We start from the raw sequence: 57,671 nt of genomic DNA on the forward strand, positions 1-57,671 counted from the left end.
TGATAAAATCGCTGAACGCCGATGCCAAAATAAACCTGAACCAACTAACCATCAAAAAACTAAATATCACAGACATTCAACTGGCAGTTACCGCTAAAGACGGCGTGGTAGACCTGAGCAAAGCCAACGCAAAACTTTATGAAGGCAGTATCACAAACAGTGCCCAGCTTGACGTTCGGCCAACACCATTAACACTCAATATTAAGCATGCAACATCCGGTGTTCAGATCACGCCCATTCTGGCTCAAATGGTTGAGTTTGAAGACGTCACTGGCGCAGTCAATGCCAATGCCGATTTCAGAACCCGCACTAACCGCATCTCCACATTGATGAGCAACCTGAACGGCCATGTCGACTTCAACATCCTCAATGGGGCCTTTCTCGGCACCAACCTAGCCAAAGAGATGTGCAGTGTTTTAGGCAATGCTAAAAAAGCACAATGGTCTGCCAATACAGATTTCACATCACTTAAAGGCAGCATGGACTTTAAAAATGGCGTCGGACAGAACAAAGATATGACCATCGCCACTCCGGGCATTCTTCTGACCGGCTATGGCAACCTTAATCTACCAAAAGAAACTTTCGCCTATAACATGGGCGCGCAAATTACCGATGCCAATGACGAAGCCTGTACCGTAAAAAGTAACCTCAAAGCCGTCCGTTGGCCTGTTGCCTGTAATGGCAGTTATGGCACCCCTTTCGCCATTGACTGTGGACTGGATAGCAATGCTATTGGAGATACTCTGGGCAAAATCGCCAAAACAGAGGCCAAGGCAGCTCTTAATGCAGAAAAAGCCCGACTTAAAGCCAAGGCTGATGCTGAAAAAGACCGTATAGAAGCTGAGCTAAAGGCAAAACTGAAGGCAGAGAAAGAAGCGGCCCGCAAACGCCTGGAAGAGAAGGCCAAAGAAAAGCTGAAGAGCCTCTTCTGATCGCTACCTGAGGTAACGCAGGAGAAGGTAGAGATACTGTCTTTTCCCTGCCACCAGCCTCAGTTACAATAACTTATCTCAGTAAAAGGGTCGGATATATCCGGCCCTTTTTATCATCGCTACCGTGAATTCCCGGTGGCGCTTAATGCCTCAGGTGCTTCAGCGTGGATCTATCGGTTACCCCTAATGATGCAGATCAGGTGGCTGCAGCTATTCTAAGCTGGTACGACCAGCACGGCCGTAAAAGCTTGCCCTGGCAACAAAATCGTAATGCTTATAAAGTCTGGCTTTCTGAAGTGATGTTGCAGCAGACACAGGTCAATACGGTTATCCCTTATTTTGAAAACTTTATCGCCCGCTTCCCGGAAGTGCAGACTCTGGCGACGGCAGAGATTGATGAAGTGCTGCACCTCTGGACCGGGCTTGGATATTACGCCAGAGCACGTAACCTGCATAAATGCGCACAAGTCGTCACGGACAAATATCAGGGAAAATTCCCAGAAGATCCGGAGCTCCTGGAAGCACTCCCCGGTATTGGCCGCTCAACAGCCGCAGCCATTGCCGCTCAGGCTTACAACAAACGGGCTGCAATTTTAGACGGCAACGTAAAACGCTTTCTGGCTCGCCTGCACTGTGTGCCCGGCTGGCCGGGGCAAGGCCGCACACTAAAAGCGCTCTGGAAACTGGCAGAACACTATACCCCTCAGCAGCGCTGCCAGGCTTATACTCAGGCCGTTATGGATATAGGCGCACTGGTTTGTACCCGCCGCAATCCTAAGTGTGATGAATGCCCGGCCGAACGTTGGTGTGCCGCCAGGCTAACCGCCAGCCAACATGACTTCCCCCACTCAAAACCCAAAAAAACGAACCCTGTTCGGCAGAGCACACTTTATATGCTATATGCCCCGGAATCAGGCTATCTTCTGCTGCAGCGGCCACCAACTGGAATATGGGGCGGGCTTTGGAGTCTACCCGATGCTAAAGAGATAAAAAGCCTACTGGGACAGCTGCCCGAAACAGAAGAAAAACAACATCTGGAGCACAAGTTTTCTCACTTCACGTTGCAGGCAGAGATTCATCTATGCACACTGAATACTCAACAAAATAAGCAGCTTGCCCTAAATATCAGAGAGCAAGGTCAACGTTGGTACAACCCTGAGCAACCGGATAATATCGGACTACCGGGCCCAATACATAAGTTACTACATGCCCTGAGAACCTGAACGACCGCTCTATGGCAAAAACATCCAATCACAGAACAAAGAGAACACTATGAGTCAGATGATTTTCTGTAAAAAATATCAGAAAGACCTTGAAGCCCTGACTATTCCGCCTTTTCCGGGAAAAAAGGGTCAGGAAATTATTGAAACAGTATCGAAACAAGCATGGCAGGAGTGGCTCAAGTACCAAACCATGCTGATCAATGAAAAACATCTAAATATGATGAGCCCGGAAGCCAGAGAATTCCTGAGCACTGAGATGGACAAATTCTTTGATAATTCCGAAGATCTTGAACCTGTTGCCGGGTATGTGCCTCCTGAAAGCTAAAAAGGTCATTAAGCGACTGTATTTTTTTAACTTTTCTTGAAAAAACAGTTGACGAAAAAAAGGCTATCCTGTTTAATACGCCTCGTTGGCCGGATAGCTCAGTTGGTAGAGCAGAGGATTGAAAATCCTCGTGTCGGCGGTTCGATTCCGTCTCCGGCCACCACTCTTTGCTGGGGTATAGCCAAGCGGTAAGGCACCGGTTTTTGGTATCGGCACTCCCAGGTTCGAATCCTGGTACCCCAGCCATATTTATTTTCAAAGCTGCTTTCCAAAGCATTGCCGGTATAGCTCAGTCGGTAGAGCAACTGACTTGTAATCAGTAGGTCCCGGGTTCGACTCCTGGTGCCGGCACCATTTCAGCAAATCTTTTTTACCCATAAGCTGATAACTTCATTTGAAGCATGGACTTTATAGTCCACTTGTGGCCGGATAGCTCAGTTGGTAGAGCAGAGGATTGAAAATCCTCGTGTCGGCGGTTCGATTCCGTCTCCGGCCACCACTCTTTGCTGGGGTATAGCCAAGCGGTAAGGCACCGGTTTTTGGTATCGGCACTCCCAGGTTCGAATCCTGGTACCCCAGCCATATTTATTTTCAAAGCTGCTTTCCAAAGCATTGCCGGTATAGCTCAGTCGGTAGAGCAACTGACTTGTAATCAGTAGGTCCCGGGTTCGACTCCTGGTGCCGGCACCATTTCTTCAATCTGCATCACTTAATATCTCAGTCTGAATCAAAGGCCTGCACCTGCGTCAATTTCAATCCTGCGACTCTATACCCGAACTCAAAATCAGTAATGATACTCCGTCATATTTTAGCATTCTTCCGCGCTTAGCTTTCTTAATTTTCAAAGCACACCTCCTTTAGTGCACGCCATACAAAGCAAAAAGTCTGGGCGTAAAAAAGCCCGGCACGATGATAATCACGCCAGGCTCTCTCAACCCAAAGCGGCTCTGCTTAACAGAGAAAATAAGGCAATTACCGTCAGAATACCTCACCAGGGGTCAACTCAAACACACGCTCTTCAATTTCTAAGTTGATCTCGCTACCCTGAGCCTTCGCCTCTTCGTTCTGCTCCTCGAGGAAACTGATAGCGCCGTTTTCCTCATTAGCTCCCTGATCTACAACAATCTCAACCCGGCGATTTTTTGCCCGGCTCTCCCGGTTATCATTCGCCACCAAAGGCTTGGTATCGGCAAAGCCAATGACTTTCATTCGGGAAGATTCCACCAAGCCATCCAACTCTAACTCAAATGCCACAGAAGATGCACGGGCGGAAGACAGATCCCAGTTCGAACGGAAACGATCCGTATTGATCGGAATATCATCTGTATGACCTTCAATCGTAATCTTACCCGGTGTAGCGGCGAGCGCCTGCCGGATCTTATCCATCACTAGCTCAAACTGCTCTGAGAGCACCGCACTACCCGGTGAAAAAGAACCCTTTTCCTCAACGCGAATAATAATATTGCGCTTACGGGACTCAACCTGAATTTTACCCTCTTCAATCTCTTCCTTTAAAATTCTGGCGATCGCCTCAGCATCAGCTTGCGTCTGCTGCTCTTCTTTTATGGTCTCAACACTTTCGGTACGAAGATTTGACTCCAGTTCCGTCGTTTTCTGCTGAATAATCTCCAGAGGATTAGGTTCAGGCTTGCCCGGGCTGTAGTTTTCCAGAACAGCACTTGTTCCCATGGGAATATCGTTAGCCTGTATCTGTCGCTGAATACCGTAGGCCTTGGATAGCTCACCAGCCAGACGCTTAAACTTAGTGACATCCATCTCAGAGAAAGAGAGCAGAAGCACAAAGAAACACATCAAAAGAGACATCAGATCTGCAAAGGTCATTACCCAGGCGGCCGCCGGTGGCGGGCAATCACACTCTTCTACATCATCACTCATACTGAAATCCTGAAATAGCGAACACTTTCACTCTTAGGTCAAAACTGAACCACAGAGGACAACAATCCTGTTTTATTCCTGAGCGGGTTGCTCGAAGGTAGCATCATCACGCACACCAGCAGGCAAATAAGTACGCAGCATATCCTCAATAACCCGCGGATTCTGACCAGACTGAATCGCCAAAAGAGCATCAACAATAATCGACTGTATCTGAGCTTCCTCTGTCATACGCAGGGTTAATTTATCAGCGATCGGAATAGCTATCATGGTCGCCAGCATCGCACCGTAGAGCGTTGTTAAAAGCGCAACCGCCATAGCCGGGCCAATAGATTTAGGATCATCCATGTTGGACAACATCTGAACCAGACCGATCAGGGTGCCTATCATCCCCATGGCCGGGCCGACATCACCGATAGAGGTAAAAACCTTCGCCCCCCATTTGTGTCGCTCAAGCGTCATGGCCCGATCTTTGGTCAGCATCGTCCGAACAACCTCCCGATCCTGGCCATCCACCAACAGCTGCATACCATTTTTCAGGTATTTGTTATCAACCTCTTTATCTTCCAGCGCCAAAAGGCCGCCCTTACGGGCTACCTGAGCCACGTCCACCAGAACACCAATAATTTCTTCTGGTGACTCAAGCTTGAAAGCAAAAGCCTTGACCGCGACTTTTATGGCTCCCAGAAACTGACCGAGACTATATTTCGCCAACACAACAAACAGAGAACCACCAATAACAATCAGAATGGAAGGTATGTTGACAAAAATGATAGGGTCACCACCAAGAATCATTGCCATAGCAACGATACCAATAGCGCCGATAATACCAAGCAGGGTAGCTATATCCACAGAGAACTCCTTGGTTCCTTGAAAGTGTAGTTGACGGCTCTAACAAAGAGATAGTACATAACTCAGACTAGCGCAGTCTTTGTAACATTATGCAACTTTTAGATTCCTGCGCGTATAATAGCGACTTTTCCTCATGGGTTGAATGGCTTTAAAGCATGAGATTACAGGTAAGGGCCTGAACAGCGAACCTATTCGCATTTCAATGATACCGTTAAATTAACAACCTTTTGATTTAATTAGAGTTTATAATTCTGTGCTTATTCATATTTTTTCCGCTATTGAACCAATGGATATTCTCCGGTAACGTCTGCCGGTTTGCGTATAGCGGTACAGATTGGAGGTTTCGTGATGGCTCAGCCCAAAGCAAAAGACTTTGCGGGTAAAATGGCTGAATTAGAGCAACTTGTTGCTCAGCTGGAAGCTGGGGAGCTATCTCTGGAAGAATCGCTGAAAGCGTTTGAAGGCGGCATCCGCCTGATTCGGGACTGTCAGAACAAACTGACCCAGGCTGAACAGAAAGTCAGCCAGCTGATTGAAGACAATGGTCAGCTTACCGAAGTACCTTTGTCGCCACCTACCTCAACGGAATAAAAGTTTAACGTGAGCATCCAAGATCAACTTAAGCCCCTGATGGAGCGCTCTGATCGACAGCTCGATCAGATACTATCCGCATCTTCTACTGCCTCCGGTCGTTTACTGGAGGCTATGCGCTACTCTGTATTTAACGGTGGTAAACGCTTTCGCCCTGTTCTCGCTTACGCTGCCTGTCAAGCAATCACAGGCCGGGTTGAATCTGCAGATGCTTCTGCTGCTGCTGTCGAGCTGATACACGCTTACTCCCTGGTTCATGATGATCTTCCCGCAATGGATGACGACGATCTCAGACGGGGCCAGCCAACCTGTCATATTAAATTTGATGAAGCTACGGCAATTCTTGCCGGGGATGCCCTGCAGACTTCAGCGTTCAGCGCGCTGCTGAACCACCCCACACCTGAACACCTGCCTCAACTGTTATCGGAACTAACTGCAGCCAGCGGCGCTATGGGTATGGTTGCCGGACAAATGATCGACCTGTCCGCAGTCGGTCATGCGCTGGATGTTAACGCCCTTGAGAATATGCATCAGCACAAAACAGGGGCTCTGATTCGTGCCAGCGTCCGTATGGGGGCCATCTCCGGCGGTGCAACAGCCTTTCAGCTGAACGCCCTGACAACTTATGCAGAAGCACTGGGGCTCGCCTTTCAGGTACAGGACGACATTCTGGATGTGGAAGGTGATATCTCGACGCTGGGTAAACAAACCGGCGCGGATGCCGCACTTGATAAACCGACCTATCCCGCCCTGCTGGGACTTGGCCAAGCTAAAATGAAAGCCCGGGAACTGATTGATAAAGGGCTATCCGCTCTGGATTCTTTTGGCTCAGAAGCGGATCTGTTAAGAGAGCTGGCACGCTATGTGATTCAGCGTAATCACTAAAGCGGCCACAACACATTAAAAAGCCTATGTCTGACTACACACTGTTTCAGGAAATTCCGTTAGCCCGCCCTTCCACGCCACTGCTTGATCAGGTTGCCGTGCCGGAGGACCTACGTCAGCTGGATATCAATCAACTGCCTCAGCTGGCTAATGAGCTGCGCGAATTTTTGCTCTATTCCGTTGGTCAGACCGGCGGACACTTTGGCGCAGGCCTGGGTGTTGTCGAACTGACCCTTGCACTCCATTATGTGTTTAATACACCCGATGACCGCTTGGTCTGGGATGTAGGCCATCAGGCTTACCCCCATAAGATTCTGACAGGCCGCCGGGAAAAGATGGGTACAATCCGTCAGTATGATGGTATTGCCGCTTTTCCAAAGCGGGCTGAATCTGAATTCGATACCTTTGGCGTTGGCCACTCAAGCACCTCAATCAGCGCTGCTCTGGGAATGGCTGTCGCCGCTCGGGAACAGGGCCTTAACCGCCATGTCGCCGCTATTATTGGTGATGGCGCGATGACCGCCGGCATGGCATTTGAAGCGCTTTCCCATGCGGCCCATGTTGATGCCAACCTGTTAGTGATTCTGAATGACAACGAGATGTCGATCTCAGAAAATGTCGGTGGGTTTGCGACTTATTTAGCCAAAATACTCTCCAGTAAAGCCTATACCCGCATGCGTGAGGGCAGTAAGAAGGTGCTGTCTAAACTACCCATGGCCTGGGAGCTTGCCCGCAAGACTGAAGAGCATATGAAAGGCATGATCTCTCCAAGCACCTTATTTGAAGAGATGGGCTTTCACTATATCGGCCCAATTGACGGCCATGATGTGCACTCACTGGTCAATACACTGAATAACATCAAAGACCTTAGTGGCCCTCAGTTTCTGCACGTCATTACCCGCAAAGGTAAGCGTTTTGCACCTGCTGAAGCAGACCCCATCGGCTACCATGCCATTACCAAGATGGAAAAAGAGCACAAGTCTGAAGCCAAAGAACCTGTAGTCAAGCCATTACCTAAACCTAAATATTCCAACATCTTTGGCCAATGGCTGTGCGATATGGCGGCGCAGGATGACCGCCTGATCGGAATTACACCAGCGATGCGGGAAGGCTCGGACCTTATCCGTTTTTCCAAAGAATATCCTGACCGTTATTTTGATGTTGCTATTGCGGAACAGCATGCGGTAACCCTAGCGGCAGGTATGGCCTGTGACGGAATGAAGCCCGTTGTAGCAATCTATTCTACTTTTCTGCAACGGGGCTATGACCAACTGGTACATGATGTGGCGGTTCAGAACCTGGATGTCCTGTTTGCAATTGATCGTGCAGGGCTGGTAGGGGAAGACGGCCCAACCCACCACGGCACACTGGATCTGAGCTTCCTGCGCTGTGTACCCGGCCTGGTCATCATGGCTCCGGCGGATGAGAATGAAACCCGTCAGATGCTTTACACCGGTTACCAACATAACGGGCCAGCGGCAGTTCGCTACCCCAGGGGTACCGGTCCGGGTGTTGAGATTCAGACTGAGATGACCACTCTGCCAATCGGTCAGGCTGAAAAACGCCTGCAAGGGCACCTCAGGACAAAGAGCCCGAAAGTCGTTCTGATGGCTTTTGGTTCCATGGTCGCCCCGGCACAGGAGGTTGCGGAGAAAAACGGTTTCGGCCTGATCAACATGCGCTTTGTGAAACCTCTGGATCATAATGCCATTCTTGAAGCAGCCAAAGAGTATGATCTGCTGGTGACCCTTGAGGAGAATGTGATTGCCGGCGGAGCAGGCAGCGGCATAGCAGAGCTTCTTATGCAGAACGCCGTTGTTAAACCTGTCCTCCACCTTGGCTTGCCGGATCGCTGGGTCGATCAGGGCAGTCCTCAGCAACTGCTGAGCGAGTGTGGCCTTGATGCCTCTGGTATCGAAGCCAGCATTGAAAGCTACCTGGCTAAGCTAACAGCTTAACGCAGCCTTCACCCCGGCCGGAACATAAAAAAGGATGCTCGCGGGCATCCTTTTTTATTGCACACCACCGAGCCTGACGTTTAATGATCTGTAGGCTTAGTGCGATTAATATCCACATCATCCGCCTGGGTAAAGCTATCCAGATCCATCATATGTCCAAGCTTACCGGCCTTCGTTGCCAGATAACCTTCATTGTGCGGGTTCATACCGGTCTGAATAGCCACCCGCTCAGATACCTCAACGCCGTAATCAGCCAGCGCGTTCACCTTGCGAGGGTTATTGGTCATCAGACGAACCTTGTCTACGCCTAGATGAGCCAGCATCGGCTGGCACATGCTGTATTCACGCATATCAGCACCAAAACCCAGCTGTTCATTGGCTTCAACGGTATCAGCACCGGCATCCTGAAGATGATAAGCCCGAATCTTATTCAGCAGCCCAATGCCTCGTCCCTCCTGACGCAGATACAACAGCACTCCGCGCCCTTCGGCGGCGATGCGCTTGAGAGCTTCCTGTAGCTGATAGCCGCAATCGCAGCGCATACTGAACAGTGCATCTCCGGTCAGGCACTCCGAATGAACACGAGCCAGCACCGGTAAGCCGTCAGAAAAATCTCCCATGGCCAGCGCCACATGGTCTTTACCTGTTTCCGGGTCTTCAAAGCCGTGCATAGAAAATACTCCCCACGGGGTGGGCAGCTTGGAGGATGCGATAAATGTTACGGACACGGTTCACCTCTACCGGATATCAGAAGGGCAACTATTCTAGCAGCGAGTTGACATTTGTCATCCTTTCAGCAACTTAAAACAGTGTTAACCCAAAACTCGACCTAAGTGCTATTGCTCAATTTTACCTGCAGGAACTTTGACTTTTATGCTAGCGGGAGGAGCGGTCTCCGGTACAATAGGCACAAACACTCCGGCAGCGGGAACGCACTTTCCGCAAGCCGATGTCATACGTCTAAACCGGTTTATGAGATCATGACTGAACTGAAAAACGATCGTTTCCTTCGCGCTCTGCAGCGCCAGCCTGTCGATGTAACCCCTGTCTGGATGATGCGCCAGGCTGGCCGCTACCTGCCAGAATACAAAGCAACCCGCGCCCAGGCCGGCAGCTTTATGGATCTCTGCCGCAATGCAGACCTGGCCTGCGAAGTGACCATTCAACCTCTGGAACGTTTCGATCTGGATGCCGCGATTCTGTTTTCCGACATCCTGACTATCCCGGATGCGATGGATCTGGGTCTCTATTTTGAAGAAGGCGAAGGCCCTAAGTTCAAAAAAACCGTTCGTACTCAAGCCGATGTTGACGCACTACCCATCCCGGATGCCAACAAGGATCTCGGTTATGTGATGAATGCGGTAAAAACCATTCGCAACGAGCTGAACGGACGTGTACCTCTGATCGGTTTCTCCGGCAGTCCCTGGACACTGGCAACCTATATGGTTGAAGGCGGATCCAGCAAAGAGTTCCGTCATATCAAAGGCATGCTATACGGTCAGCCGGATACGCTGCACCAGCTACTGGACAAATTAGCTGAGTCTGTCACCAGCTACCTGAATGCCCAGATTCTGGCCGGTGCTCAAGCGGTACAGATCTTTGATACCTGGGGCGGTGCACTGAGTACGCCTGCGTATCTGGAGTTCTCCCTGAAATATATGGAACAGATCGTACATGGCCTGATCCGCGAGCATGAAGGTCGCAAGATTCCGGTTATTCTGTTCACTAAGAATGGTGGTCAGTGGATTGAGCATATTGCAGCGGCTGGTGCTGATGCGATCGGCCTAGACTGGACCACAGAGATGGGCGCTGCCCGTGCCCGCACCAAAGGCCGTGTTGCCCTACAGGGAAATATGGATCCGAATGTACTGTTTGGTTCACCTGCCGGTATCAAGGCTGAAGTTGCCCGTATTCTGGACAGCTACGGTTATGGTAATGGTCATATTTTCAACCTAGGTCATGGCATCAACCAGTTTGCCAACCCTGAGCACGCAAAAGTATTTGTTGATGCGGTACATGAGTTAAGCGCACGCTATCATCAATAAATAGGCTATCCCTGCTTCGGCAGGGCTATAGTGTTTCTTTTTTTCAATCCGGGGCAGATCCGGTAAGGACGTTATATGGGCACAGATACACGTTCACAATCAACGCCACATCAGGATCTGCAACCAGAGCAGGACCACGCTTCCCTGCGCGATCCAGAGCTACAATTACAGCTGGAGACCCGGGAACGTCTGGTTCGACTTGAAGAAGAAAACCGCCATCTGCGGGAGAAAGTCACCGATCTGAACGACAAACACAAGCGCCTGCGTTGCGACCTTGATGAGAAACACACAATCAGTCAGCAACAACTCAGTGACAGAGCAGGCAAGCTCAGCAGCCGGATTGATACCTTAAGCCGCAGGCTTGATCGTCTCTTCGGCTTCTGGATGATATCCACCATGCTGCTGATGCTATTTGTAATCGCAGTCATGTTCAGAGCCGGACACTGATCACGCACTCATCAGTCAAATGCTAATATCGAAAAAGCCGCGAATTATCGCGGCTTTTCCGGTTTATAGCGAAATAACAGCATGCATAATTACTGTTCTTTCGGGATACGCCCCATCAGGTAAAACTCAGGATTTGGCGGTGTGTTGGTCAGGCTGACCAAGCGATTCGACAGGCCAAAGAAACCGGTAATAGAACCAATATCCCATATATCATCCTGACTGAACCCCACAGACTGCAGCTTCTGTTCCCAGTCATCATTCAGCTCACCCACATCCTGCGAAATATAAAGCGCAAAATCCAGCATCACTCTTTCCCGTTCGCTGATATCTGCTGTTTTGTGGTTAATGGCTACCTGATCCGCCACCAGAGGATTCTTACTGTAGATCCGCAAAATAGCGCCATGGGCCACAACACAATACAGACACTGGTTGCGCGAGCTGGTCGCCACCACAATCATCTCTTTTTCCGATGGCGTCAGGGTATCAGACTCCCGCTCCATCAAAGCATCGTGATAATCAAAAAATGCACGAGCTTCCAATGGACGATGCGCCAGCATCAGAAACACATTCGGTACAAAACCTGCTTTTTCCTGCACAGCCAAGATGCGTTCTTTCAGGTCATCCGGTAGATGATCAATAGTTTCAGGGACAGGGAAGCGACTTAGGAACTGAGCCATATATTTCTCCTTACTCATAATTGAGTTTTATTGTTATCACATCATGATACCTGCTTACTTCTCAGGCCATACTTATATTTGTATGACAAATAGCTTAATCAAGCTGATACTGATAAACAAGTCAAAGGATGACCCAAAGGTCAGTAACCCGTTAGCGGTCACTCTTCTGATAGTTATAACTGATAATAAAGCGATAAAAATTGATGCCGTTGTTATCGCGATACATGTAGTTATTTGAGTAGTGACGCACCCCAAAATCCCACTGCCATCGGGGTGAAAAGTACCCCCCAACCCCTGTGTACTCAGTAAACTGAAGGCTTCCGCCCAAGCGCTTTTCCCCGATCACATCGTTGGCCAGAAAACTGAGACCTAATGACGTATCAACATAGCTAATCCATTTATTATCCGCGAAGTTCCAGCGAAACCCCTGAATCAGGTCAATAGTGTTGTTTGATGAATCATGGGATAACTTTTCGCCCTCCAGCTGCCACATCGTGTAGCTGAACTGTTTATAACTACTTAGCCAAAAATCATCGGAGAACCGGTAGCCCATTTCCTGGTTCCAGCGCAGTGTGATCTCATTGGAAATAACATCATCGGACGGGCCGGTGCCAATAGCGAACGCATCGGCACCGGCAACGTTAGAAGCCGCAACAGCACCAATCCAAACAGGAATCCCTAAACGCCAGACAGACGACGGAGGCTCAGCTGCAAAAGAGACGTTAGCGGTGAGGGTAAAAAAGATCAGCAGCAACAGCTGCTTTAACACCTTAAAGGTATGAAGCATGAGGAATAGACCATAGGTTCGTCATCTGAAAACATGGGTCATGCTAATAAAAACGGGGGCTTAATGCCCCCATTTTTATTGATCGCATCAATCAGGCTACAGTTTTAAGAGCCTGATCCAGATCAGCCAGCAGGTCATCAATATGCTCAATACCGATGGACAAGCGCACCATATCGGCGGAAACACCTGCCGACAATAGTTCCTCATCGTTCAGCTGGCGGTGAGTCGTAGCAGCAGGAATAGCCGCACAACTTTTCGCATCACCAATATTCACCAAACGTAAAATCAGCTGCAGGGCATCATAGAATTTAGCGCCCGCCTCACGACCACCCTTAATGCCAAAGCTCAGAATACCGGAGGCTTTGCCTCCCATATATTTTTCAGCCAGTGCATTGTCTTTATGGTCCGCAAGACCGGCATATTTCACCCAGCTAACCTGGTTATGATTCTGCAGGAACTCGGCCACTTTCTGAGTATTATCACAGACGCGCTCAACACGCAGGGACAATGTTTCCAGACCTTGTAGCAGGTTCCATGCACTCTGAGCAGAAAGTGCAGCCCCCATATTACGTAGCGGCACAACACGAGCACGGGCGATAAAAGCAGCCTCACCCACATCACGGGTATAGCTAACGCCGTGGTAGGAAACATCCGGCTCATTCAACAGAGGGAAGCGGTCTGCGTGCTCCGCCCAGGGGAATTTACCGGAATCAACAATAACACCGCCCAATGTCGTTCCGTGACCGCCGATATATTTTGTCGCCGAATGAACAACAATATCAGCACCGTGCTCAATAGGCCGCCAAAGGAAAGGCGTAGCAACGGTATTATCCACGATAACCGGCAAACCGTGTTTATGGGCGATCTCTGCCAGCTTAGCAATATCAACAACCCCTCCGGAAGGGTTACCAATGGACTCACAATAAACTGCACGGGTCTTATCATCGATCAGCGCTTCAATGCCTGCAAAGTCATCTTTATCAGCAAAACGCACTTCAATGCCTTGGCGAGGCAGGGTGTGAGCAAACAGGTTATAAGTACCACCATAAAGCTCACTGATAGACACGATGTTGTCACCGGTTGATGCAATCGTCTGAATCGCATAAGTGATTGCCGCCATACCAGTACTTACCGCAAGCCCTGCAATACCACCCTCAAGTGCGGCAACACGCTGCTCCAATACATCGCAGGTCGGATTCATAATCCGTGAATAGATGTTACCCGTTACCTTCAGATCGAACAGATCTGCGGCATGCTGGGCATCATCAAAAGAGAAGGAGGTTGTCTGGTGAATCGGCACAGCAACTGCATTTTGGTTATCAGCAGCATAGCCGTGGTGCAGGGCGATGGTTTCACGTTTCATAGGGTCGTTAGCTCCGTCCGTTGTATGATTTATTCTCTGTTTTATATGCCTATACGACACGAAAAACAATACACTTATAGCCTAAAGGAATTAAGAGTTGTCATCAGATCCGTATCTCTTCTCTTATTTCCATTGCAGCCATTAAAAAATTTATTATCAGGCAGCCTATCCAAAGTCCCGCTATTGGTACACCCCATCGAGCCTGGTAAATACCTGAGAATATCTACAACCTACCCAATATACTGTATATTTGAACACATACTAAAAGCTGGATCGTCAAAAAAGGCATCACCATGGCAAAAGCAAAAACCGGTTTTGTTTGCATTGATTGCGGTGCAGACTACCAAAAATGGCAGGGGCAGTGCAGCCAGTGCGGTCAATGGAATACAGTTCAGGAGGTGCGATTAGCACCGGCTAATAGCCGTAAAACCGCTAACTCCAGCAGTGGGCGTAGTGGCTACGCCGGAGCAGCAGATGGTCAAATTCAGGACCTGTCCGAGGTCAACCTACAGGAGCTGCCTCGCTTCAGCAGCACCATCAGCGAGTTCGACAGGGTTCTGGGTGGAGGTATGGTTCCCGGATCGGCTATTTTGATCGGCGGCCACCCCGGTGCAGGTAAATCGACCCTGCTATTGCAGGTGCTATGCCAGCTATCTCAGCAGATGCCCGCACTCTATATTACCGGCGAAGAATCTCTGCAGCAGGTAGCCATGCGGGCCCAGCGCCTCAACCTGCCGGTTCAAGGGCTTAAGATGCTGCCTGAAACCAGCGTGGAAGCCATTCTGAATACCGCAGAACAGATGAAACCCAAAATCCTGGTTGTTGACTCAATTCAGGTAGTGCATCTGGATGATATTCAATCCGCCCCCGGTAGTGTCAGTCAGGTCAGAGAGTGCGCAGCAGCCCTGACCCGATTCGCCAAGCAGACCGGCACCGTTTTACTCTTGGTAGGTCACGTAACGAAAGACGGCTCGCTGGCAGGGCCTAAAGTTCTGGAGCATATGATTGATGCCTCCTTACTGCTGGAGGGCTCAGAAGACAGCCGTTTCCGGACTCTAAGGGGTCAGAAAAACCGCTTTGGCGCAGTCAATGAATTGGGTGTTTTTGCCATGCTGGAAAATGGCCTCAAAGAGGTTAAAAATCCCAGTTCGATCTTCCTGAGCAGGGAGGAAGAAGAGGCTCCAGGCAGTGTGGTCATGGTGATATGGGAAGGCACACGTCCTCTCTTGGTCGAAATTCAGGCCTTGGTGGATGAGTCTCATATGGCAAATCCACGCCGCATCAGTGTGGGTCTCGACACGAATCGAATGGCGATGTTATTAGCGGTGCTTAACAAGCATGGCGGCCTGTTTACCGGTGATCAGGATGTATTTGTTAACGTTGTTGGCGGGGTTAAAGTACTGGAAACCAGCGCTGATTTAGCGCTGTTATTAGCCGTAGTTTCCAGTCTGCGTAATCAACCACTGCCCCATGATCTGGTGATTTTTGGTGAAGTTGGCTTATCCGGTGAAATTCGCCCTGTTCCCAGTGGCCAGGAGCGGATTCGGGAAGCTGCGAAACACGGATTCAAACGTGCGATTGTGCCAAGGGCAAATAAACCTAAAGCCGCCATTGAAGGTATGGAGGTCATCGGTGTCACCAAGTTATCGGAGGCCTTAGAGGCGCTTTAGTTGCCTCTTCATGACCGTAAGATACGCCTAAACCCCCAAAGCTGGACATCCAGCTTTGGGGGTATTCTATTCACTCTTTCAAGAAGGGTGATATTCCGAAAACAGCGATCCGTTAAAAACGGATCGGTTCAAAACGATACTAAGGCAAGCCTGTCATTAATAGCTTAATACCGTAGGATGCGGAAAGCACGGCGGCAAAGCCTCCAAGGTAAAGCAGAAGGAACCATTGCCATGACTTGAGCTTAGACATTTTGGTTTTAAGGCCTTTCAATAGCATTAATACCCCTCCTGATAATCTTCCACTTTGCCTGCAAATACGCGATAACCCCAGAAAGTGTAAGCGCAAATCAGCGGGACAAAAATACAGACACCGGGTAGTAAGAAAAGCAGACTACTATCCGGCGATGCCGCAGCCATAAAGGTCAGTTGTCGAGGTAACAGGTAAGGGAAAAGTCCCACCACCAGCCCAGCAAAGCCCAGTAAAAAGATTAGCGTAACAGCCCAGAATGGACGGCTTTCGTAACGACTAGGATCCAGCGCCTGTACGCCGGCATCCTCTGTATGATCAGAAGCATGGATCTCAGTGACACGGCCAGCATGCAGATATTTCCACGCAAAAGCAGCAGCAATACAGGTTAAAACGGGCAGTGGCGACAACCATAAAAAGTTGTAGCCCGAGAACCAACGCTCACGAATTTCTACCTGGCTTACCACCGTCCAAAGGCTAACCACAACCATCGCCAGTAGCGTAATCACGAGCAGACGCGTGCCTAACTTAGCCGCATGCTTCTGAATACTCCCACGGCTTTTCATATAGAGATAACAAGCCGCTAATAGGGCGTAACCCGCCATAACCGAAAAGCCGGTCAAAATGGAAAACGGTGTCAGCCAATGTAAGCTAGACATGCTGTTTACATCCACCGGAACCCCTTGCACCAAAGAGCCAAGTAACATGCCTTGGCAAAAGGCGGCAATGGCAGAGCCTGCGCTAAAGGCCAAATCCCAATAGGGCCGGGAAGTATCCGACTTAAAGCGATATTCAAACGCCACACCCCGAAAAATAAGGGCAAACAGCATCAGCATAATCGGCAGGTAGAAAGTTGATGTGATTTCCGCATAGGCCAAAGGAAATGCAGCAAACAGAATCACACCGCCGAACACGAGCCATGTTTCATTACCATCCCAAACATGGGAGATAGAGCGCATTAAATGATCACGTTCACCGGGCTGGTCAAACCACGGGTAAAGTATGCCAATACCGAGGTCAAAACCATCGAGTAGTACATACATAAAGATGGCAAAACCTAACAGAAGAAAATAGAACAGAGCCAGATCCATTATTTATCTCCCTGCTGACGACCAGATTGATCGCTGTTTAAGTTTTTCACCCAGGCAAGAGCATATCCTGGCGCGTTCATACCTATCATTTGGCGTTCTAACTCATCCATGTTTGGCGGCCCTTTCTTAATCAGCTTGCGCATAAAGTAGAGGTAAACCCCTAGCAATAAGGTGTAGATAATGACAAACATAATAAAGGTAAAGAGCACCCGCTCCGCTGGTAGCGGCGATACGATGTCAGCGGTGCGCACAAGGTTATAAACGATCCAGGGTTGGCGTCCCACTTCAACAACATACCAACCCGCTAACACCGCAATAACACCGGTGGGCGTAAATAGAGTAACCAACGCAAGAAAGGGTTTGTTCTCAAACAGGCGATCTTTTCGACGTAGCAACAGAGCCAACAGCGCAATACCGATCATGCCAACGCCAATACCGACCATGACACGGAATGACCAAAAGACGAGGGGCACATTGGGCCGATCTTCCGGCGGAACCGCTTTCAGACCTTCCACGGCACCATCCCAAGAATGGGTCAGAATTAAACTACCCAGACCAGGAATACCCACTTCATAATCGTTCGATTCGGTTTCCATATTTGGCAGAGCGAAGAGCAACAAAGGCACATTCTCTTCTTCAGCAGGCCAAATACCCTCCATCGCAGCAAGTTTCGTCGGCTGATATTCTTTCACCGTTAAACCATGCAGATCACCAACCCATGCCTGCAATGGTGTTAAAACCAAGGCGAACCACATGCACATGGACAGGCCTTTTTTGGCTAAAGGAATATTCTTCTTTTTCAACAGATAATAAGCACTAACACCTGCCACAACAAAAGTAGCGGTAATCAAAGACGCCATGACCATATGGGTCAACCGGTATGGCATCGAAGGGTTAAAGATCACCGCCATCCAGCTTTCGACCTCAAATCTGCCTTCGATGATTTTGTAACCTGCCGGTGTTTGCATCCAGGAGTTTGCAGCGATAATCCAAAAGGCTGAAAACCAGGTACCCACCATGACAACGACCGTAGAGAAAAAGTGCAGTTTACGACCCACGCGCTGCCAGCCAAACAACATAACACCAAGAAAACCCGCTTCCATAAAGAAGGCGGTTAACACCTCATAGGCCATAAGCGGGCCTAATACGGCTCCCGTAATCTCAGAAAATTTGGAGAAGTTAGTACCAAACTCATACGACAGGACAATACCGGATACGACCCCCATACCAAAAGTGATCGCGAAGGGCTTGATCCAGAATTTGGCCAACTGCAAATAATAAGGGTTATGGGTTTTAAGCCATAGCCCTTCCCAGATCGCGATTAAGGTCGCTAAACCAATGGTGATACTGGGAAAGATAATGTGGAAGCTTACCGTAAAGGCAAACTGAAGCCGGGATAAAAGGGCGACATCGAGTTCCATAGTCATTCCAATAAGAAAAGTAGTGAAAAATCGAAAAGATTAAGACGCTTTATTTATCGTCATAACACGGACTTGTTGAATCGTCAGAGGAAGAAGTGCAAAACCCACAATGCCAAAAAGCGCGATGACTTCAGTCATAAAAAAACCGGTATTCATAATGCATGCTCCGCTAATAGATAAAAGCTTGAGTTAAATCAAAAAACTTACATATCTAAGAGCAATCACCAGGCCAAGTTTCACATTTTTTTATCTTATTGATTTAAAAGGGAAAAATTTAAATTTTGCGTCAACTGTCAAATAAGTTTACGCTTTATTCGTCTTTAGGTGTAAACAAGGGTTACAGTTTGGCGCTCTCATTGATATTTGAAATAGCCATGTTGGTATCCAGCGTATGTGGATGCTTAGTGGCGACTTGGTTGCTATGGCGCGCCCGTAAGCAGGGCGACCTTCAGGCCCTGGCTAGCTTTGCCATCATGATGGCGATCTGGTGTTTTGGTCATGTCCTGTTATTTCACGGCTATGAACAAGCTGGTATTTACATCATTCTGGCAAACCCTCTGATGCCAACTTTTTTCCTGCATTTTGCGATCTGTTTTGTCAGCTCTGATGCCGAAAAAGAGCCGATGCTGGATCATTTGCATCGAGCGGTTCCCTGGATTTATGCCACCAGCGTTGCTGTAGTGCTGCAAAGTTGGTGGGTTGGCGCAGGAGATACCATCAACACTCTGGATACCCGCTCGGTCTTTATTTTTACCGATGCGGGTTCATGGAACTTAGCCTATACGGTATTGATCGGCATTTTAGCTCACGGTGTTTTGTTGTTTGGCTGGCGTCGCCATTCAGGCAATAAAAAACGCTCTATTCTCGCTATGTTTGGGGTGGGTGCCTGGGGATTATTGCTGGCCACCAGTTTTGTTTTTCCTTCCTTTGGAATCAGCTGGTTTCCCTACCCTATGCTGCTTCTGCCAACTTATTTGCTACTCTTGGTTTACGCAGTAGTGCGCTATAAAATTCTTTCAGTAAACGCCTTTGCCAACAGAGCGTTGCTCTGGGTTGCGATGATGCTAGTCATCCTCTGCCTGATTGCCGTGATCAGCGTTATATCGGGGCGAGTGGGATTACAGGCTTTGGCCGATGTACCGAGCTGGCAACTGTGGCTCTATTCACTACTGATGCTGGTGACGTCCGCCTTGATTTACCAACCCTTAAACCGGCTTATCTCACGGATTATTTACCCTGGCGCAGTATTAAATGAAGCGGTTTTAGATACTTGGTCAAGCCAACTTAAAGAGGCTCAAGACTGGCAACAGCTAATCGCCATTGGCGAACGTTCTCTTTCCTCTCAAATTAGGCAAGATGTCGATATCAAACTGGGCACCGTCGAAGAACATCCCAAGAGTCGTGAAGGTCAGGAGCTGGCGTTGCGTGTTTTTAGATCAGGCACTGGCTGGCATTTTTTACTGCTCGGCTGGGAGGATGCCAGTCCCGGAATGCGGCTAACCGCAGAGGTATTCGGGTCTTTATTTTCCACCAGTTGCGGCTTACTGGAGCACTCTTTGGCGTTGGCTGCCACAGAGCGGAAACGGCTGGATGAACAACATCTTGTTGAACTCGGCAGCCTGTCAGCCGCCATGGCTCACGAGTTACGTAACCCGCTGAATATTATCGCCATGGCCGCTTACGATACACCGCCGGAAACACGTCAGCATATTCAAACCCAGTTACAACGGGCAGATCGATTGGTCAGCGATATGCTGGTGTACTCTGGCAGCCTAGAGCTACAGATCAGCACCGCACCACTGAAAACCCTAATAGCCAGTGTTCTGGCACAGGTTCAACTGGAAGGTGTTTCCTATGAGCTGGATGTTGATGAAGCCATTGAATTAGAAGCAGACCCTCAACGACTTCAGCAAGCTTTTATCAATTTAATCGACAACGCCGTCGCTTTTTTACGCGGCCAGCCTGACGGTAAGTTGCTGATTGAAGCTCAGGTTAAGACAAAGACTGATGCAGGCATCGAAGGCCCCGCAGTCGTGATTCAGGTACACAATAACGGCCCGGAAATCGATAAAAGCTTACAGGGGGATTCACTGTTCCAGCCCTTTGTCACCAAGCGAGCCGGAGGCACCGGGCTGGGTCTGGCTATCGTGCGTCGGATTGTGGATGCCCACGGCGGCATCATTCAATGCCATACCGATACAGCCTGGCCTGTAACGTTTCAGCTTACGCTACCGCTTTTTCAATCTGATCGCCTGATTCCAGGTGGCATACGCAGCGTTAAAAACCACATCCAGGGCACAGGGAAACACTGATGGCACAGCATAAAATACTACTGGTTGATGATGAGCCTGCTTTTCGTGAACTGGCAAGCCGCTGGCTGGCTAATCAGGGGTATCACGTTAAAACCGCAGGCAGTCTAAGTGCGGCGCGAGATACGCTAATCACGTTTGATGCGGATCTGGTTTTACTCGATCTGTCTATGCCGCCGCATTTTGCCCCTCAAACTACCTTAGCTGCTATGGCTGATTTTGAGGGTCGTCCTGTGATTATTATTACCGGCCATGCTGATCGTGATTTAGCGCTACAGGCCGTGGCCCTTGGTGCTTGGGACTTTATCGCCAAACCCATTGACCCGGATATGCTGGCGGTTGTTGTACGTCGGGCTATTACCAAAACCACATTAGAGCGGGAACTAAATCAGCTCAAACAGGCGAGGGAACAACCCAAGGGCGCTGCGTCTTACATAGGCCATTCCGCCAGCGCCCAGCAAATACGCGCACTGATCGAACGTATTGCTCCCACCGATGTTCGTGTTTTGGTTACTGGCCCCTCAGGAACAGGTAAAGAGGTGATTTCAAGAGGGCTGCATGACCTTAGTCACCGGTCAGAGAAGCCGTTTATTTCTGTACACTGCGGCGCCATCCCGGAAGATCTACTGGAAAGCGAATTATTCGGCTATAGCAAAGGCGCATTTACCGGTGCCGATAAAGATAAGGCAGGCCTATTATCACTATCTGATGGCGGCACCCTGTTTCTCGATGAAATTGGCGAGATGCCCCTGGCGATGCAGGTAAAACTCTTACGTGTATTACAGGAAGGAACATTTTTTCCCGTTGGTGGCCGCGAACAGCAACATATTGATGTACGGGTTATTTCCGCAACAAATGCGGATCTGCGAGAAAAAGTAAGAGACGGTAGCTTCCGGGAAGATTTGTACTACCGCATTAAGGGCGTCAACATTGAAACGCAACCCCTTGCGGAGCGATTAGAAGATGTTCCTGTTCTACTGCAAGCCTTCCTATCTCTTTTGCAAAACAAGCAGGCCAGGCAAGATAAACAAGCTAAGCAGCCACCATCAAATCAACTGCAACTTAGCCCTGAAGCGATGCAATGGTTTCGTGCCCAAACATGGCCGGGTAATGTACGGGAGCTGAAAAATACTCTCGAAAGTGTTGCGTCTATTTGCTCTGAAGGAAGAATCACACTGGAGGATATTCAGCTGTTATACCCGCATATTGGGCAAGCAACGGAACCATCACCAATATCCGACACGCCCCTTTCATCAGTCACGCTGGATGAGCAGGTCAAAGATCTTGAGATTCGCCTTATTCATCAAGCCTTAGAAAAAAGCCAAGGCAATCGAACCCAAACCGCGAAACAATTAGGTATTTCACGACAAGGACTGATTAAGAAAATAGAACGCTATGGATTATAAGCTGGCCAGAAAAGGGGGGTTACAGGCCGGACGGGCTACAGATCAAACTCAACGCCGGCACTTAACTGAGCGGCATCCGCTTTGAGTTGCGTATAGTCAAGGGTGAGAACGAGGGAGTTTGTCATCTTTAATGTGATGCCGCCGCCATAGGACTCACCTGAAAATGAGAAGCGCTCTTTAGCAGAGTCCTCGCTAAGTTCATCAAAACTGTAATCCACCTGAACATAACCATACTTCAGGTTAACATCAACCCAGCTGCCCATTGGTCTTATGAACATTAAATAAGCACCGGACGTCGTATATTTAATATCGTGGGGGTAGGGTTTGTTATCATCACCCTTTTTAACCGTACCTCGAAAAGCCTTCGCGTCGGAATACTCAAACTGAAAGGCCCATAACGAGCTCATCCGATAACCCAACGTGTAAATTAAAGGTCTGGCTCTTTCCGCTTCCATGCCATCCATCAATAACGCACCGCCAAAAACCCCAAGATAACCGTGAGCTGTGGCGGCAAAAACTCCCTTTGGCACAAGCATCAGTGCAAAAGCAAAAAGGACAACCCTCAACAAATCAGAACCCTCTAAGAATAGTCCTTTTAATTGGCAAGAATTATCGCATAGATTAATTTAAGCGTCTGTGATGCTGTGTAACGAGATGTTCTTCAACCGGGCTGCTGTCAGTCAAGTAACAAGCCACAATGCTCAGCCAAGTAACAGGCTATCATCGCTGAGTTCTTCCCCCTTTGTTTTGGAAAATAATGCCAGCAAATCAGGAACATCAAGCCCTTCCCGATCCCGGCCTTCTACATCAAACGCAATATTGCCTTCATGCAGCATCAGTGTACGATCACCAACATCTAACGCTTGGCGCATTGAGTGCGTCACCATCAATGCGGTTAGATTCTGCTCTTCGATAATATTTTTCGTCAGCTCCAGCACAAAAGCCGCAGTTTTCGGATCAAGCGCCGCAGTATGCTCATCCAGTAACAGGATCTTCATCGGCTGCAGGGTTGCCATTAACAGGCTAACGGCCTGTCGCTGCCCACCGGAAAGCAGTCCCATACGATCACCCAGGCGCTTTTCCAGTCCGAGTCCCAAACGAGCCAGACGTTCCTTAAATATCTCCTGATACTCATGACGAATGGAGCGATTTAAGCCGCGTCCATGACCTCGTTTTAGCGCCAGCGCCATATTCTCTTCAATGGTCAGTGCTTCACAGGTGCCCGCCAGAGGGTCCTGAAATACCCGCGCCACTAAACCCGCACGCTTGTTGGTTGGCCAACGAGTAACCTCCTGATCATCAATCAGAATTCTGCCGTGGTCCGCTAACACTTCACCCGCAAGAGCATTCAGGAAAGTGGACTTACCGGCCCCATTACTGCCGATCACAGTCACAAACTGGCCTTCTGGAATCGTCAGGTTCAGCCCCCGCAGAGCCCTGTTTTCTAACGGTGTACCAGCACCGAATGTCACCTCAAGCTGATCAACCTGAATCATGCCCGACCTCCTTTACGCTTAAGCAGTTTCATACGAGGCATAACAATGGCCAGCGTAACCAGCACCGCAGTAATCAGATTCAGATCCTGAGCCTTCAGGCCGATCCAATCCGCATTCAGCGCCACCGCAATAGCAAGCCGGTAAAGGATCGCGCCAATCAGACAGGCAAAAATCCAGCGAGCAATGGTACGGGTGGATAAAATCGCCTCACCTCCGATCACCGCTGCCAGACCGATGACAATGGTTCCCACTCCCATGGTGACATCCGCAGTACCCTGACTCTGGGCAAACAGAGCGCCAGCCAGACCCACCATGCCATTGGCAAGGGCAACCCCCAGAATCGTCAGGCGTCCGGTATGCACACCGTTAGCCCGCGCCATCTTGTCATTAACACCCGTTGCCCGCATCGCCAGCCCCAGTTCCGAGGTCATAAAGCGAACAAACAGCAAATAAACCACCAGGACAAAACCACTGAGAATAATAGGGTTGATCAGATAGAAAGGGATATTCCAATTCTCAAACGGCGTAAAAACCGTCTCATCCCCCAGCAGGGCGACATTTGGCTTTCCCATAATCCGGAGGTTAATAGAATACAGCGCGATCATCGTCAGAATTGACGCCAGCAGGTTAAGAATCTGTAGACGAACATTCAACCAAGCCGTAACAACACCAGCTAAACAACCTGCAACCATTGCCATCGCCGTTGCCAACCAAGGGTTCCAACCGGTTACAATCAGGGTTGCAGCAACCGCAGCACCCAATGGGAAACTGCCATCAACAGTAAGGTCCGGAAAATCCAACACACGAAAGGCGATAAAGACGCCAAAAGCCACCAAACCAAATAAAAGGCCGGACTCCACAGCGCCGAAAAAGGCAATTGAACTCACGATGATTCCGTTTAGAGATTAGGGCTCAAAAGAGCGGTTTATATAGCGCAGCAGACAGCGCTCATTAAATGAAACAAGCTTTTTAACGAGAAAAAGCGGCCGTTGGCCGCTTCGCTTATTTTATACCTTCAGCCTTTATTGAATCACTTTTTTGGCTTCAGCGATCAATGCCTTCGGCAGAGTCACACCCATACGTTCAGCCGCTGCAGGATTAATCACCAGATCCATTGTATGCACTCCCTCTACAGGAATGTTCTTAGGTGATTCTCCCTTCAGAATACGTTCAACGATCACACCGGTCTGACGCCCCACCTGATAGTAATCAAAACCTACCGCAGCAACCGCACCACGGCTTACGGAATCAGTATCACCGGTAATCACAGGAATATTGGACTGTTCCGCCACTTTCAGAACCGCTTCCAGTGCAGAGATAACGGTGTTATCAATGGGCAGATAGATCACATCCACTTTACCCACCAAGGAACGGGCTGATGCCAGCACATCGGAAGACTTAGTCGCAGCCGCCTCAACCACACTCATACCCTGCTTAGGCGCAGCTTCGTGCACCATCTCAACAGAGCTTACCGAGTTTGCTTCACCGGGATTAAAAATAACACCCACTTTTTCAGCACCCGGAACAACTCTTTTGACCAGCTCCATATGCTTGTCCATCGGCAGCATATCGGTGGTGCCCGTTACCCAGCGGGTCGGCTTATCTAAAGCTTTAACAAGCTTGGCACCCACAGGGTCTGTCACCGCAGAAAACACCACAGGGATTCCCCGCGCCGCTGAAACAGCAGTCTGAGCCGATGGTGTTGTGATCGCAACAATGACATCAGGCGCATCACCGGCAAACTTTTTCGCCACCTGAGCCGCCGTTGCCGGGCTACCCTGAGCACTTTCATAGTTCCACTTCAGGTTTTCACCCACAACATAACCACGTTCCGCCAGCTCATCTTTTACCCCCTCACGAATCGCATCCAGAGACGGATGCTCAACAATCTGGGTAATAGCAACAGAAGCATCGGCTTGCACCAGCGTACTTGTCAGGCCTGATGCCAGTAACAGGGAGCCCGCAATAAGCTTACGAAGTTTGGATTTAAACATGGTCGTCTCCAGATTGTGCAGCTGACTTTGAGCTGTCTGAAAGATTAAGGCAGTCTCACATGGCTCGTTACACCAAGCCTGCAAGCTATTTTTTTATAATAAACTCTTGAGCTTTACCGGAGGTTTCTGGCAGATCACTCGGCAAAACGGCAAAATATGGAGCATAACTATACCTTAATATCCCCTATGACCGAAAACGATGCCGGACAAAAATTCGGCCGCCTGACAAATTGCTGAGAAAATAAATGAACACCTCAACACCTTCCGTAAAGGAAGCACTGTATCTGGTGCTCCACCAGATCCCTGAAGGGCGCTTTACAACCTATGGTCGGCTGGCAAGTCTGCTTCCGGTGTCAGCCTCCGCACGCCAGGTTGCCCGCTTGCTCAGCCAGCTGCCTGAAGGAACACAGTTACCCTGGCACAGAGTTGTTAATAGCCAATTTAAAGTTTCAGAATTTGCTAAACATGATGAACAGAGTCAACGCTTGATAGCTGAAGGCATACCCCCCTCAGCCCATGGCAAACTGCCCGTTCACAAGGTCTGGCCAGACAACCCCTGAACAACGTTCAAGAAACATGTCAGGGTAAAGGGTGAAACTTTTTGCCAGCACACAAGCAAAAGTGAGCCAGATTCATTGATAAATGAGGAAATCTTGAACAGAAATTACAAAGGGTTGTGTTACCATGTTGCCCCTGTTGTTGGGATAAGTAACAAAACTCCCTGTTACCCCTGCGAAACGCAACAACAATCCTGTGCAGGCTCCTGCTGCACTATAAGTTGACCCGCAACAGAAGTTCGCTACAGCTTATTTCAGACCGGCGACCTGCCGTGACCGTTAGAGGGTTCCAGCACCATGGCTACTACGTCTCTTGACAAGAGCAAAATCAAAATTCTTCTTCTGGAAGGTGTACACCAATCTGCCGTTGATAACTTCAAGGCAGCAGGCTACACCAATATTGAGTATCACGCAGCTTCACTTCCGGAAGAGCAGCTTAAAGAGTCGATCAAAGACGCCCACTTTGTCGGCATACGTTCCCGTACTCAATTAACCGAACAGGTTTTTGATGCGGCAGAAAAACTGGTTGCGGTAGGCTGCTTCTGCATCGGCACCAACCAGGTTGATCTTAAAGCTGCGATGATTCGTGGCATTGCGGTATTCAACGCACCTTACTCCAACACCCGATCCGTTGCAGAACTTGTTCTTGCCGAGTCCATCATGCTGTTGCGTGGTGTACCGGAGAAAAGCGCCGTTTGTCACCGGGGCGGCTGGCTGAAGTCCGCGAAAAACTCTTTTGAGATTCGCGGAAAAACACTGGGTATTGTCGGCTACGGCAGCATCGGCTCTCAGCTGTCGGTTCTGGCGGAATCTCTGGGTATGAAAGTGATCTACTTTGATGTAATCACCAAACTGCCACTGGGTAACGCAGAACAGGTTGGCAGCATGAAAGAGCTGCTGAGCACAGCTGATATCGTATCCCTGCATGTCCCCGAAACCGAAGCAACCAAATGGATGATGGGCCCTGAGCAATTTGCTGAAATGAAGCAAGGCTCCATCTTTATCAACGCAGCACGCGGTACCGTTGTTGATATCGATGCCCTGGCAGACGTGGTGCGTAGCGGAAAACTACTGGGTGCAGCTATTGACGTTTTCCCGGTTGAACCACGCTCTAATAATGAAGAATTTGTTTCACCGCTGCGTGAGTTCGACAACGTCATTCTGACCCCGCATGTAGGCGGCTCCACGATGGAAGCGCAAGAAAACATCGGTGTCGAAGTTTCAGAAAAACTGATCAAGTACAGCGATAACGGTACCACTACCAGTGCGGTTAACTTCCCGGAAGTGGCTCTGCCATCGCACCCCGGCAAACACCGTTTACTGCACCTGCATGAGAACGTGCCCGGCGTTCTGTCTGAGATCAACAAGGTGCTGTCTGACAACGGCATCAACATCTCCGGCCAGTTCCTGCAGACCAACGAAAAAGTGGGTTATGTGGTTGTTGACGTTGAAAAAGAGTACAGCCCGCAGGCTCTGAACGCACTTCGCACAGTAAGCCATACCATTCGTGCACGGGTACTGTTCTGATAAAGAGCAACCCAGTGCCTGTAGATTAGTCATCTACCAGGCCACGACACGTCTTAAGGCCCGACAGGCACACCCAACAGGTGGATCTGTCGGGCTTTTTCAGGTCTCTGTTTTATATTCTGCAGCCTATTTTTTTGCTAATCTGATTTTTCTGAAGCGTTACAAAACCCAGAACTGTAAAAAGCGTTTGCAGGACCGGAAAACGTCACCTGGCCGATATTGTTATCAAAGGATCTGGAAAAATGAACAAAACATCTTGGTTAAAACTATCTGCGCTTTCATTGGCTTTAGGCCTTGCGGCCTGTAGCAGCACACCTGAAAAAGCAGGCTCTTCAGCATATCCCGACTGGATCGATCAGCCCGTTGTTGCTGACGGCATTGCAGAAAGTGCCTGTGTCAGCTCCAGCGGCAACATGACACTGGATAAAAAACGCGCTACCGCCAATGCCCGTGCCATGATTGCTCAGTCCATAGAGACCCGAATTAAAGCGATGGATAAAACCTATCAGCGTGTCACTGAGAGTGAGCAGGAGATGACGTCAGGCTCAACCTTTGAGAGCGTCTCCAAACAGGTAACAGAGCAAAGCCTGAACGGCACAAAAGTTGTTGAAAGCGGCTATTTCAGAATTAATGAGAAAAATCAGTACTGCGTGATGGTTGGCTTTGGTCAACAGGAAACCAAAGCAGTATTCGACAACGCTATGAAAGCAGCAAAAACCGAGATGAGCCCAACATCTGAGCGAGCGATGTACGAAGAGTTCCGCGCCTATAAAGCTCAGCAGGAATTGGAAGAGTCACTGCGCTAAAAAGTACAGTCCCACCGATCCTGAACCTGTTTCAGGGTGGTCAAAAACGGGCTGTCGGCGACTGACAGCCCGTTGTGCCTTATTTCTGCCAGCAACCCAGCTTATCAATACTCCACTTTCAGGCTTACCATGACAACGCACTGCCCAGACCCTTGCCCCCTGTGTTCCGGTTACAACATTCAGCACTACAGTCAGGATAAAAAGCGGAACTACTGGCAGTGTCAGACCTGTGATCTTGTCTTTGTGGATAAGTCTCAGCAACTAAACCATGACGATGAAAAAGCGGTTTACCAGCAACACGAGAACAGCCCTCAAGACGCAGGTTATCGCAAATTTCTCAGTCGTATGTCCCAACCCATGCTTGAGCGTATCTTACCGGGTAGCCATGGCTTAGATTTTGGCTGTGGGCCTGGCCCAACCCTTTCACTGATGTTTGAAGAAACAGGGCACAGAATGACAATTTATGACCCCTATTTTGCCAACAACCCTGAAGCGCTAAAGCAATCTTATGACTTTATCACCAGCACAGAGGTGTTTGAGCACCTGTCGGCACCAAAACAGGTACTGGAACAGCTGATTCCAATGCTGAAGCCCAGCGGCTGGATGGGATTAATGACCAAAAGAGTTATCGATCAGGATGCGTTCAAAAGCTGGCACTATAAAAATGACCCGACCCATATCACCTTTTTTAGTGAACAAACATTCCACTGGATCGCGCAACATTACCTTCTGGAACTGACACTTGTTGACCAGGATGTGGTTCTGCTGCAGAAGCCTGCTTAGTACCTGAAAAAACGCTCATCAGCAGTCTATGTCCGGGGCATTAGCGGACACGAATGGCTATGGTCGCCTTACCGTCAGCCTTTGCTGTCATCAAAGCGACACAGTGCCGTCAGCTTTCTGTCATTTTATCTGCTTAATGTGGCCACAAAGCATCTGTAAAGGACAGGCCTGTGGTTAATAGCGAGCATACAGTCGGAATTGAAACATCAACCGATGCTGAAAAAGCGGTCAATATCGAGCGCATTGTCAGCGAAAAGTTTCCTGCCATTTCACGCAGGAACCCCTTGATTAAAAACGGTCTGTTTCGCTTTCTGCGCTGGCTATCCCGGGAGCAGGAGATCAACCGTTTTATGCAACGGTATCAGGATGTCAGTGCCCCGGAGTTTGTCGACCATGTGCTCGATTATTTCGATTTCAGCCTGTCAATTAATGAGAATGAGCGAGAAAATATCCCCACTGAAGGTCGTGTCGTTATCGTAGCCAATCACCCCATCGGCACTCTGGATGGGCTCGCTCTTCTGAAGCTGGTACGTAGTGTACGCCCGGATGTTCGCATTGTTGCCAATGATATTCTGATGCAATTCACGCCGCTGCAACCGCTGCTTCTGCCTGTGGATAACATGAGCCAAACGGGCTACAAAGAAAGTACCGTACGCATCGTCAATGCCCTGAAAAACGATGAAGCCGTTATTATCTTCCCCGCCGGAGAGGTTTCACGGGCAGGCCCCGCAGGTATTAAGGATGGTCGCTGGCAGAGTGGGTTTCTGCATTTTGCTCGCAAAACCAACAGCCCAATTCTGCCGATTCATCTGGGTGGCCGGAATTCATCACTTTTCTATAGCCTGTCATCTCTGGCCAAACCTATTGGTACACTGATGCTGATGCGGGAAATGTTTAAACAGCATAAGGTGACCCTTCCGGTACGCATTGGTCAGCTAATTCCCTTGTCTCAGCTGGATATCAACGCTCTATCCAATCGTGACAAAATTAAACTGCTGAAAAAACATGTCTACCGATTGGCGAAAAACCGCAAACCTTTTTTCCAGACAGAGAAATCTATCGCCCACCCGGAAGATCGCCGAATCCTGCGACGGGAGCTGAAGCAATCTCAGTTACTCGGTGAAACTAAAGATGGTAAACAGATCTATCTGTTTGATAGTTTCCGGGATTCCGTTGTTATGAAAGAACTGGGAAGGCTTCGGGAGATCTCTTTCCGGCGGGTTGGTGAAGGTAGCGGAGAGAAGCGTGACCTGGATAAATACGATCACTATTACCGGCACCTTATTCTCTGGGATGAAGACGAGCTGGAAATTGTCGGCGCTTATCGTATTGCAGAGGCGGGCCGCATTATTGATAACGAAGGGTTAGATGCTCTTTATTGCAGCACCCTGTTTTCGCTATCAACGGAGCTGACACCCAAACTACAGCAAGGTATTGAACTGGGCCGAAGCTTTGTTCAACCCAAATACTGGGGCAAGCGTAGCCTGGATTATCTCTGGTTTGGTATTGGTGCCTATCTGCGCCACCACCCGGAAGTAAAGTATATGTTTGGGCCGGTGAGCCTGAGCAACAGCTACCCTCAGGCGGCCAAGGACCTGATTGTGCATTACTACAGTCATTACTATGGAGCAAAGCACCCTCTGGCCCATGCCAACGCACCCTACTTGTTGAGCACAGCCGAGAAAAAGCAGATATCTGCGCTATTCACTGGCAATAATGCACAGGAAGACTTTCAGGTACTGAGGGAGCAGCTTGATCATCTCGGTGTTACCGTACCCACGCTTTATAAGCAGTACACGGAGCTATGTGAACCAGGTGGTATCGAGTTTCTCGATTTCAGTGTGGATGCCGACTTTGGTTACTGTATTGATGGTCTGATTCTGGTGGAAATAGATAAAGTCAAAGAGCGTAAGCGTGACCGTTATATCAGCACAGGGCTGAATAAAAAAGCAGTCCCGGAGGCCGCTGACTATTAATGCGGCTAAACCAGAGAGGATCCTGTGCTGTGAACTCGGAGAATCGCCATTTATTCTTCGCACATGCACAAATTATCCGCCATAATACCCCCGAAAAAAACGGTGTTATCTACATATCGTTAAGCTCACTTACAGCTCAGACAAGGTTCTGCATAATCAGCAGTAAAATGGAGTAAGAAAAATGTCGCTATCCCTGGAAGGTAAAAAAGGAATTGTTGTTGGTGTCGCCAATGAAAACAGCATTGCATTTGGCTGCGCTAAAGCACTGCATGAAGCTGGCGCCGAAATCGCGATGACCTACCAGAATGAAAAAGCCCGGCCCTATGTGGAGCCCTTGGCAAAAGCCGTCAATGCCAAAATCTTTGTCCCCTGCAATGTGGTTAGACAAAACGAGTTGGAGCAACTCTTTAAAGCAGCGGAAGAAACCTGGGGTAAGATTGACTTTGTGATCCACTCTATCGCCTGGTCACCTATTGATGAGCTGCATGGGCGGGTGGTGGACTCAACGCCTGAAGGCTTCAGTAAAGCGATGGATATCTCTTGCCATTCATTTATCCGTATGGCCAAGCTGGCTGAGCCTCTGATGAAAGACGGCGGCTCCATGATCACCATGAGCTACTATGGCGCAGAGAAAGTGGTTGATCACTACAATATGATGGGGCCGATTAAAGCCGCGCTGGAAAGCTCAGTACGCTATCTGGCAGCAGAACTTGGCGAGCACAACATCCGTGTGAATTGCGTGTCGCCGGGCCCCATGATGACAAGGGCAGCCTCCGGTATCGATCAGTTTAATAAGTTGGTTGAAAGCGCCGAAACCCAGTCACCACTGCAACGGTTAGGTACAACCGAAGAGGTTGGTAATATGGCGGCATTCCTGATTAGCCCACTCTCATCTGCCATCACCGGTGGCGTGCATTATGTCGATGCTGGCCATCACATTATGGCGTAACGGTAAACAGCAACGAAAATCAAAAAAACCGCTGCAACATCATGTTGCAGCGGCTTCTGTTGACGATTGAGCCATGTAGTTAGTCGATATTAATATTCATAAACCCGGCTACCGCCTTCTTTCTGGGCTCTCAGTAAAGCCCGCTCTGCTTCGCTGTAAAGCAGCTCATAACTTTTCCCTCCACCCAGCATACTACTTAAGCCCAAACTGACATCCAATACATCCCCCAGCTCTGCTTTAAGCTCCTGATGAAGCAACATCGCCAGTCTCATACCCTCTGCTGAATCGGTGTAACTGAACCAGTAAGCAAAGCCTTTATCTGCAAGATAGCAGGCATGAAGATCATCCGGCAATACATGACGCAGAACACCAACAGCAAGCGCAACCTGATCAGGCTCCAGCACGCCAACCTTGGACTCAAGGCCAATAACCGCAAAAATATGAGGTGTATTATCATTTAGTGTTGGCAGGCTTTCGCGTACTTTCAATTCAAAAGCCTGCTGACTAAGCAGGCCTGTTACCGGGTCCTGCTCCGCCATCTCCTTGAGGGACTCGTGGGCCAGTTCCAAAGCTTCTGCCTGAATACAGATCTGGTTCACCATTTCGCACACGCTATCCAGCGTCAACGTACCAGTATTGTCTGGAGAACGGATAACGGTTTTTGGCTGCATTCTCTTTACCGCTGCCAGAAAGCGCCGCCCATCCCGGTTCACCTGAACCGCCATCTCCTCCAGAGAAGCTGCTAGGTCATTATATGATCCGGAGATATCGGCAACTTCCTTCCCTCCGTCAAGGGATAAGCGCCGTCTGAGATCACCACGGCCTTCCGACAACTCCCGCATAGAGTAAACCAGTTTCCGAATCTGAAGATTCACACTGTGAACAAAATACATCATGATCACGCCAATAGAGATGGTCACCAATATCAGATTGATCAGGCTGGAGCTCTGAATATCCCGCACCTCACCCCTAAGAGCCACCAGATTCAAACCACTTCCCAGCGTCCAGCCCCAAGGTTCAAAATAATCGGCATAACTGGTTTTAGGCAGAAGTACACTTTTGTCATCTGAGTCAGGCCATTGATAATCAACAAAACCTCCCCCACTTGCTGCCACGTCATAGAGATTGCGAACCAGAGGCAAGCCAGTAGGATCCTGCATTCCCATAATATTAGTACCCACCAGCTCTTTCATACCGTTACTGATGGCTGTGCCTGACTCATCACCCATAAAGATATAGTTATCGCCATCATAACGAATCGCTGAGACCGCCTCTAAAGCCAGTGCCTTAGCCTCTTCTTCGGTCAGTTCACCGGCCACCTGACGGTTGTAATAATGCTGTAAAATACTTCTGGCGATATCCACCACGCCTTCAACGTTCCCTTCATAACAGCTCTGGATCGCATGGCGGCTATTAGTTGTCTCCAGATAGGAATTCACCAGCATCCCACTGGCAAACAAACCTAGAATCAGCCAGACGCGAGTTGAAATGGATGTACGCTTCATGTAGCAGAATCTCCGTTGCCGTCTTAGCTCTTACTGCGCGATAGATATCTTTTATAAGTAATTTCCTCCAAGACTAATCTATCTGTTACGTTATTCAAACCGCACCTTGTTTTTATCACTAATAAGATGTCCTGTTTTTAGGCCTTATAAAAGAGAATATAGCAAAAGCTTTGCGGCAACCGATATGGAACTCTAAAATAGCGCCATTGTGTACACCAAGGAAATCCGATGGCTAAAAAGAACTACCCTGAAAGCTTCTGGCATCCAAGATACTGGCCAACCTGGACAGGGTTCTTTTTTATCTGGCTGGCTGCATTTATGCCCTGGCCTGTCAAAAGAGGATTAGGTCGCCTGTTAGGATATTTGCTTTGGTTTCTTGCGAAACGCCGCAGGCATATCACCGAAGTTAATATTGCTCTCTGCTTTCCTGAGCTGACCTCTTCTGAACAGAAGCAGCGGGTAAAAGATATTTTTATCGCTAATGGGATAGGTCTTCTGGAAACCGCTACCGCATGGTTCAGGGATCCTGAGTACCTGCGCCCCAGCACACAGTTAAAGGGCGGTGAACACCTGCAGAATGCTCTGGCCCAAGGTAAAGGAGCCATCATTATTGGCATCCATTTCAGCACACTGGACTTAGCCGGTGCCATCAACAAACTCGGCTTTGATATTGATGCCTTTTACCGGAAGCACAGCAACCCGGTTTTTGAATGGATTATGACTCGATCCCGTAAGCGCATCTACGGCGCAGCAATCGACCGTCATGACCTGAAAGGTGCCCTGAAGCGAATTAAAAGCGGCCGCGCCATCTGGTATTCACCGGATCAGGATTTTGGCCGAAAAGTCAGCGTCTTTGCCCCCTTCTTTGGTATCGAAGCAGCCTCTATCAAGATGACGGCCAGGCTGGCAAAAATGACCGGCTGCGCGGTTGTACCTCTTGCGGTTCGCCGCCTGAAAGACAATAGCTACGAACTGGAGTACTTCCCGGCTCTGGATAACTTCCCATCCGGTGATGATATTGCTGACGCCACCCGCATCAACCGTATCATTGAAGGAATTATACGCCAGCACCCGGAACAATATATGTGGATGCACCGTCGCTTTAAAACACGTCCGGAAGGTGAAAAAAGCTTTTATTAGACGATCTTCGTTATCTCTCTCCCGCTGATGTATCATTGACCTATTCGGGTCTTTTCAGGCCCACATTTGCCCATTGCTACTTATCAAAATTACTACCAGGAGCATTTTGCTGCTATGGCACAGTTTGTTTACACCATGAACCGCGTGGGAAAAGTTGTCCCACCGAAACGAGAGATTCTGAAAGATATCTCTCTTTCCTTCTTCCCCGGTGCAAAAATCGGTGTTCTGGGTCTTAACGGTGCAGGTAAATCTACCCTACTGCGCATTATGGCCGGCGTGGATACCGAGTATAACGGTGAGGCCCGAGCTCAACCCGGTATCAATGTGGGTTATCTGCCACAGGAACCTGAGCTGGATAACAGCAAGAATGTCCGTGAAGTGGTTGAAGAAGCCCTGTCTGAGATCAAAGATGCTCAGGTACAATTGGATGCCGTTTATGCGGCTTACGCTGAGCCGGATGCTGATTTTGACAAACTGGCAGCTGAGCAGGCCCGTCTCGAGAACATCATTGAAGCTTCTGACGCTCACAACCTTGAGCGTAAACTGGAAGTAGCGGCTGAAGCACTGCGTCTGCCGGATTGGGAAGCTAATGTTGCCAACCTGTCCGGTGGTGAACGCCGTCGTGTTGCACTCTGCCGACTGCTGCTATCCAGCCCGGATATGCTGCTACTGGACGAACCCACCAACCACCTGGATGCGGAATCTGTTGCCTGGCTGGAGCGCTTCCTGCATGAGTATTCAGGTACTGTCGTAGCCATTACCCACGACCGTTACTTCCTCGATAACGTAGCCGGTTGGATTCTGGAGCTGGACCGCGGCCATGGTATTCCGTGGGAAGGCAACTACTCCAGTTGGCTGGAACAGAAAGAAGCCCGACTAGAGCAGGAAGCCAAACAGGAAGTATCCCGTCAGAAGTCGATGAAATCGGAACTGGAGTGGGTACGATCCAACGCTAAAGGACGTCACGCCAAAAGCAAAGCCCGTCTGGCACGCTTTGAAGAGATGCAGTCTCAGGAATTCCAGAGCCGCAACGAAACCAACGAGATCTACATTCCACCCGGACCACGCTTGGGTGACAAAGTGGTTAACTTTGAAGGCGTTACCAAAGCTTTCGGCGATAAACTCCTGATTGATGACCTGAGTTTCAGCGTACCCCAAGGTGCCATTGTCGGTATCGTTGGTGGTAACGGTGCCGGTAAATCGACACTGTTCAAAATGATCGCCGGAGAAGAACAACCGGACTCAGGTACTGTTGAGATCGGTGAAACCGTCAAACTGGCCTTTGTAAACCAGAGCCGTGAAAACCTAGATGGCTCAAAAACGGTTTGGGAAGCGCTGTCTGACGGACAGGATATCCTGACCATCGGTAGCTATCAGGTGCCATCCCGCGCCTATGCCGGTCGCTTTAACTTCAAAGGCAATGATCAGCAGAAGTTTGTAAAAGACTTATCCGGTGGTGAGCGTGGCCGCCTTCACTTGGCACAAACCCTGAAACAAGGTGCCAACGTACTGTTACTCGATGAGCCATCCAACGATCTGGATATCGAAACACTACGTGCATTGGAAGAAGCCCTGCTCAACTTCCCGGGCTGTGCCTTTGTGATCTCCCACGACCGCTGGTTCCTGGACCGTATCGCCACCCACATTCTGGCCTACGAAGGTGAATCCAAAGTGGAATTCTTCACCGGTAACTACACCGAGTACGAAGCGGACTATCACAAGCGAGTGGGTACTGACGTACCTAAGCGTGTGAAATATAAGCGTATTGATGCGTAAGAAAGCCAAGCGCATCGACGCTTAACCATCACCAAGTAAGAAACAAGAAGCCCCGACTGGCTGATGGCCAGCGGGGCTTCTTTGGTCTAGTCCTGTAACTTTACGGGATCTTACCCTCTATTCACCGTACACCACCGAAGGCAGCCAGGTGGCCAGTTCCGGCCAGATGGTCAACGCCAGTAGCATAGAGACCTGAATCAGAATAAACGGAATCACACCCTTATAGATAGCGGATGTAGGAACCGAAGGTGGTGCCACGCCCCTGAGATAGAAGAGAGCGAAACCAAACGGCGGCGTCAGGAAGGAGGTCTGCAGGTTGATCGCCATCATGATACCCAGCCAGACAGGGTCTAAGCCCATCATCATCAGAACCGGCGCGACAATCGGCACAACAACAAAGGTGATCTCGATAAAGTCCAGGATAAAGCCCAACAGGAACATTACCAGCATCACAATGATCATGGCACCAACAACACCGCCAGGCATCTGTTCAAACCAGTGATGGATCAGCTCTTCACCGCCAAAGCCACGGAATACCAGCGAGAAGACAGACGCACCAATCAGAATCAGAAATACCATCGAGGTAACATTGGTCGTAGAGCGAACCACTTCCCCCAACATCTTCATATTCAGCTGTTTCTGCATCGCTGCCAGAATAGCGGCACCAAAAGCACCGACACCAGCCGCTTCTGTAGGGGTCGCAGCACCGGTCAGAATTGAGCCTAATACAGCAACAATCAGCAAAATCGGGGGTACAAGGCCTTTCAGCAGGATCACTGCCAGAGGTTCCTGTACATGCCGATCAGCCTGAATCTGCTCACGACTTACCGCAGGTGCCGCCTCAGGTTTTAACCAGGCCACAACCACCATATAAATAATGTAAGCGCCCACCAGCATCAGACCGGGAATCATGGCACCAACAAAAAGGTCGCCCACAGACACGGTTTTCGGGCTGAAAATCCCCATATTCAGTTGGGCTTGCTGATAAGCACTGGACAGTACATCACCCAGCAGAACCAGAGCGATAGAAGGTGGAATAATCTGACCCAATGTACCTGTGGCGCAGATAGCACCCGTTGCCAACGATGGCGAATAACCACGTTTCAGCATCGTCGGCAGCGAGATAAGCCCCATGGTCACAACCGTTGCACCCACAATACCGGTACTAGCTGCCAACAGCATTCCCACAACAACAACAGAGATACCCAAACCACCACGCAGAGAGCCAAATAGCAATGCCATCGCATCCAGAAGCGTTTCAGCAACTTTCGACTTCTCAAGCAGCACGCCCATCAGAACAAAGAGCGGGACTGCAATCAGGGTCTGGTTTGTCATAATACCGTACAGACGGTTTGGAAACGCCTGCAGGAATGCCATATCAAAAACACCAAAGGCCATACCGCCTGCGGCAAACACTAATGCGGTACCCGATAGCGATAAAGCCACCGGGTAACCAAACATCAACACCACACACACAGCAGCAAACAGAAACAGAGGCAGGAACTCAACCACTAGACTTTCTCCTCATTTACGTGATGCTCAATCTGCGGACCCTTGCCCAACAGCACCAGAAGATTCCGCAGTGCTTCGGCCAAAGCCTGCAATAACATCAGACCAACCATAGCGAGAATCAGTGTTTTTAACAGATAAACACCAGGGATACCGCCTGCTTCAGGAGATCCTTCCATTACGTGCCAGGAGTTCATCACATACTGCCAACTGATCCATCCCATGAAGATCATTACAGGAATCAACAGGAAAACAGAGCCGAAAAAATCCACCAACGCTTTACGCTCAGGGGACATCTCCCGATAAAAGATATCAACACGCACATGGCCATCCTGTTTCAGGGTATAGCCCGCTGCCAACATAAAAATGGCAGCATGCAGGTACATTACAGACTCCTGCATAGCAATAGACCCGGAATTAAACAGATAGCGCAGTACAACAACTGCAAACATAACGATCATCATGGCAAGGGTTAGCCAGGAAATAGATCGTCCGACAAGCTCAGTCACAGCGTCAATTTTGTTGACCACCTGACCCAGAGCTCCAGAACCATTCGTCATGGTCGACCTCTTTTTTTTTAATGAGTTGTTAGCTTATTTTTATTACAACACCCCATCCTGCAGCCATCCAAGGAAGCAGGAATGATGCTGTTTACTGCAGACTAAAGGCTTAGTCTGCAGAGTAGCGTTTTAATCATACTCTGTACGCTTTGTCTGCGAAAAGTTTTCATTTGCTACTTTTAGAACAAAAACGCCATTTTTCTGACATAAAAAAACCGGCCCAAAGGACCGGTATCATAATAAACCACTAAACTGATTAGCTTTTGCGTTCTTTCTCAATCAGAAATTCTGTGATTTTTAGCATATTCGTCCAACTGCCTGCTGTACTGGTATCGATACGATATTTTCCATTTACCACCAGCGCAGGAACTCCTAAGGCCTGATAGCCACGGATACGGGCACCAGCCTGATTCACTTTTGATTTTACACCAAAGGACTTAAGTGCCTTTTCAGCCTGATCCTCAGTGACACCATAGTCAGCAAAAAACTCTACAAGGTCACCAGTGCTTGTCAGACGCTGGTTCTGACGATGAATGCGGTTAAAGAAGTCACTGTGAAGCTTCTCACCAATGCCCAACGCCTCGGCAGCATAAAATGCATTGGCATGGGTTTTCCAGACTTTACTGAATGTTGCAGGTACGCGTTCAAAGCGCACATCGTCAGGCAAAGTCTTAATCCAAGGTTCGATGTAAGGCTCAAATTCAAAGCAGTGTGGACAGCCGTACCAGAAGAGTTCTGCAACTTCGATTTTACCTGGCTCAGAAACCGCTAGCGGAGTTCCCAGCTTGATATAGTGAACACCTTCTTTGAAGGTTTCTGCCTGTGCTGTCACAGAAACAGCCACCATCAGCAGCAAGGCGCTTATATGTTGAATCAGTTTTTTAACCATTGACTTCAATCCTTTCAGATACAAAGGCGACCGCACACCCATATGTTTAACAGTCGGTTGTTTTGATACCTATTTTTTGCACAACATCACAATCGACAGGTAACGTATATACGCCTGAACTCACTTAAAGTTCCCTTCAGGCAAAAGATAAGAGACTGCTGATATAAATAGCGGGTACAAAAAAAGGGCCATAAGGCCCTTTTTTAACGATGCGGCGGTTTAATTCACACCAAACACATAGTTAGATACCGCTTCGATATCTTTATCGCTCATTTTTGCAGCGATAGCACGCATCATATTGTTCGGATCATTAGCACGTTCACCATCACGGAACTTCTTCAGAGCCGCAGCAGTGTATGCAGGGTTCTGACCACTCAGCACAGGATATTTAGCCTGCTCATTACCCATACCGTTTGGAGAGTGACATGCCGTACATGCCGGAATACCTTTTGCCATATCACCTGCGCGATACAGTTCCTGACCACGTTCCAGCAGAGCCGGATCAGCCTGTCCCAGGTTCTTAGGCAGTGCTGCAAAGTAGGCAGCAACATTTTGTGCATCCTGATCGCTGAAGCCAGTAACAATACCTGTCATTTCAGGCACTTTACGGACACCGTCACGAATCTCCATAATCTGCTTCGTCAGATAGCTTTCATGCTGACCGGCCAGATTCGGATAATTAGGAATCATTGCGATGCCATTAGCACTGTGACAAGCAGCACAAATAGCCGCTTTTGCTTCTCCTGCTTTTGCATCGCCAGCGGCGTGTGCAAAGCTTACCAGGCCAAGAGTAACTGCCAGACTTACCAGTAATTTCTTCATTGCTAACCCAATCTTGCTAATTTTAAGTTGATTACTGTTATTTTCCTGAGGCTTACCAGAGTCTGTTTCTCTGAACAGCTCGCGTCTCTGGCAGACCGAAACCTTGGAAGGCTCCTGCCGGAAAGCCCTGGCAGTGCCAGATCAATTTTCCGCCCTGTATGTTTCAACGTACGGGACGTTTATATTCGTGCCAAATCAACCTGAATGGTACACTACCATCTAAAAAGTGGTGGCATTATATACTAATCCGTAGGGAAACGTGAACGCCCCATATAACCTGTCTTTTGCCCCATTAGTTGAATACGCCATGACTGAAGTTTTTAGCCAAGCTCCAAACAACGAACAGAATCAAAACACCACAGATCCTCATGCTCCCAGATTGAACTACCAGACTGCGAACTTTATGATCAGTGCCCCAACGCTGGCCCAGTGCCCTCCGGACTTTGGTTCGGAAGTTGCTTTTGCCGGTCGCTCCAATGCGGGTAAATCCAGCTCCATCAACACACTGACGCAGAATTCACGTCTTGCCAGAACCTCTAAAACACCGGGGCGCACGCAGCTTATCAACTTTTTTGGCCTGCACAACGGCACAGATCAAAAACTGGTGGATCTTCCCGGTTATGGTTACGCAAAAGTGCCGGAAAAAGTCAAACTGGAGTGGCAGCGCCACCTTTCCGAGTATTTGCTGAACCGTCAGGCGTTACGCGGCATCGTATTGGTGATGGATATCCGTCACCCTCTGACAGAGTTTGATCAGATGATGCTGGAGTGGGCTGATAAAGTAGACAAGCCAGTGCATATCCTGCTGACTAAATCCGACAAGCTGAAAAAGGGCGCCGCCAAGAAAGCGCTGCTGGAAGTGAAGCAGGCCTTGCACGAATGGGAAGACCTGGTCAGTGTTCAGCAGTTTTCAGCCCTGAAAAGAGAAGGCATCCCTGAACTGCGCAAGAAACTGGATGAGTGGCTACAGCTGGAGCAACCTGAGGCTTAAAGGCTGCAACAGTCAACCGAAAGCCTGATGTCAGAAAGCGCCTTAGCCGCGCATTCTGACTTTGCCCACTTACACCTTGGGGCTGTCTGGCAGCGTATTTGAGCGTTGAAACAGGGTCAAACCAACTGAGTCACCGCCTGATGCAGCTGACTCAGGCAGCTGATACGGGCGTCATAAAATGCCGGTGCTTTCTCTGACGGCTTCACCTGTACCCAGAGCGTTCGCATACCCATTCGGTAAGCTCCCTCAATATCATGCTCCGGGTTATCTCCCACAAAGAGTATCTCCTCCGGTGTGCATTTCAGGTGATCCAGCACCGCCTGGAAAGCCCTGGCGTCAGGTTTCGCAACGGAAAGCCCCTCGGCACTAAAAGCAAAATCGAACCATTCAGCCAAAGATGTCTGAAATACATCCGCATTACCATTGCTTAATGCACCAATAATATAGTTCCGTTTTAAACCCTCCAGAGCTTCGAACGCATAGGGGAAGGGTTCAACTCTGTTACGAAAACGCCAGAAAACGGCAAAAGCTTGCTCCGTCAGCTCTGCCGCTTCGTCGGCCCCATAGCCGGATAGCCGTAAACACTCATCCATCGCCCGCATTCGTGAACGAGTGACAAAATGAGTCAGTTCCGGGTGACGGTGGGCCAGACTCATACGATAACCGCGTAATTCTCGCTCCGTGAAACGGGCAGTCAATTTCGGCGCATGCTGATTCAACCATTGATAGTGCGCTTTCTCAGCCTGGATAATCACAGGGCTGACATCCCAAAGAGTATCATCCAGGTCGAAAACAACCGCTTTTATGCTCATCTTCAGTATTTACCCTTCATTATTTTGATTCTTTTTGCGTCGTGCTCTGGGGTGCGCCTTATCATAAACCTGCGCCAGATGCTGGTAATCCAACCGGGTGTAGATCTGTGTACTGCTGATATCAGCATGACCGAGTAACTCCTGCACGCCGCGCAGGTCGCCACTGGACTCCAGAAGATGACTCGCATAAGAGTGCCTCAACCGGTGTGGGTGCAGGCGATCCGTCATTCCCGCCTGCTGACCAGCTTTTGCTACCCGCTGCTGAACCGCTGCGGGGGTGATACGACGGCCTCTCTGGCTAATAAAAACCGCAACTTCCTGATTATCCTTTAACCACTGGCTTCTGACCGATAACCACGCTTTCAGCGCCACAGCGGCCTTCCGACCCAATGGTGAAAAGCGCTCTTTACGGCCTTTACCCATCACCCGTAGTTGTTGCTGAGTAAAATCCACAGCGTTGAGGTCCAGAGAAACCAGCTCCGCCAGCCGTAAACCACAACCATAAAGGAGTTCAAGTATCGCCTGATCTCTCACCACAATCACAGGCTCGCCTCCCTCTTTTGCGCCTCGGGGCTGATCTAAAAGCCCCTGTAACTGATCAATATCCACAGGCTTAGGTAACAGCTGCCCGGCTTTGGGAGCCCTCAGACCATCGGCTGGATTGATGCTTAAAAGGCGCTCTTGCTGTAAAAAATTCAGAAAACTTCTGATGCTGGAGAGGTGTCGCTGAATAGAGCGCGGGCTTAACCCCTGCTGATGACGGCAAGCCAGGTAATGCCGTATCTGTTTACGACTCAGGGAACCCCATTCAGGCTGAAAGCCAGTCCCCAGCAGATGCCTGAGAAACTGCTCAAGGTCACGACGGTAGTTATTCAGGGTATGGGGTGAACCTTGTTGCCGGGCAAGACCAGCCAGAAATTGTTCAAGCAGAGGATCAGTGACTGGTGTCTCGCTATCCATCCGTGCAACGACCCTGAATATTAACGCAGATGATGCAGTAAACGGGCGACAACATCAGCAACATAAGCGGCAAACTCAGTGCCCATCTCCGAGCGGAAGTAATCCGGGTTTTCACTACCCAGCAACAGGTAACCTTTAACATCACCCTGATTCAACGGAATCACCGCAGCGGAACCATCCGCAACCATTCCCAGTTCAAACAGCTGCTCCAGCTGTTCAGCCGAGACCTGGCCACAAAACGTCCGGTTGTTCTGCAGCAGAGCCTGTGTCAGGGCGGTCAGACTATTATCTGCTTCCGTCACAAGCTGCGAAGTATTCACCAACTGTGACGTATTGATCGCATCAGCACGGCCTTGTCCGGTAAGAACCAGTCGACTATGTCCAGTACCAAAGCTGTTACGTAGCTGCTCAGAAAGCGTCGAGGCCAGGTCATTCAGATCGTCCACCTCCAGCAGTGCCAAAATCATGCGTCGCACCCGTGAGAGCTGCATATCATTGTGGCGTGCCGTATCCAAAAGATCCTCCAGATGATCTTCACGCTCAGCCAAACGTTCACGCATCAGTGTCATCTGGCGCTCCAGAAGAGACACAGCCTGACCACTGGGGTGCGGCAGACTCAGCTCCATCAGAAGTGCTTCATGCGTCTGGAAAAAATCCGGATTTTCTTTCAGATATTCAGCAACCGCCTGAGCATCAGCCTCACTTTTGGAGAATGTCATAGGTAGATTTGTCCTTCAAAAACCCGTGCCGTAGGGCCTGTCATCATGACAGGCTTGTCCTCACCGGCCCATTGGATTTTCAGTGTACCACCGGGAAGATGCACTTCTACCATTTCATCGAGCAACCCTTGTAAGCGCCCCGCAACAACCGCAGCACAGGCACCGGTTCCGCAGGCCAGCGTTTCCCCTGCGCCTCGCTCATGAACTCTTAGCCGAACTTCATTACGGCTAACCACCTGCATAAAGCCAACATTCACCCGATTAGGAAAACGTTCGTGATTTTCAATTTTAGGGCCCAGGCTATCAACCGGAGCATTATTCACATCGTCCACGAGTAAAACACCATGGGGATTGCCCATGGAAACCGCGCCAATCGAAAAGGCTTCACCCTCAACCTCGAGCAGATATTTCTCCTGCTGCTGGTCAGCAATAAAAGGGATCGACTCAGGAAGCAGGTGCGGTATCCCCATATCAACGGTGACACCATCATCTGTCAGGTTCAGCTGGATATTACCACCGCGGGTTTCTACATTGATGGTCTTTTTGCTGGTCAGGCGTTTATCGTAAACAAAACGGGCAAAGCAACGGGCACCGTTACCGCACTGCTCCACTTCACTGCCATCTGCATTAAAAATCCGATATTTAAAATCCATATCCGGATCTGTCGGCGGTTCAACAATCAGCAACTGATCAAAGCCGATACCAAAGTTGCGATCCGCCAGTTCACGAACCTGATCAGGGAAAATTTTCGCCCGTTGCGAGACAAGGTCAACCACCATAAAGTCATTGCCCAGCCCGTGCATTTTGGTAAATTTTAAAAGCATATTTAACCTATTCGTTGCCCCTGATACTGCAAGGGGTGACTACTCGCTGCCTCGCCTACGCGATACCTTAGTCGACATAAGCGTTCCCACGCAGAATGTGGGAACGAGGTTAACGATATTATGAATCAGGCCGGGAGCACTGTTTCACCAGCAATTTGTTGTTCAAAGGTTTCCCGACGACGTACCAGGAAACTTTGCTCACCATCCACCATCACTTCTGCAGCACGGTTACGGCTGTTGTAGTTGGAGGACATGGCAAAACCATAAGCACCCGCAGAGCGAACCGCCAGCAGATCACCCTGCTCCAGCGCCAGCTCACGATCTTTACCGATAAAGTCACCGGTTTCGCAGATCGGGCCAACCAGATCATAATTAGATTTTTTCGCATCTGCCGCTGGCTGTACTACCGGGATAATATTCTGCCAGGCACTGTACAGTGAAGGGCGCAACAGATCATTCATAGCCGCATCGACAATAGCAAAATCTTTCGCTTCGGTCGGTTTCAGGTACTCTACCCGGGTTACCAGAATACCTGCGTTAGCCGCAATAGAACGGCCCGGCTCCATAATCAGCGTCAGATCACTGTCACCCAAACGCTCCAGCACCTTAGTCGCGTACTCGCTTGGCTCCGGCGGGGTTTCATCGTCATAGCGCACGCCCAGACCACCCCCCAGGTCCAGGTGTTTAATATTAATGCCCTGCTCAGCCAGCTTAGCGATCAGATCCAGCAGGCGATCCAATGCATCCAAGAAAGGCGCGCTCTGGGTCAACTGAGAACCGATATGGCAATCAACACCTTCCACTTTCAGGTTTGGCAAGCCTGCGGCCTTCAGATAAACGGCTTCAGCGCGCTCGATGGAGATACCAAACTTGTTCTCTTTCAGGCCGGTGGAGATATAGGGGTGCGTCTGAGCATCCACATCGGGATTCACACGCAGAGAAACGCTCGCCTGCAGCCCCATGGACTCGGCAACATCATTCAGACGATCCAGCTCGGCTTCAGATTCCACATTGAAACACTTGATGCCCACCTGCAGGGCCCGACGCATCTCATGGGCCTGCTTACCAACACCAGAGAAGATCACCTTTGACGGATCACCACCGGCAGTCAGAACACGCTCCAACTCACCAACTGAAACAATATCAAAGCCAGCTCCCAGACGAGCCAGCACGTTCAGTACCGCCAGATTTGAGTTGGCTTTTACCGCATAACAAATCAGGTGTGGTTGACCAGCCAGCGCTTCATCATAAGCACGGTAGTGGCGCTCAAGAGTTGCGCGGGAATAGACATATAGCGGCGTACCATACTGCTCCGCCAGCTGGTTAACAGCGACATCTTCTGCAAACAGGGTGTCCCCCTGATAGTTAAAAAAATCCATAACTGTCTCACCGATGTGGGTATCTGCCTGCAGCAAATACCAAAAATTTGAGGTGTGCAGGATGACAAGACATCGCCACCCTGAATAACATAGGCCTTACTGTGCCTGTGCGCCGTTAGTCGCCGACTCTGACGACGTTTCCGGCAGATAGAGCGGCCCTTTCTGACCGCAGCCCGCCAACGCCAGTGTAATTAGGCACAAGCTCACAATCGCTTTAAGACGACACATATCAGCTGCGTGCCACCAGTGCTTCGCGACCGCGTTTAACCGCCGCACGAACCTGATCAGGAGCGGTGCCACCGATATGGTCACGGGCACTGACAGAACCTTCCAGAGTCAGCACTTCAAACACATCTTCGGTGATGGTATCGGAGAACTGCTGCAGCTCTTCTAACGTCATCTCACCCAGGTCTTTACCGGTTTCGATACCGTAGGCCACAGATTTACCGACAATCTCGTGGGAATCACGGAAGGCGATACCCTTACGCACCAGGTAATCCGCCAGATCTGTTGCAGTGGAGAAACCACGCAGCGCCGCTTCACGCATCTCTTGTTTACGGGACTCAATGGCCGGAATCATATCGGCAAAAGCGCGCAGTGAACCCTGCAGAGTGTCTACCACATCAAAGATCGGCTCTTTGTCTTCTTGGTTATCTTTGTTGTATGCCAGCGGCTGAGACTTCATCAGCGTCAACAGAGAGAACAGATGACCAAAGACACGGCCGCTTTTACCGCGCACCAGTTCTGGTACGTCGGGGTTTTTCTTCTGCGGCATGATTGAAGAACCGGTGCAGAAACGATCCGGCAGGTTGATAAAGTTAAACTGAGCCGACGTCCACAGCACCAGCTCTTCCGACATACGGGACAGATGCATCATGATCAGGCTGGCCGCAGAGGAAAATTCAATGGCAAAGTCACGATCAGATACAGAATCCAGCGAGTTTTCTGTCGGACGCTCAAAGCCCAGCAGCTCAGCGGTCATATGACGGTCAATCGGGTAGGTCGTACCCGCCAGAGCCGCAGCACCCAAGGGCAAAATATTGATCCGTTTACGGCAGTCCTGCAGGCGCTCGTAGTCACGATGCAACATCTCAAACCATGCCATCAAATGATGACCAAAGGTCACTGGCTGAGCAGTCTGCAGATGAGTAAAGCCCGGCATAATAGTATCGGCTTCTTTTTCAGCCAGACCCAGAAGGCCTTCCTGCAGGCGGTTCAGTTCAGCACTGATCATATCAATCTCATCACGCAGATAAAGACGAATATCAGTGGCTACCTGATCGTTACGGGAACGGCCGGTGTGTAGTTTCTTACCTGTGATGCCGATCTTTTGCGTTAAGCGAGCCTCGATGTTCATATGTACATCTTCCAGCTCCACAGACCACTGGAATTCACCATTGGCGATCTCTTCACGGATCTCAGTCAACCCCTGAATAATCTGTTCACACTCATCTTCCGTCAGCACACCAACCTTAGTCAGCATCTTCGCGTGGGCGACAGAGCCCTGAATATCCTGATTCGCCATGCGCTGGTCAAAATCAACGGACGCGGTAAAGCGTGCTACAAAAGCATCCGTAGGTTCATTGAAACGGCCGCCCCATTGCTGGTTGGTTGTCTGTGTCGTGCTCTCTTGCTTAACGCTCATTTTAATTCCTCATGCCGGAGACTCTGCCTGTCAATCCTGACCCCTGCACTGGCGGGTTATCCTCAGCGGGTATCAGGCACAGAGTTAAGCTAACTTTTGTCAGCATTATAACAGTAAGCCCGCTCTTAATGGCATGGTCATATGCTCTGATATTTCGTTTTAATCATCAGGTTTTATGGAAAAAAAACGGCGAAATGATCTGTATCGGTGTCTATTGCAGGCGGCTTTGTTAGAATCAGTACAACGACCATTTTTGGCGGCCTCCGACCCGACAGCCATCAGAGGCAACGATCGTTGCTGCCATCAGGGAACGCCGTTCACAGACAAACAAGAGTTTCTATCTCCATGAGTCAGCAAGTTATCCGTATCGCAACCCGTAAAAGCCCCCTGGCCATGTGGCAGGCGGAACATATTCAGGCCCGCCTTGAGGCGCTTCACCAGAATTTGACCGTTGAACTGGTGCCGATGAGTACTCAGGGTGATAAAATTCTGGATACGCCTTTGGCAAAAATTGGTGGCAAGGGCCTGTTTGTAAAAGAGCTGGAACTGGCCATGAGTGAAGGCCGGGCCGATATCGCTGTACACTCCATGAAAGATGTCCCTATGGTACTACCGAAGGGCTTTGCTCTGCCGGTAATCTGCGAACGGCACTCACCAACCGATGCCTTTGTTTCCGGCAAATACGCCAGCTTTGATGAGCTGCCACAGGGTGCTATTCTGGGCACATCCAGCCTGCGGCGCGAGTTACAGGCACGGGCCAATCGTCCGGATCTGGATGTCAGAAGTCTGCGTGGCAACATCCAGACCCGCATGGGTAAAATGGATGCCGGTGAATACGACGCCATACTGCTGGCCACTTCTGGCCTGCAACGCATGGAGCTGGACGAGCGCATTCGCCACGAGATGACACCAGAACAGAGCTTACCTGCCGTCGGTCAGGGTGCCTTGGGTATCGAAACCCGTGAAGGTGATACCGAAATCATCAAACTGCTGGAACCACTGAAGCACGAAGACACCTGGAACACCGTTCGCGCTGAGCGCGCCATGAACTGCCACCTTGAAGGAGGCTGCCAGGTTCCTATCGGAGGTTATGCCGTGCTGGTAGATAACGGTGAAAATATCCATCTGCGAGCATTAGTCGGAGAGCCCGATGGCACCGTATTACTGCGCGCTGAGAAAACCGGCCCGGTTTCCGACCCGGAAGCACTGGGCATTGCCGTTGCCGAAATGCTGATTGAACAGGGTGCAAAAGAGATTCTGGACAAGGTTTACAACCGGGTCTAAAAAACCGTGCCCGATCCAACGGCCCACTGAATATTCCCGGCCAGCCTCTTCTCTGACCGGGCTTTAACCTGAGCATCCTGACCGCGCCGCAAGGACTGACAGCATCCCATGAACAGCCAACACCTGTTAAGGCACTCGGATCAGCAACCCCTCAAAATCGCGGTTACCCGTCCCAAGGGGCAGGAAGCGTTATTGATGCAGGAGCTGAAGGCAGCCGGTGCCGAACCTTACCATATCCCACTGTTAGCGATAGAAGCTCTGGAAGAAACCCCGGCAGACCGCAGCACGCTACTGGATCTGGATCTTTACAGTAAAGTGATCTGTGTTAGCCCGGTGACCGCTAACCTGTTTCTGGAACGACTGGACCAATACTGGCCACAACCACCAGTCAAGGTTCTCTGGGTCACGCCCGGCGCAGGCACTGCCGCGATTCTGGACGATTACGGTCTACCCGTGGTCTACCCTGAACAAGGGGACAACAGCGAGGCGATGCTGACGCTTCCTGCCTTGACCAGCGTCGCCGGAGAGAAGATCCTGCTCTGCAAAGGTGAAGGCGGACGCCCGTTACTAAAAAGCACATTGGAAGAGCGGGGCGCTCAGGTTAAGGAACTTTTTTTCTATAAACGGGTTTGTCCGTCTATTATGAGCGCTGAACGTGAACTGCTTCAGTCTGAGTATTTTGATGTCATCCTGATCAGCAGTCTGGATGCCCTGAGCCATCTGGTTCATTTAGCCGGAGCCGAGCCCGGCCTATTTAATACCCTTTTACTGGTTTCCAGCCCCCGCCTGAGACAAGAAGCCCGCACAATGGGCTTCAAAAAAATCATCCAGGCCAAAGGAGCCGGTGGTCCATGGCAACAGGCCGCCCTGGAATCCATAGCCAGTCAACGCTAAGCACGAGGCGATGCAATGAGCGATAAAGAGAATAAAACCACGGACACAACACCGGCCGATCAGCCCACTAATGACACGCCCGAGCAAAAAGCCTCTACGGAGCAGGGCCCCGGCTTTGTTATGGTCGGTGAAAGCACCTCTGAGCCTGCGACGGATAAGAAAGAAGCGGCTAAAGCTGCAGATAAAGCGAAAAGCTCTGAAAGACACACAACCTCAGAGAGCGCTAAAGATGCAAAAGCCAAATCAGCTCCTGCGGATGGCACAGCTTCCGATACGGCAAAGCCGGCTTCAGCAGAAAAACCCACCGCCAGTAAAAAACCAGAAATATCCTCAGCAAAACAGGAGACTAAAGCCGGAACATCAGACAAAGGGGGTTCTGTCATTGCTCTTAGTGCTCTGATTATTGCCTTGGGAGCTGCCGGGCTTGCGGGTTATACCTTCTGGCAGCAGCAGGAAAAAACCGCACAGGCACTAACTCAACTGAACGAGCGGAACAATCAGCTGGAAGCTCAGTTGCAACGCCAGGTTCAGACCCTGAACAGCCTTCAGTCACTCCCCGTCACAACCCGACAACTGGAGACCCAAAGCCAGAGCCTGCAAGAAAAGCAGGAGCAGCAGCGACAAAATCTTCAGGAACTTGCCGGTGCCTTTGCCAGCAGCCAGGGGCCAAAACCTTCTGACTGGCTACAGGCAGAAGCGGAATATCTGCTGCGCCTGGCGAATCATCGCCTGCAACTGGAAGGTGACCTGACCGGTGCAAAAACCCTGCTAAGCAGTGCTGATGAACGCCTGGCAAAAGCCGATAACCCAGCACTGTTTGCTGTTCGTCAGGCGATTGCCAATGAGCTGGCGGCGCTGAACAGCATCTACACGCTGGACCAGAGCGGCCTCTATTTCAAACTCAGCGCTCTGGAAACTCAGATCCAGCAGCTTCCTCTGCCAATGGACCCAGAAAGCCGCAGCGCATTTCATCAGACTCAGCTGGAAGAGACTCAAGAGCAAAGTATCTGGCAAACTCTATGGAACGAGGCCAAAACACTGATCGTTGTGCGGCACCGTGATGAAAAAATCACCCCTCTGCTTCCCCCTGAAGAGAGCCTCTACCTGCGACATAATCTACGCCTGACCTTGCAGCAAGCCCAGATCGCCCTACTAAAAGAAGAGCAGGCGCTGTTCAACACCCTGATCAAGCAAGCGATAGACTGGGTAAGCACTCATTTCGACCAGAGCGCCACCCGAACACAAGGTGTATTAAGCACTCTGAAAGCATTTTCCGAACAGAGCATTCGTCAACAACGCCCGGATATATCGGCATCATTAAACCTCCTGCGAGACTTGCAGAAACAGCGCTTCAGCAGCTCAGCCCCCGGTACTGCACCAGAAAATAAAGCGCCCGAAGTGAATGGGGATGTTAAAAACCCAACAACGGAGGCACCCAGCGCATGAAACGCCTCTACATCGCCGCAATATTAGCATTGGCTGGTGGTATGTTTGCCGGCCTTCTGATGCAGGAAGACCCCGGATATATTCTGATCAGCTGGGGTAAAACTACCATCGAAATGTCCTTCTGGATCGGTGCACTCGTGTTTAGCTTAGCCCTTGTGGGCTTTCATCTGCTAATGCGCCTGCAATCCGGTGTTCGTCACCCCCTGAAGGCAATAAACGTTTTCTCCAGCTCAGGCAGAGATAAACGCGCCCTAAAAACCACAGTAAAAGGCCTGCTTCTGATGGCCGAGGGGCAATGGCGAAAAGCCGAACGTCTGTTAAAACGCTCGGCTCCCCGTTCCGGCGCTCCTGTCATCAACTATCTAGCAGCAGCACGGGCAGCTCACGCTCAGGGGCGTTACGAGCAAAGCGACCAACTATTAAAAGAAGCACTTGAAAGCACTCCAGGTGCAGAAACAGCCGTTGGTCTGTCTCAGATTGAATTCCAGATGGAGCGTGGCCAGTACGAGCAATGCCTCGCTCAGCTCCTAAGATTACAGAAAAAAAATCCCCGTCACCGCTGGGTGCTGAAAACCTTGCTGAAAGTGTATCAGAAGCTTGAGGATTGGCAGGGGCTGAAAACACTTTATCCACAGCTACTGAAACAAGACATTCTGACGGATGCCGAAGGTAAGCAGCTGATGATACGCCTGCACCTAGCAATGCTGGAGCAATGCAACAGCCTTCCTCAGAAAGACTGCCTGGAAGCAATCCAGAAAATCTGGAAAGAGCTGCCTTCGGAGTTTAAAAAGGAGCAGCAGCTATCGGAAGCCTACGCCCGGGTGCTGCATAGCTGTAAAGCCGATATTCTTCTGGAACGCTTTATCACCGAACAGCTACGCCAGAGCTGGCAGGAGCATTTGGTGATTATCTATGGGCTACTGGAGAAAGGCGATGTTCGCCAACAAATGAACCAAGTCGAACAGTGGCTGAAAAATCATAGCGATAGTGCCGCCCTTTATCTGACAGCGGGGCGCGTTGCCTTACGTAATCAGTTGTGGGGCAAAGGCGCAGACTTTATGGAAGAGAGCTTCCGCCTACAGCCTCTTGCAACCACTGCAGCAGAGCTTAGCCGACTCTATTCCGCCATGGGACGTACAAGCAAAAGCCGTACTTATTATCGTTATTGCCTGGATCTGGCGGGCTATCATCTACCCAGTCTGCCGATGCCTAAAAACACGGTACGTTAGTGATACAGAGATGTACAAGCCAACCTCAGGGAAGGTAAATGAAAATAATTCTCAAAAAGGCTTTACATCAAAGATGATAACGAATATCATTTGCACAAGCTTAAGGGATTCGCCAAATCACTAAGCCGATTTAAACCACGTTTTAACAGGTTCAGGTTCCCGTTGTTACTGGTTTATCTCCTCATCAAGCTAATCACGGTCTCGCCCGGAGAACTCCCATTCTCCGGGCATTTTTTTATCTGCGCTATATCCATGCGGAGCACCACAAGAGCTGTGGCCATGGTTATGTTGGAAGAGATACACAAGACATAAAAAAAACAGCCGCATCAATATGATAACGGCTGCTTTCTCTTATGCTTTCCGGTTTTTAGTGCTTAATCTTCTTCTGGCTTAAAGTCCGTGCTTGTGCGCTTGCGGATCATGCCAAAGCCAACACTTTTACGTTCAACAGGAGCGACACGTTTTTTCACGCTCCCATCGGCAGATTTCTTCTGCTGGCGTTTCTGTGCTTTCTTCTCCTGCCCTTTTTTCTTTTCTTTCAGGGCTTTCTTCTCAGCAGCAGTTTTAGGCTTTTTCTTACCAACCGTTTTACCATTAGCGCGCACATCTTTCGGGCCTTTGTATTTGCCCTCCAGACCTTTAACTTTAACTTCTTCAAAACGAACCTGGATGTAACGCTCAATGGCAGCCTTCAGATTCCACTCATAAGAAGTGATCATAGAAACCGCAGTGCCGGTTTCACCCGCACGACCAGTTCGGCCAATACGGTGGACATAATCGTCACCTTTGCGCGCCATATCGTAATTGATAACCAACCCGATACCGGAAATATCTAACCCACGGGCGGCTACATCTGTCGCGACCAACACATCTATATGCCCACGGCGCATCAGGTTCATCACATGATTACGCTGATCCTGTGTCAATTCTCCATGCAGAACACCAGCACGCAGATCTTTATAGCGCAGAAAACCGCCCAACCGGTCGGCATCAACACGCTTATTCACAAAGACCAAGGCTTTTTCGTACTCACGGTCCTGCAGCAGGCGTACCGCCATGGCATCTTTATGTTTTACACCATCGGCCAGAAGATATTGTTGGGTAATATTCTCATGCTGGTCACGCACCGTATTAACGATAACGGTTTCCGGCTCAGTCAGCACCCGGTCGGCAACATCGCGAATACCTTTACGACTCAGGGTTGCTGAAAACAGCATGGTTTGTCGCTCTTTACGACAAAAATCGACAATTTTCAGTACCTCTTCGCTCAACCCCATATCCAGCATACGGTCTGCTTCATCAAGAATAAGGTATTCCAGATCATTCAGATCCAGTGAGTCCTTTTCCAGATGCTCTAGGATCCGACCTGGCGTAGCGATAATAATTTCCGGGTTTTTACGCAGCATGGCACGCTGAAACTTGAATGTCTCACCGCCAATAATCCAGGTTGCCTTGACATGAGTGAAGGCTGACAGCTCGGTAAAATGCTTATAAATCTGGCGCACCAACTCACGGGTTGGTGCCAGAATCAATGCTCTTGCACCAGAATTAGGGGCTGCGTTTTCCAGAAACTGATGCAACATCGGCAATAAAAATGCTGCTGTTTTACCGCTACCGGTTTCTGCACTGACCAGCAGATCTTTTTTTGTCATCGCCGCGGGAATCGCTTTTGACTGAACCGGAGTCGGTTCAGTAAATGACATTTTTTCCAGCGCCTTCATCAGACGTTCATGCAGGGAAAGCTCGGTAAACAAAGATTACACCTCAAAAATACTTTCAGAATCAAAGCGTTAGATCGCACAAAAACGGATCAGTATTCCGGTGAAGTTTTAACGCTTTTGATGGGAGATCAGAAGTCTAATGAAACTCAGACTCTGTTAATTACTACTTATTTCAATTGCCGTGAAGCATAGCACAGCCATCGTCCCAGGCAGATAAAAAACAGGCCACACCCATATAAAAAGCTGACTTTATCAGCGATATCTGTGCCAACGCGGGTTTCGACTATTTAAGCATCCGTGATGTAAGTACAGCCGATCCCGCCAGTTACTCCCAGAATCCAGCTAAAATCCGCTCAAAGCCACGATTGACGGGAGGCACAGCTTACCGCATGATGACAGGCCTGTTTACCTCTACCGACGCCCATCTAACTTATTGAAATAATTACATAAAATGTAATTATCCATAAAAAACACAATATCGCCTACCCGAAAGACTTAAAATCATAATACGTACATACAATCACAGCATCATAGCCCTTTGCCTATTCGGAAAATAATTACATCAACAGGTTGGGGTTAACCGCCACACTGTGGGCAGCCTCCTGTGAAATCAGCCCCTCTGCCAGCATCAGTTTCAGGCACTGATCCATAGTCTGCATACCCTGGCCAGCACTGGTCTGAATGACTGAGCTCATCTGAGCGATCTTATCCTCACGAATCAGGTTACGAATCGCAGGGTTCGCTGTCATAATTTCATGGGCAGCAACCCGGCCACCACCTTCTTTTTTCAGCAGTACCTGGGATATCACGCCCTGCAGGGACTCGGAGAGCATAGACCGCACCATGGATTTTTCCTGAGCCGGAAAAACGTCAATAATGCGATCAATCGTTTTTGCTGCTGAATGGGTATGCAGCGTGCCAAATACCATATGCCCGGTCTCCGCCGCGGTCAGTGCCAGTCGAATCGTTTCCTGATCCCGCATTTCACCAACAAGGATAATATCCGGGTCTTCCCGCAGCGCAGAGCGAAGTGCATCACGGAAGGAGTGAGTATCCCTATGGACCTCACGTTGGGTAATCAGGCATTTTTTGCTTTCGTGGATAAATTCGATAGGATCTTCGATGGTAAGAATATGCTGACATTTGCGGGCATTGATGTAATCCAGCATAGCTGCAAGGGTGGTACTTTTACCGCAACCTGTCGGGCCTGTTACCAGAACCAGCCCCCGGGGGAGCATCGCCAGCCGCTGAAAAGTCTCACCCATACCCAGTTGTTTCATTGTCAGAACAGTACTGGGAATGGTGCGAAAAACTGCACCGGCGCCACGGTTATGATTGAACGCATTCACACGGAACCGGGCGATACCGGGAGCGTCAAAGGAGAAGTCAATCTCCAGAAACTCTTCGTAATCCCGGCGCTGCTTATCGTCCATGATACTGTTTATCATCCGGTGTATATCATTATGGCTCAGAGCTGGGACACTGATACGACGCATATCGCCATCGCTGCGTATCATTGGCGGCATGCCAGAGGAAAGATGCAGGTCCGAGGCACCTTGTTTTGCACTGAAAGCCAGCAGTTCGGTAATATCCATGGCCAAAAAGATCCAAATACGTGGGTTTGCTCTATATCCCCGTTCTCATTCCAACCACCACATGGGATACAGAATTAATGACAGCTTCTCATATTGCCAGAAACCTCTCTGAGGTGCGCCAGCAGATCGACACCTGTTGTGCGCAATATCAACGAAATTCTACTGACGTCACGCTACTTGCCGTAAGTAAAACCAAACCTGCTGAGCTACTACAGGCAGCCTATGATGCAGGGCAGCGGGATTTTGGTGAAAACTATCTGCAGGAGTCCCTAGACAAACAGCGGGAACTGGCCGATCTGGAGATCAACTGGCACTTTATCGGCCCGATTCAGTCCAATAAAACCCGGGCTATTGCTGAAAACTTCCAGTGGGTACACAGTGTTGACCGTCTGAAAATAGCCCGCCGTTTAAGCGAGCAGCGCCCCACGGATCTACCACCGCTGAACATCTGTCTTCAGGTCAATATCAGCGCCGAAGAGAGCAAATCCGGTGTGACGGTTGAAGAATTGCCGAATCTGGCCAGAGAGGTTGCCGCGCTGCCAAACCTGAATATGAGAGGCCTGATGGCCATCCCGGCACCGGCTGACACTTTAGCAACTCAACGGGAGCCTTTGGCCAAACTTCGCAAAGCAATAGAAGCACTCAAAGCAGAACATCCACAACTGGATACCCTGTCTATGGGTATGAGCGGAGATCTTGAAGCGGCCATTGCCGAGGGCTCTACCATGGTTCGTATCGGCACAGCCATTTTTGGTGCCCGGGATTATTCCAGCGTATCTTAGCCCCACTCAGGCAAGCCAGCTAAAAAACACCACCAATAATCCGCCATTGAAAGCGGAAAACAGATTCAGAGGTCCAACATGCAAGCAGTGAAACTCGCTTTTCTGGGAGCAGGCAACATGTCCGGCAGCATTATTGGCGGCCTGATCGCTAAGGGCGTTCCCGCAGAAAATATTATTGCCACCCGCCGCTCCGAAGAACGCCTGTCGGAGCTGAAATCCCAGTTCAACATCACCACCAGCAGCGACAATAATGCTGCGGTTGCCAAAAGCGATGTAGTGATTTTAGGGGTAAAACCCCAAATGATGCAGGAGCTGTGCAGCGAGATTCGCGAACAGGTACAGAAGAGCAAACCCCTGATCGTGTCTGTGGCAGCAGGTCTGAAATCAGAAACCCTGGAACGCTGGCTGGGCGGTGATGTTGCCGTAGTTCGAACGATGCCGAATACCCCTTCTCTTCTGGGTTGTGGTGCAACGGGCCTTTATGCCAACAGTAAAGTAACCGGAATTCAGCAGGAGCTGGCGGAAAAACTGATGCAGGCGGTCGGGTTGGCACTTTGGGTTGAAGATGAAGCTCAGATGGACGCTGTCACCGCAGTTTCCGGCAGCGGCCCAGCATACTTCTTTCTGGCGATGGAGGCATTGCAGAAAGCCGGTGAAAGCGTTGGCTTAAGTGCCGAAGTTGCCGAGAAACTGGCCATTCAGACAGCCTTGGGTGCCGCCCGCATGGCATCCGAGAGTGAAGATGATGCCGCAGAGCTGCGCCGTCGAGTCACTTCTCCGGGTGGCACCACGGAACAAGCACTAAACACCTTTAATGACGGTGGTCTGACAGAGCTGTACAGGAAAGCCGTAAAAGCAGCCGCGAACCGCGGTCAGGAGCTGGCGAACCAGCTAGACCACTAACCCCAAAACCGCTCTGTACCGATAAAAAGGTGGTTATTTCTCAGATTTAAGCTGGAAATAATCACCTTTGCCTCCA

Annotated in this window: 53 protein-coding genes and 6 tRNA genes (1 of these 59 only partly in view); 32 read left to right on the forward strand and 27 right to left on the reverse strand. The window is 49.8% G+C overall.

Going from position 1 to position 57,671, the window contains the following annotated elements:
- From ACN0R8_RS05375 to ACN0R8_RS05415, 9 genes are all read left to right on the forward strand, one after another.
- On the forward strand, positions 1–932 hold the end of the coding sequence (locus ACN0R8_RS05375) for an AsmA family protein (RefSeq protein ID WP_417595825.1). 1,258 nt of this gene lie to the left of the window's left edge; the window shows 932 of its 2,190 coding nt (coding positions 1,259–2,190); the start codon falls outside the window, past its left edge; its stop codon occupies positions 930–932.
- Between the two features lie 164 nt (positions 933–1,096).
- Entirely contained in the window at positions 1,097–2,155 is a 1,059-nt protein-coding gene (gene mutY / locus ACN0R8_RS05380) for an A/G-specific adenine glycosylase (protein WP_417595827.1), read from the forward strand.
- A gap of 49 nt (positions 2,156–2,204) precedes the next feature.
- Complete coding sequence (locus ACN0R8_RS05385; protein ID WP_417595829.1) at positions 2,205–2,480, forward strand: oxidative damage protection protein; 276 nt, start codon at positions 2,205–2,207, stop codon at positions 2,478–2,480.
- An 87-nt stretch (positions 2,481–2,567) separates the two neighbouring features.
- A tRNA-Phe gene (locus ACN0R8_RS05390) sits at positions 2,568–2,643 on the forward strand.
- A gap of 8 nt (positions 2,644–2,651) precedes the next feature.
- Positions 2,652–2,726, forward strand: a tRNA-Gln gene (locus ACN0R8_RS05395).
- 32 nt (positions 2,727–2,758) lie between these two features.
- Positions 2,759–2,834: transfer RNA gene (locus ACN0R8_RS05400), tRNA-Thr, on the forward strand.
- Between the two features lie 69 nt (positions 2,835–2,903).
- Positions 2,904–2,979: transfer RNA gene (locus ACN0R8_RS05405), tRNA-Phe, on the forward strand.
- A gap of 8 nt (positions 2,980–2,987) precedes the next feature.
- A tRNA-Gln gene (locus tag ACN0R8_RS05410) sits at positions 2,988–3,062 on the forward strand.
- A 32-nt stretch (positions 3,063–3,094) separates the two neighbouring features.
- Positions 3,095–3,170, forward strand: a tRNA-Thr gene (locus ACN0R8_RS05415).
- Positions 3,171–3,458: 288 nt separating this feature from the next.
- Here the strand turns inward: ACN0R8_RS05415 and ACN0R8_RS05420 are convergent.
- A complete protein-coding gene (locus tag ACN0R8_RS05420) occupies positions 3,459–4,376 on the reverse strand; it encodes a MotB family protein (protein ID WP_417595831.1) in 918 nt (305 codons plus the stop codon).
- A 72-nt stretch (positions 4,377–4,448) separates the two neighbouring features.
- Entirely contained in the window at positions 4,449–5,225 is a 777-nt protein-coding gene (pomA, locus tag ACN0R8_RS05425) for a flagellar motor protein PomA (RefSeq protein WP_417595833.1), read from the reverse strand.
- Positions 5,226–5,573: 348 nt separating this feature from the next.
- On the opposite strand from pomA, the gene ACN0R8_RS05430 reads away from it, so the two are divergent.
- Genes ACN0R8_RS05430 through dxs form a run of 3 tightly spaced genes read left to right on the forward strand, consistent with a single transcriptional unit; the run spans position 5,574 to position 8,659 of the window.
- Positions 5,574–5,816: an exodeoxyribonuclease VII small subunit gene (locus ACN0R8_RS05430; protein ID WP_417595835.1), complete on the forward strand. Its 243-nt coding sequence runs from the start codon at positions 5,574–5,576 to the stop codon at positions 5,814–5,816.
- A gap of 9 nt (positions 5,817–5,825) precedes the next feature.
- A complete protein-coding gene (gene ispA, locus ACN0R8_RS05435; RefSeq protein ID WP_417595837.1) occupies positions 5,826–6,701 on the forward strand; it encodes a (2E,6E)-farnesyl diphosphate synthase in 876 nt (291 codons plus the stop codon).
- A gap of 26 nt (positions 6,702–6,727) precedes the next feature.
- Positions 6,728–8,659, forward strand: a complete 1,932-nt coding sequence (gene dxs, locus ACN0R8_RS05440) for a 1-deoxy-D-xylulose-5-phosphate synthase (RefSeq protein ID WP_417595839.1) — start codon at positions 6,728–6,730, stop codon at positions 8,657–8,659.
- A gap of 80 nt (positions 8,660–8,739) precedes the next feature.
- Here dxs and ribA read toward each other — a convergent pair whose 3' ends face one another.
- Complete coding sequence (gene ribA / locus ACN0R8_RS05445) at positions 8,740–9,387, reverse strand: GTP cyclohydrolase II (protein WP_417595841.1); 648 nt, start codon at positions 9,385–9,387, stop codon at positions 8,740–8,742.
- A 252-nt stretch (positions 9,388–9,639) separates the two neighbouring features.
- Between ribA and hemE the strand changes: the two genes are divergently transcribed.
- Positions 9,640–10,704, forward strand: coding sequence for a uroporphyrinogen decarboxylase (gene hemE / locus ACN0R8_RS05450; RefSeq protein WP_417595843.1), 1,065 nt, complete (start codon positions 9,640–9,642; stop codon positions 10,702–10,704).
- Between the two features lie 75 nt (positions 10,705–10,779).
- A complete protein-coding gene (locus ACN0R8_RS05455; RefSeq protein WP_417595845.1) occupies positions 10,780–11,151 on the forward strand; it encodes a hypothetical protein in 372 nt (123 codons plus the stop codon).
- An 89-nt stretch (positions 11,152–11,240) separates the two neighbouring features.
- Here the strand turns inward: ACN0R8_RS05455 and ACN0R8_RS05460 are convergent, their stop codons facing one another.
- The 3 genes from ACN0R8_RS05460 to ACN0R8_RS05470 all read right to left on the reverse strand — a co-directional run bounded on the left by ACN0R8_RS05460 (position 11,241) and on the right by ACN0R8_RS05470 (position 13,978).
- Positions 11,241–11,828 carry a peroxidase-related enzyme gene (locus ACN0R8_RS05460; protein ID WP_417595847.1) on the reverse strand — a complete coding sequence of 196 codons (588 nt, stop codon included), beginning with the start codon at positions 11,826–11,828 and terminating at the stop codon, positions 11,241–11,243.
- 151 nt (positions 11,829–11,979) lie between these two features.
- Complete coding sequence (locus ACN0R8_RS05465; protein WP_417595849.1) at positions 11,980–12,615, reverse strand: acyloxyacyl hydrolase; 636 nt, start codon at positions 12,613–12,615, stop codon at positions 11,980–11,982.
- Between the two features lie 91 nt (positions 12,616–12,706).
- Positions 12,707–13,978: an O-acetylhomoserine aminocarboxypropyltransferase/cysteine synthase family protein gene (locus ACN0R8_RS05470; protein ID WP_417595851.1), complete on the reverse strand. Its 1,272-nt coding sequence runs from the start codon at positions 13,976–13,978 to the stop codon at positions 12,707–12,709.
- Between the two features lie 293 nt (positions 13,979–14,271).
- Between ACN0R8_RS05470 and radA the strand changes: the two genes are divergently transcribed.
- Positions 14,272–15,648, forward strand: a complete 1,377-nt coding sequence (gene radA / locus ACN0R8_RS05475) for a DNA repair protein RadA (RefSeq protein WP_417595853.1) — start codon at positions 14,272–14,274, stop codon at positions 15,646–15,648.
- Between the two features lie 139 nt (positions 15,649–15,787).
- Here the strand turns inward: radA and ACN0R8_RS05480 are convergent, their stop codons facing one another.
- From ACN0R8_RS05480 to ACN0R8_RS05490, 3 genes are read right to left on the reverse strand one after another with little or no spacing between them, the layout of a single operon-like run.
- Complete coding sequence (locus ACN0R8_RS05480; protein WP_417595855.1) at positions 15,788–15,925, reverse strand: hypothetical protein; 138 nt, start codon at positions 15,923–15,925, stop codon at positions 15,788–15,790.
- Entirely contained in the window at positions 15,925–16,986 is a 1,062-nt protein-coding gene (gene cydB / locus ACN0R8_RS05485; protein WP_417595857.1) for a cytochrome d ubiquinol oxidase subunit II, read from the reverse strand. Before cydB ends, ACN0R8_RS05480 begins: the two co-directional genes overlap by 1 nt.
- Entirely contained in the window at positions 16,986–18,407 is a 1,422-nt protein-coding gene (locus ACN0R8_RS05490) for a cytochrome ubiquinol oxidase subunit I (protein WP_417595859.1), read from the reverse strand. The genes cydB and ACN0R8_RS05490 overlap by 1 nt, the downstream gene beginning before the upstream one ends.
- Positions 18,408–18,781: 374 nt before the next feature.
- Here ACN0R8_RS05490 and ACN0R8_RS05495 point away from each other — a divergent pair, with 374 nt between their 5' ends.
- The gene (locus tag ACN0R8_RS05495; protein ID WP_417596368.1) at positions 18,782–20,719 is read left to right on the forward strand and encodes an ATP-binding protein; all 1,938 of its coding nucleotides are present in this window, start codon (positions 18,782–18,784) and stop codon (positions 20,717–20,719) included.
- Positions 20,719–22,122 carry a sigma-54-dependent transcriptional regulator gene (locus ACN0R8_RS05500; protein ID WP_417595861.1) on the forward strand — a complete coding sequence of 468 codons (1,404 nt, stop codon included), beginning with the start codon at positions 20,719–20,721 and terminating at the stop codon, positions 22,120–22,122. The genes ACN0R8_RS05495 and ACN0R8_RS05500 overlap by 1 nt, the downstream gene beginning before the upstream one ends.
- Positions 22,123–22,157: 35 nt before the next feature.
- Here the strand turns inward: ACN0R8_RS05500 and ACN0R8_RS05505 are convergent, their stop codons facing one another.
- The 4 genes from ACN0R8_RS05505 to ACN0R8_RS05520 all read right to left on the reverse strand — a co-directional run bounded on the left by ACN0R8_RS05505 (position 22,158) and on the right by ACN0R8_RS05520 (position 25,612).
- Positions 22,158–22,691 (reverse strand): hypothetical protein, encoded by a 534-nt coding sequence (locus tag ACN0R8_RS05505; RefSeq protein WP_417595863.1) that lies wholly within the window; start codon positions 22,689–22,691, stop codon positions 22,158–22,160.
- Positions 22,692–22,823: 132 nt separating this feature from the next.
- Positions 22,824–23,618, reverse strand: a complete 795-nt coding sequence (locus ACN0R8_RS05510; RefSeq protein WP_417595865.1) for an ABC transporter ATP-binding protein — start codon at positions 23,616–23,618, stop codon at positions 22,824–22,826.
- The gene (locus tag ACN0R8_RS05515; RefSeq protein WP_417595867.1) at positions 23,615–24,505 is read right to left on the reverse strand and encodes an ABC transporter permease; all 891 of its coding nucleotides are present in this window, start codon (positions 24,503–24,505) and stop codon (positions 23,615–23,617) included. Before ACN0R8_RS05515 ends, ACN0R8_RS05510 begins: the two co-directional genes overlap by 4 nt.
- Positions 24,506–24,640: 135 nt before the next feature.
- Entirely contained in the window at positions 24,641–25,612 is a 972-nt protein-coding gene (locus ACN0R8_RS05520; protein WP_417595869.1) for an ABC transporter substrate-binding protein, read from the reverse strand.
- A gap of 245 nt (positions 25,613–25,857) precedes the next feature.
- Here ACN0R8_RS05520 and ACN0R8_RS05525 point away from each other — a divergent pair, with 245 nt between their 5' ends.
- From ACN0R8_RS05525 to fabI, 6 genes are all read left to right on the forward strand, one after another.
- Positions 25,858–26,172, forward strand: coding sequence for an MGMT family protein (locus tag ACN0R8_RS05525; protein ID WP_417595871.1), 315 nt, complete (start codon positions 25,858–25,860; stop codon positions 26,170–26,172).
- A gap of 294 nt (positions 26,173–26,466) precedes the next feature.
- Complete coding sequence (gene serA / locus ACN0R8_RS05530; protein ID WP_417595873.1) at positions 26,467–27,696, forward strand: phosphoglycerate dehydrogenase; 1,230 nt, start codon at positions 26,467–26,469, stop codon at positions 27,694–27,696.
- Positions 27,697–27,938: 242 nt separating this feature from the next.
- Positions 27,939–28,502 carry an LPP20 family lipoprotein gene (locus tag ACN0R8_RS05535; protein ID WP_417595875.1) on the forward strand — a complete coding sequence of 188 codons (564 nt, stop codon included), beginning with the start codon at positions 27,939–27,941 and terminating at the stop codon, positions 28,500–28,502.
- A 129-nt stretch (positions 28,503–28,631) separates the two neighbouring features.
- Positions 28,632–29,285 (forward strand): class I SAM-dependent methyltransferase, encoded by a 654-nt coding sequence (locus tag ACN0R8_RS05540; protein ID WP_417595877.1) that lies wholly within the window; start codon positions 28,632–28,634, stop codon positions 29,283–29,285.
- 170 nt (positions 29,286–29,455) lie between these two features.
- Entirely contained in the window at positions 29,456–31,261 is a 1,806-nt protein-coding gene (locus ACN0R8_RS05545; RefSeq protein ID WP_417595879.1) for a GNAT family N-acyltransferase, read from the forward strand.
- 181 nt (positions 31,262–31,442) lie between these two features.
- A complete protein-coding gene (fabI, locus tag ACN0R8_RS05550; RefSeq protein ID WP_417595881.1) occupies positions 31,443–32,210 on the forward strand; it encodes an enoyl-ACP reductase FabI in 768 nt (255 codons plus the stop codon).
- Between the two features lie 89 nt (positions 32,211–32,299).
- On the opposite strand, the gene ACN0R8_RS05555 is transcribed toward fabI, so the two are convergent.
- The gene (locus ACN0R8_RS05555) at positions 32,300–33,715 is read right to left on the reverse strand and encodes a cache domain-containing protein (RefSeq protein WP_417595883.1); all 1,416 of its coding nucleotides are present in this window, start codon (positions 33,713–33,715) and stop codon (positions 32,300–32,302) included.
- A gap of 228 nt (positions 33,716–33,943) precedes the next feature.
- Here ACN0R8_RS05555 and lpxL point away from each other — a divergent pair, with 228 nt between their 5' ends.
- Both lpxL and ettA read left to right on the forward strand, forming a co-directional pair.
- A complete protein-coding gene (gene lpxL, locus ACN0R8_RS05560; protein ID WP_417595885.1) occupies positions 33,944–34,855 on the forward strand; it encodes an LpxL/LpxP family Kdo(2)-lipid IV(A) lauroyl/palmitoleoyl acyltransferase in 912 nt (303 codons plus the stop codon).
- 114 nt (positions 34,856–34,969) lie between these two features.
- Entirely contained in the window at positions 34,970–36,631 is a 1,662-nt protein-coding gene (gene ettA / locus ACN0R8_RS05565) for an energy-dependent translational throttle protein EttA (protein WP_417595887.1), read from the forward strand.
- A gap of 117 nt (positions 36,632–36,748) precedes the next feature.
- On the opposite strand, the gene ACN0R8_RS05570 is transcribed toward ettA, so the two are convergent.
- The 4 genes from ACN0R8_RS05570 to ACN0R8_RS05585 form a co-directional block, all read right to left on the reverse strand.
- Positions 36,749–38,143 (reverse strand): TRAP transporter large permease, encoded by a 1,395-nt coding sequence (locus ACN0R8_RS05570; protein WP_417595889.1) that lies wholly within the window; start codon positions 38,141–38,143, stop codon positions 36,749–36,751.
- Complete coding sequence (locus ACN0R8_RS05575) at positions 38,143–38,700, reverse strand: TRAP transporter small permease subunit (protein WP_417595891.1); 558 nt, start codon at positions 38,698–38,700, stop codon at positions 38,143–38,145. Before ACN0R8_RS05575 ends, ACN0R8_RS05570 begins: the two co-directional genes overlap by 1 nt.
- Positions 38,701–38,956: 256 nt before the next feature.
- Positions 38,957–39,589 carry a thiol:disulfide interchange protein DsbA/DsbL gene (locus ACN0R8_RS05580; RefSeq protein WP_417595893.1) on the reverse strand — a complete coding sequence of 211 codons (633 nt, stop codon included), beginning with the start codon at positions 39,587–39,589 and terminating at the stop codon, positions 38,957–38,959.
- 219 nt (positions 39,590–39,808) lie between these two features.
- Positions 39,809–40,411, reverse strand: coding sequence for a c-type cytochrome (locus ACN0R8_RS05585; protein ID WP_417595895.1), 603 nt, complete (start codon positions 40,409–40,411; stop codon positions 39,809–39,811).
- A gap of 403 nt (positions 40,412–40,814) precedes the next feature.
- Between ACN0R8_RS05585 and yihA the strand changes: the two genes are divergently transcribed.
- A complete protein-coding gene (gene yihA, locus ACN0R8_RS05590; protein WP_238377564.1) occupies positions 40,815–41,402 on the forward strand; it encodes a ribosome biogenesis GTP-binding protein YihA/YsxC in 588 nt (195 codons plus the stop codon).
- Positions 41,403–41,518: 116 nt separating this feature from the next.
- Here the strand turns inward: yihA and ACN0R8_RS05595 are convergent, their stop codons facing one another.
- The 7 genes from ACN0R8_RS05595 to argH form a co-directional block, all read right to left on the reverse strand.
- The gene (locus tag ACN0R8_RS05595) at positions 41,519–42,214 is read right to left on the reverse strand and encodes an HAD family hydrolase (protein WP_417595897.1); all 696 of its coding nucleotides are present in this window, start codon (positions 42,212–42,214) and stop codon (positions 41,519–41,521) included.
- A 9-nt stretch (positions 42,215–42,223) separates the two neighbouring features.
- Positions 42,224–43,174: a tyrosine recombinase XerC gene (xerC, locus tag ACN0R8_RS05600; protein WP_417595899.1), complete on the reverse strand. Its 951-nt coding sequence runs from the start codon at positions 43,172–43,174 to the stop codon at positions 42,224–42,226.
- A 20-nt stretch (positions 43,175–43,194) separates the two neighbouring features.
- Positions 43,195–43,893 (reverse strand): DUF484 family protein, encoded by a 699-nt coding sequence (locus ACN0R8_RS05605; RefSeq protein WP_417595901.1) that lies wholly within the window; start codon positions 43,891–43,893, stop codon positions 43,195–43,197.
- Positions 43,890–44,717 (reverse strand): diaminopimelate epimerase, encoded by an 828-nt coding sequence (gene dapF, locus ACN0R8_RS05610; RefSeq protein WP_417595903.1) that lies wholly within the window; start codon positions 44,715–44,717, stop codon positions 43,890–43,892. Before dapF ends, ACN0R8_RS05605 begins: the two co-directional genes overlap by 4 nt.
- 125 nt (positions 44,718–44,842) lie before the next feature.
- Positions 44,843–46,096, reverse strand: coding sequence for a diaminopimelate decarboxylase (lysA, locus tag ACN0R8_RS05615; RefSeq protein WP_417595905.1), 1,254 nt, complete (start codon positions 46,094–46,096; stop codon positions 44,843–44,845).
- A gap of 96 nt (positions 46,097–46,192) precedes the next feature.
- A complete protein-coding gene (gene lptM / locus ACN0R8_RS05620) occupies positions 46,193–46,324 on the reverse strand; it encodes an LPS translocon maturation chaperone LptM (RefSeq protein WP_417595907.1) in 132 nt (43 codons plus the stop codon).
- A 1-nt stretch (position 46,325) separates the two neighbouring features.
- Positions 46,326–47,741 carry an argininosuccinate lyase gene (gene argH / locus ACN0R8_RS05625; RefSeq protein ID WP_417595909.1) on the reverse strand — a complete coding sequence of 472 codons (1,416 nt, stop codon included), beginning with the start codon at positions 47,739–47,741 and terminating at the stop codon, positions 46,326–46,328.
- A gap of 345 nt (positions 47,742–48,086) precedes the next feature.
- On the opposite strand from argH, the gene hemC reads away from it, so the two are divergent.
- The 4 genes from hemC to ACN0R8_RS05645 all read left to right on the forward strand — a co-directional run bounded on the left by hemC (position 48,087) and on the right by ACN0R8_RS05645 (position 52,594).
- Positions 48,087–49,025, forward strand: a complete 939-nt coding sequence (gene hemC / locus ACN0R8_RS05630) for a hydroxymethylbilane synthase (protein WP_417595911.1) — start codon at positions 48,087–48,089, stop codon at positions 49,023–49,025.
- 108 nt (positions 49,026–49,133) lie between these two features.
- Positions 49,134–49,919: a uroporphyrinogen-III synthase gene (locus ACN0R8_RS05635; RefSeq protein ID WP_417595913.1), complete on the forward strand. Its 786-nt coding sequence runs from the start codon at positions 49,134–49,136 to the stop codon at positions 49,917–49,919.
- 15 nt (positions 49,920–49,934) lie between these two features.
- Positions 49,935–51,365 (forward strand): uroporphyrinogen-III C-methyltransferase, encoded by a 1,431-nt coding sequence (locus ACN0R8_RS05640; RefSeq protein WP_417595915.1) that lies wholly within the window; start codon positions 49,935–49,937, stop codon positions 51,363–51,365.
- A complete protein-coding gene (locus tag ACN0R8_RS05645) occupies positions 51,362–52,594 on the forward strand; it encodes a heme biosynthesis HemY N-terminal domain-containing protein (protein ID WP_417595917.1) in 1,233 nt (410 codons plus the stop codon). Before ACN0R8_RS05640 ends, ACN0R8_RS05645 begins: the two co-directional genes overlap by 4 nt.
- Positions 52,595–52,968: 374 nt before the next feature.
- Here ACN0R8_RS05645 and ACN0R8_RS05650 read toward each other — a convergent pair whose 3' ends face one another.
- Together ACN0R8_RS05650 and ACN0R8_RS05655 are read right to left on the reverse strand one after the other, a co-directional pair.
- The gene (locus ACN0R8_RS05650) at positions 52,969–54,348 is read right to left on the reverse strand and encodes a DEAD/DEAH box helicase (protein ID WP_417595919.1); all 1,380 of its coding nucleotides are present in this window, start codon (positions 54,346–54,348) and stop codon (positions 52,969–52,971) included.
- Between the two features lie 524 nt (positions 54,349–54,872).
- Positions 54,873–55,910, reverse strand: a complete 1,038-nt coding sequence (locus ACN0R8_RS05655) for a type IV pilus twitching motility protein PilT (RefSeq protein WP_417595921.1) — start codon at positions 55,908–55,910, stop codon at positions 54,873–54,875.
- Between the two features lie 77 nt (positions 55,911–55,987).
- Here ACN0R8_RS05655 and ACN0R8_RS05660 point away from each other — a divergent pair, with 77 nt between their 5' ends.
- A complete protein-coding gene (locus tag ACN0R8_RS05660) occupies positions 55,988–56,692 on the forward strand; it encodes a YggS family pyridoxal phosphate-dependent enzyme (RefSeq protein ID WP_417595923.1) in 705 nt (234 codons plus the stop codon).
- Positions 56,693–56,770: 78 nt separating this feature from the next.
- The gene (gene proC / locus ACN0R8_RS05665) at positions 56,771–57,595 is read left to right on the forward strand and encodes a pyrroline-5-carboxylate reductase (RefSeq protein ID WP_417595925.1); all 825 of its coding nucleotides are present in this window, start codon (positions 56,771–56,773) and stop codon (positions 57,593–57,595) included.
- Positions 57,596–57,671 lie beyond the last annotated feature (76 nt).

Origin of the sequence: Oceanospirillum sp., assembly GCF_048265165.1 — a bacterium.
Lineage (GTDB): Bacteria > Pseudomonadota > Gammaproteobacteria > Pseudomonadales > Halomonadaceae > Oceanospirillum.

Excerpts from the sequence above, each read along its gene's own strand:
- ACN0R8_RS05385 (WP_417595829.1), top strand. The coding sequence starts at position 2,205 with ATGAGTCAGATGATTTTCTGTAAAAAATATCAGAAAGACCTTGAAGCC.
- ACN0R8_RS05420 (WP_417595831.1), bottom strand. The coding sequence starts at position 4,376 with ATGAGTGATGATGTAGAAGAGTGTGATTGCCCGCCACCGGCGGCCGCC.
- ACN0R8_RS05430 (WP_417595835.1), top strand. The coding sequence starts at position 5,574 with ATGGCTCAGCCCAAAGCAAAAGACTTTGCGGGTAAAATGGCTGAATTA.
- dxs (WP_417595839.1), top strand. The coding sequence starts at position 6,728 with ATGTCTGACTACACACTGTTTCAGGAAATTCCGTTAGCCCGCCCTTCC.
- hemE (WP_417595843.1), top strand. The coding sequence starts at position 9,640 with ATGACTGAACTGAAAAACGATCGTTTCCTTCGCGCTCTGCAGCGCCAG.
- ACN0R8_RS05455 (WP_417595845.1), top strand. The coding sequence starts at position 10,780 with ATGGGCACAGATACACGTTCACAATCAACGCCACATCAGGATCTGCAA.
- ACN0R8_RS05460 (WP_417595847.1), bottom strand. The coding sequence starts at position 11,828 with ATGGCTCAGTTCCTAAGTCGCTTCCCTGTCCCTGAAACTATTGATCAT.
- ACN0R8_RS05465 (WP_417595849.1), bottom strand. The coding sequence starts at position 12,615 with ATGCTTCATACCTTTAAGGTGTTAAAGCAGCTGTTGCTGCTGATCTTT.
- ACN0R8_RS05470 (WP_417595851.1), bottom strand. The coding sequence starts at position 13,978 with ATGAAACGTGAAACCATCGCCCTGCACCACGGCTATGCTGCTGATAAC.
- radA (WP_417595853.1), top strand. The coding sequence starts at position 14,272 with ATGGCAAAAGCAAAAACCGGTTTTGTTTGCATTGATTGCGGTGCAGAC.
- ACN0R8_RS05480 (WP_417595855.1), bottom strand. The coding sequence starts at position 15,925 with ATGCTATTGAAAGGCCTTAAAACCAAAATGTCTAAGCTCAAGTCATGG.
- cydB (WP_417595857.1), bottom strand. The coding sequence starts at position 16,986 with ATGGATCTGGCTCTGTTCTATTTTCTTCTGTTAGGTTTTGCCATCTTT.
- ACN0R8_RS05490 (WP_417595859.1), bottom strand. The coding sequence starts at position 18,407 with ATGGAACTCGATGTCGCCCTTTTATCCCGGCTTCAGTTTGCCTTTACG.
- ACN0R8_RS05495 (WP_417596368.1), top strand. The coding sequence starts at position 18,782 with ATGTTGGTATCCAGCGTATGTGGATGCTTAGTGGCGACTTGGTTGCTA.
- ACN0R8_RS05500 (WP_417595861.1), top strand. The coding sequence starts at position 20,719 with ATGGCACAGCATAAAATACTACTGGTTGATGATGAGCCTGCTTTTCGT.
- ACN0R8_RS05510 (WP_417595865.1), bottom strand. The coding sequence starts at position 23,618 with ATGATTCAGGTTGATCAGCTTGAGGTGACATTCGGTGCTGGTACACCG.
- ACN0R8_RS05520 (WP_417595869.1), bottom strand. The coding sequence starts at position 25,612 with ATGTTTAAATCCAAACTTCGTAAGCTTATTGCGGGCTCCCTGTTACTG.
- ACN0R8_RS05525 (WP_417595871.1), top strand. The coding sequence starts at position 25,858 with ATGAACACCTCAACACCTTCCGTAAAGGAAGCACTGTATCTGGTGCTC.
- serA (WP_417595873.1), top strand. The coding sequence starts at position 26,467 with ATGGCTACTACGTCTCTTGACAAGAGCAAAATCAAAATTCTTCTTCTG.
- ACN0R8_RS05535 (WP_417595875.1), top strand. The coding sequence starts at position 27,939 with ATGAACAAAACATCTTGGTTAAAACTATCTGCGCTTTCATTGGCTTTA.
- ACN0R8_RS05540 (WP_417595877.1), top strand. The coding sequence starts at position 28,632 with ATGACAACGCACTGCCCAGACCCTTGCCCCCTGTGTTCCGGTTACAAC.
- fabI (WP_417595881.1), top strand. The coding sequence starts at position 31,443 with ATGTCGCTATCCCTGGAAGGTAAAAAAGGAATTGTTGTTGGTGTCGCC.
- ACN0R8_RS05555 (WP_417595883.1), bottom strand. The coding sequence starts at position 33,715 with ATGAAGCGTACATCCATTTCAACTCGCGTCTGGCTGATTCTAGGTTTG.
- lpxL (WP_417595885.1), top strand. The coding sequence starts at position 33,944 with ATGGCTAAAAAGAACTACCCTGAAAGCTTCTGGCATCCAAGATACTGG.
- ettA (WP_417595887.1), top strand. The coding sequence starts at position 34,970 with ATGGCACAGTTTGTTTACACCATGAACCGCGTGGGAAAAGTTGTCCCA.
- ACN0R8_RS05575 (WP_417595891.1), bottom strand. The coding sequence starts at position 38,700 with ATGACGAATGGTTCTGGAGCTCTGGGTCAGGTGGTCAACAAAATTGAC.
- ACN0R8_RS05580 (WP_417595893.1), bottom strand. The coding sequence starts at position 39,589 with ATGGTTAAAAAACTGATTCAACATATAAGCGCCTTGCTGCTGATGGTG.
- ACN0R8_RS05585 (WP_417595895.1), bottom strand. The coding sequence starts at position 40,411 with ATGAAGAAATTACTGGTAAGTCTGGCAGTTACTCTTGGCCTGGTAAGC.
- yihA (WP_238377564.1), top strand. The coding sequence starts at position 40,815 with ATGATCAGTGCCCCAACGCTGGCCCAGTGCCCTCCGGACTTTGGTTCG.
- ACN0R8_RS05595 (WP_417595897.1), bottom strand. The coding sequence starts at position 42,214 with ATGAGCATAAAAGCGGTTGTTTTCGACCTGGATGATACTCTTTGGGAT.
- xerC (WP_417595899.1), bottom strand. The coding sequence starts at position 43,174 with ATGGATAGCGAGACACCAGTCACTGATCCTCTGCTTGAACAATTTCTG.
- ACN0R8_RS05605 (WP_417595901.1), bottom strand. The coding sequence starts at position 43,893 with ATGACATTCTCCAAAAGTGAGGCTGATGCTCAGGCGGTTGCTGAATAT.
- dapF (WP_417595903.1), bottom strand. The coding sequence starts at position 44,717 with ATGCTTTTAAAATTTACCAAAATGCACGGGCTGGGCAATGACTTTATG.
- lysA (WP_417595905.1), bottom strand. The coding sequence starts at position 46,096 with ATGGATTTTTTTAACTATCAGGGGGACACCCTGTTTGCAGAAGATGTC.
- lptM (WP_417595907.1), bottom strand. The coding sequence starts at position 46,324 with ATGTGTCGTCTTAAAGCGATTGTGAGCTTGTGCCTAATTACACTGGCG.
- argH (WP_417595909.1), bottom strand. The coding sequence starts at position 47,741 with ATGAGCGTTAAGCAAGAGAGCACGACACAGACAACCAACCAGCAATGG.
- hemC (WP_417595911.1), top strand. The coding sequence starts at position 48,087 with ATGAGTCAGCAAGTTATCCGTATCGCAACCCGTAAAAGCCCCCTGGCC.
- ACN0R8_RS05635 (WP_417595913.1), top strand. The coding sequence starts at position 49,134 with ATGAACAGCCAACACCTGTTAAGGCACTCGGATCAGCAACCCCTCAAA.
- ACN0R8_RS05640 (WP_417595915.1), top strand. The coding sequence starts at position 49,935 with ATGAGCGATAAAGAGAATAAAACCACGGACACAACACCGGCCGATCAG.
- ACN0R8_RS05645 (WP_417595917.1), top strand. The coding sequence starts at position 51,362 with ATGAAACGCCTCTACATCGCCGCAATATTAGCATTGGCTGGTGGTATG.
- ACN0R8_RS05655 (WP_417595921.1), bottom strand. The coding sequence starts at position 55,910 with ATGGATATTACCGAACTGCTGGCTTTCAGTGCAAAACAAGGTGCCTCG.
- ACN0R8_RS05660 (WP_417595923.1), top strand. The coding sequence starts at position 55,988 with ATGACAGCTTCTCATATTGCCAGAAACCTCTCTGAGGTGCGCCAGCAG.
- proC (WP_417595925.1), top strand. The coding sequence starts at position 56,771 with ATGCAAGCAGTGAAACTCGCTTTTCTGGGAGCAGGCAACATGTCCGGC.